General features: G+C 33.4%; 64 protein-coding genes, 1 tRNA gene, 1 other RNA gene, 2 pseudogenes and 2 other annotated features (2 of these 70 cut by a window edge). Of the genes and pseudogenes, 51 read left to right on the top strand and 17 right to left on the bottom strand.

Annotated elements, in window-relative coordinates:
* The 17 genes from CBF37_RS02160 to CBF37_RS02080 form a co-directional block, all read left to right on the top strand.
* On the top strand, positions 1 to 1,071 hold the 3' end of the coding sequence (locus CBF37_RS02160; RefSeq protein ID WP_125983075.1) for a PolC-type DNA polymerase III. The gene continues 3,267 nt to the left of window position 1, outside the view; the window shows 1,071 of its 4,338 coding nt (coding positions 3,268-4,338); its start codon lies off the left edge, out of view; its stop codon occupies positions 1,069 to 1,071.
* Between the two features lie 93 nt (positions 1,072 to 1,164).
* Entirely contained in the window at positions 1,165 to 1,596 is a 432-nt protein-coding gene (locus CBF37_RS02155) for a hypothetical protein (RefSeq protein ID WP_240626641.1), read from the top strand.
* A 116-nt stretch (positions 1,597 to 1,712) separates the two neighbouring features.
* Positions 1,713 to 4,049 carry an HAD-IC family P-type ATPase gene (locus tag CBF37_RS02150; protein ID WP_125983074.1) on the top strand — a complete coding sequence of 779 codons (2,337 nt, stop codon included), beginning with the start codon at positions 1,713 to 1,715 and terminating at the stop codon, positions 4,047 to 4,049.
* Positions 4,050 to 4,095: 46 nt separating this feature from the next.
* Positions 4,096 to 5,406 carry a diaminopimelate decarboxylase gene (gene lysA / locus CBF37_RS02145; RefSeq protein ID WP_125983073.1) on the top strand — a complete coding sequence of 437 codons (1,311 nt, stop codon included), beginning with the start codon at positions 4,096 to 4,098 and terminating at the stop codon, positions 5,404 to 5,406.
* Between the two features lie 98 nt (positions 5,407 to 5,504).
* The gene (locus CBF37_RS02140; RefSeq protein ID WP_125983072.1) at positions 5,505 to 5,840 is read left to right on the top strand and encodes a metal-sulfur cluster assembly factor; all 336 of its coding nucleotides are present in this window, start codon (positions 5,505 to 5,507) and stop codon (positions 5,838 to 5,840) included.
* Between the two features lie 175 nt (positions 5,841 to 6,015).
* Positions 6,016 to 7,005 (top strand): tyrosine-type recombinase/integrase, encoded by a 990-nt coding sequence (locus CBF37_RS02135; protein ID WP_125983071.1) that lies wholly within the window; start codon positions 6,016 to 6,018, stop codon positions 7,003 to 7,005.
* A 90-nt stretch (positions 7,006 to 7,095) separates the two neighbouring features.
* Complete coding sequence (locus CBF37_RS02130) at positions 7,096 to 7,383, top strand: hypothetical protein (protein WP_125983070.1); 288 nt, start codon at positions 7,096 to 7,098, stop codon at positions 7,381 to 7,383.
* A gap of 1,594 nt (positions 7,384 to 8,977) precedes the next feature.
* Positions 8,978 to 9,051 (top strand) — tRNA-Arg (locus CBF37_RS02125).
* Between the two features lie 35 nt (positions 9,052 to 9,086).
* Entirely contained in the window at positions 9,087 to 9,431 is a 345-nt protein-coding gene (locus tag CBF37_RS02120; protein ID WP_125983069.1) for a hypothetical protein, read from the top strand.
* Between the two features lies 1 nt (position 9,432).
* Positions 9,433 to 9,906, top strand: coding sequence for a helix-turn-helix domain-containing protein (locus CBF37_RS02115; RefSeq protein ID WP_125983068.1), 474 nt, complete (start codon positions 9,433 to 9,435; stop codon positions 9,904 to 9,906).
* Between the two features lie 26 nt (positions 9,907 to 9,932).
* On the top strand, positions 9,933 to 10,262 hold the full coding sequence (locus tag CBF37_RS02110; protein ID WP_125983067.1) for a hypothetical protein: 330 nt from the start codon (positions 9,933 to 9,935) through the stop codon (positions 10,260 to 10,262).
* Positions 10,263 to 10,344: 82 nt separating this feature from the next.
* The gene (locus CBF37_RS02105; protein ID WP_125983066.1) at positions 10,345 to 10,587 is read left to right on the top strand and encodes a hypothetical protein; all 243 of its coding nucleotides are present in this window, start codon (positions 10,345 to 10,347) and stop codon (positions 10,585 to 10,587) included.
* Between the two features lie 13 nt (positions 10,588 to 10,600).
* Positions 10,601 to 11,035: a hypothetical protein gene (locus CBF37_RS02100; RefSeq protein ID WP_125983065.1), complete on the top strand. Its 435-nt coding sequence runs from the start codon at positions 10,601 to 10,603 to the stop codon at positions 11,033 to 11,035.
* Positions 11,028 to 11,603, top strand: coding sequence for a hypothetical protein (locus tag CBF37_RS02095; RefSeq protein ID WP_125983064.1), 576 nt, complete (start codon positions 11,028 to 11,030; stop codon positions 11,601 to 11,603). Before CBF37_RS02100 ends, CBF37_RS02095 begins: the two co-directional genes overlap by 8 nt.
* A complete protein-coding gene (locus CBF37_RS02090) occupies positions 11,587 to 13,122 on the top strand; it encodes a phage portal protein (RefSeq protein ID WP_125983063.1) in 1,536 nt (511 codons plus the stop codon). The genes CBF37_RS02095 and CBF37_RS02090 overlap by 17 nt, the downstream gene beginning before the upstream one ends.
* 29 nt (positions 13,123 to 13,151) lie before the next feature.
* Positions 13,152 to 13,994, top strand: a complete 843-nt coding sequence (locus CBF37_RS02085) for a major capsid protein (RefSeq protein WP_125983062.1) — start codon at positions 13,152 to 13,154, stop codon at positions 13,992 to 13,994.
* Positions 13,995 to 14,022: 28 nt separating this feature from the next.
* Positions 14,023 to 14,403, top strand: a complete 381-nt coding sequence (locus CBF37_RS02080) for a phBC6A51 family helix-turn-helix protein (protein ID WP_125983061.1) — start codon at positions 14,023 to 14,025, stop codon at positions 14,401 to 14,403.
* Between the two features lie 66 nt (positions 14,404 to 14,469).
* Here the strand turns inward: CBF37_RS02080 and CBF37_RS02075 are convergent, their stop codons facing one another.
* Positions 14,470 to 14,670, bottom strand: coding sequence for a hypothetical protein (locus tag CBF37_RS02075; RefSeq protein WP_125983060.1), 201 nt, complete (start codon positions 14,668 to 14,670; stop codon positions 14,470 to 14,472).
* 225 nt (positions 14,671 to 14,895) lie between these two features.
* On the bottom strand, positions 14,896 to 15,024 hold the full coding sequence (locus CBF37_RS11840) for a hypothetical protein (protein ID WP_276309125.1): 129 nt from the start codon (positions 15,022 to 15,024) through the stop codon (positions 14,896 to 14,898).
* A 1,580-nt stretch (positions 15,025 to 16,604) separates the two neighbouring features.
* Here CBF37_RS11840 and CBF37_RS02070 point away from each other — a divergent pair.
* From CBF37_RS02070 to CBF37_RS02055, 4 genes and pseudogenes are all read left to right on the top strand, one after another.
* Positions 16,605 to 17,819 (top strand): protein kinase family protein, encoded by a 1,215-nt coding sequence (locus CBF37_RS02070; protein ID WP_125983059.1) that lies wholly within the window; start codon positions 16,605 to 16,607, stop codon positions 17,817 to 17,819.
* Between the two features lie 568 nt (positions 17,820 to 18,387).
* Positions 18,388 to 18,786 (top strand): annotated as a pseudogene (locus CBF37_RS02065) (tyrosine-type recombinase/integrase); the annotation flags it as partial.
* A gap of 735 nt (positions 18,787 to 19,521) precedes the next feature.
* Entirely contained in the window at positions 19,522 to 20,151 is a 630-nt protein-coding gene (locus CBF37_RS02060; protein ID WP_125983057.1) for an ATP-binding cassette domain-containing protein, read from the top strand.
* On the top strand, positions 20,138 to 21,295 hold the full coding sequence (locus CBF37_RS02055) for a hypothetical protein (protein WP_125983056.1): 1,158 nt from the start codon (positions 20,138 to 20,140) through the stop codon (positions 21,293 to 21,295). The genes CBF37_RS02060 and CBF37_RS02055 overlap by 14 nt, the downstream gene beginning before the upstream one ends.
* A gap of 28 nt (positions 21,296 to 21,323) precedes the next feature.
* Here the strand turns inward: CBF37_RS02055 and CBF37_RS02050 are convergent, their stop codons facing one another.
* Genes CBF37_RS02050 through CBF37_RS02035 form a run of 4 tightly spaced genes read right to left on the bottom strand, consistent with a single transcriptional unit; the run spans position 21,324 to position 22,096 of the window.
* The gene (locus CBF37_RS02050) at positions 21,324 to 21,506 is read right to left on the bottom strand and encodes a tyrosine-type recombinase/integrase (protein WP_125983248.1); all 183 of its coding nucleotides are present in this window, start codon (positions 21,504 to 21,506) and stop codon (positions 21,324 to 21,326) included.
* Entirely contained in the window at positions 21,503 to 21,682 is a 180-nt protein-coding gene (locus tag CBF37_RS02045; RefSeq protein WP_125983055.1) for a hypothetical protein, read from the bottom strand. The genes CBF37_RS02050 and CBF37_RS02045 overlap by 4 nt, the downstream gene beginning before the upstream one ends.
* Positions 21,672 to 21,884: a tyrosine-type recombinase/integrase gene (locus tag CBF37_RS02040; protein ID WP_125983054.1), complete on the bottom strand. Its 213-nt coding sequence runs from the start codon at positions 21,882 to 21,884 to the stop codon at positions 21,672 to 21,674. The genes CBF37_RS02045 and CBF37_RS02040 overlap by 11 nt, the downstream gene beginning before the upstream one ends.
* A gap of 8 nt (positions 21,885 to 21,892) precedes the next feature.
* Positions 21,893 to 22,096, bottom strand: a complete 204-nt coding sequence (locus CBF37_RS02035) for a hypothetical protein (RefSeq protein ID WP_125983053.1) — start codon at positions 22,094 to 22,096, stop codon at positions 21,893 to 21,895.
* 218 nt (positions 22,097 to 22,314) lie between these two features.
* Here CBF37_RS02035 and CBF37_RS02030 point away from each other — a divergent pair, with 218 nt between their 5' ends.
* Both CBF37_RS02030 and CBF37_RS11835 read left to right on the top strand, forming a co-directional pair.
* Positions 22,315 to 22,521, top strand: coding sequence for a hypothetical protein (locus tag CBF37_RS02030; protein WP_165866605.1), 207 nt, complete (start codon positions 22,315 to 22,317; stop codon positions 22,519 to 22,521).
* Between the two features lie 45 nt (positions 22,522 to 22,566).
* Positions 22,567 to 22,701, top strand: coding sequence for a hypothetical protein (locus CBF37_RS11835; RefSeq protein WP_276309124.1), 135 nt, complete (start codon positions 22,567 to 22,569; stop codon positions 22,699 to 22,701).
* Between the two features lie 59 nt (positions 22,702 to 22,760).
* On the opposite strand, the gene CBF37_RS02025 is transcribed toward CBF37_RS11835, so the two are convergent.
* The 5 genes from CBF37_RS02025 to CBF37_RS02005 form a co-directional block, all read right to left on the bottom strand.
* Complete coding sequence (locus CBF37_RS02025; RefSeq protein WP_125983051.1) at positions 22,761 to 23,153, bottom strand: RidA family protein; 393 nt, start codon at positions 23,151 to 23,153, stop codon at positions 22,761 to 22,763.
* A gap of 184 nt (positions 23,154 to 23,337) precedes the next feature.
* On the bottom strand, positions 23,338 to 23,697 hold the full coding sequence (locus CBF37_RS02020) for a type 1 periplasmic-binding domain-containing protein (RefSeq protein ID WP_125983050.1): 360 nt from the start codon (positions 23,695 to 23,697) through the stop codon (positions 23,338 to 23,340).
* Entirely contained in the window at positions 23,694 to 23,960 is a 267-nt protein-coding gene (locus tag CBF37_RS02015) for a hypothetical protein (RefSeq protein WP_125983049.1), read from the bottom strand. The genes CBF37_RS02020 and CBF37_RS02015 overlap by 4 nt, the downstream gene beginning before the upstream one ends.
* Positions 23,961 to 24,216: 256 nt before the next feature.
* Positions 24,217 to 24,584: a transfer-messenger RNA gene (gene ssrA, locus CBF37_RS02010) on the bottom strand.
* A gap of 167 nt (positions 24,585 to 24,751) precedes the next feature.
* On the bottom strand, positions 24,752 to 25,696 hold the full coding sequence (locus CBF37_RS02005) for an L-lactate dehydrogenase (protein WP_125983048.1): 945 nt from the start codon (positions 25,694 to 25,696) through the stop codon (positions 24,752 to 24,754).
* A 141-nt stretch (positions 25,697 to 25,837) separates the two neighbouring features.
* On the opposite strand from CBF37_RS02005, the gene CBF37_RS02000 reads away from it, so the two are divergent.
* Both CBF37_RS02000 and CBF37_RS11910 read left to right on the top strand, forming a co-directional pair.
* Positions 25,838 to 26,503 carry a Crp/Fnr family transcriptional regulator gene (locus CBF37_RS02000; protein WP_125983047.1) on the top strand — a complete coding sequence of 222 codons (666 nt, stop codon included), beginning with the start codon at positions 25,838 to 25,840 and terminating at the stop codon, positions 26,501 to 26,503.
* A gap of 286 nt (positions 26,504 to 26,789) precedes the next feature.
* Positions 26,790 to 26,867: pseudogene (locus CBF37_RS11910) on the top strand (AAA family ATPase); the annotation flags it as partial.
* 1,084 nt (positions 26,868 to 27,951) lie between these two features.
* Here CBF37_RS11910 and CBF37_RS01990 read toward each other — a convergent pair.
* Positions 27,952 to 28,647 carry a DUF4352 domain-containing protein gene (locus CBF37_RS01990; RefSeq protein ID WP_165866604.1) on the bottom strand — a complete coding sequence of 232 codons (696 nt, stop codon included), beginning with the start codon at positions 28,645 to 28,647 and terminating at the stop codon, positions 27,952 to 27,954.
* A 438-nt stretch (positions 28,648 to 29,085) separates the two neighbouring features.
* Here CBF37_RS01990 and abc-f point away from each other — a divergent pair, with 438 nt between their 5' ends.
* Complete coding sequence (abc-f, locus tag CBF37_RS01985) at positions 29,086 to 30,570, top strand: ribosomal protection-like ABC-F family protein (RefSeq protein WP_125983045.1); 1,485 nt, start codon at positions 29,086 to 29,088, stop codon at positions 30,568 to 30,570.
* Here the strand turns inward: abc-f and CBF37_RS01980 are convergent.
* On the bottom strand, positions 30,567 to 31,562 hold the full coding sequence (locus CBF37_RS01980) for a DNA/RNA non-specific endonuclease (protein ID WP_338067336.1): 996 nt from the start codon (positions 31,560 to 31,562) through the stop codon (positions 30,567 to 30,569). The two genes, abc-f and CBF37_RS01980, sit on opposite strands and share 4 nt — an antisense overlap.
* Positions 31,563 to 31,691: 129 nt before the next feature.
* On the opposite strand from CBF37_RS01980, the gene CBF37_RS11580 reads away from it, so the two are divergent.
* From CBF37_RS11580 to CBF37_RS01960, 5 genes are all read left to right on the top strand, one after another.
* On the top strand, positions 31,692 to 31,850 hold the full coding sequence (locus tag CBF37_RS11580; RefSeq protein WP_165866603.1) for a hypothetical protein: 159 nt from the start codon (positions 31,692 to 31,694) through the stop codon (positions 31,848 to 31,850).
* Between the two features lie 253 nt (positions 31,851 to 32,103).
* Positions 32,104 to 32,335 (top strand) — a binding site (T-box leader).
* Between the two features lie 39 nt (positions 32,336 to 32,374).
* Positions 32,375 to 32,619, top strand: a binding site (T-box leader).
* A 62-nt stretch (positions 32,620 to 32,681) separates the two neighbouring features.
* A complete protein-coding gene (locus tag CBF37_RS01975) occupies positions 32,682 to 33,764 on the top strand; it encodes a methionine ABC transporter ATP-binding protein (RefSeq protein WP_125983044.1) in 1,083 nt (360 codons plus the stop codon).
* The gene (locus CBF37_RS01970; protein WP_125983043.1) at positions 33,765 to 34,445 is read left to right on the top strand and encodes a methionine ABC transporter permease; all 681 of its coding nucleotides are present in this window, start codon (positions 33,765 to 33,767) and stop codon (positions 34,443 to 34,445) included.
* 16 nt (positions 34,446 to 34,461) lie between these two features.
* Positions 34,462 to 35,316 (top strand): MetQ/NlpA family ABC transporter substrate-binding protein, encoded by an 855-nt coding sequence (locus tag CBF37_RS01965; protein ID WP_125983042.1) that lies wholly within the window; start codon positions 34,462 to 34,464, stop codon positions 35,314 to 35,316.
* Positions 35,317 to 35,328: 12 nt separating this feature from the next.
* Positions 35,329 to 36,555, top strand: a complete 1,227-nt coding sequence (locus tag CBF37_RS01960) for a M20 family metallopeptidase (protein ID WP_125983041.1) — start codon at positions 35,329 to 35,331, stop codon at positions 36,553 to 36,555.
* A gap of 278 nt (positions 36,556 to 36,833) precedes the next feature.
* Here the strand turns inward: CBF37_RS01960 and CBF37_RS01955 are convergent, their stop codons facing one another.
* Positions 36,834 to 37,610, bottom strand: a complete 777-nt coding sequence (locus tag CBF37_RS01955; RefSeq protein WP_125983040.1) for a helix-turn-helix domain-containing protein — start codon at positions 37,608 to 37,610, stop codon at positions 36,834 to 36,836.
* 243 nt (positions 37,611 to 37,853) lie between these two features.
* Here CBF37_RS01955 and CBF37_RS01950 point away from each other — a divergent pair, with 243 nt between their 5' ends.
* The 4 genes from CBF37_RS01950 (at position 37,854) to CBF37_RS01935 (ending at position 41,632) form a co-directional block, all read left to right on the top strand.
* Complete coding sequence (locus tag CBF37_RS01950; RefSeq protein WP_125983039.1) at positions 37,854 to 39,206, top strand: acetaldehyde dehydrogenase (acetylating); 1,353 nt, start codon at positions 37,854 to 37,856, stop codon at positions 39,204 to 39,206.
* A gap of 728 nt (positions 39,207 to 39,934) precedes the next feature.
* The gene (locus CBF37_RS01945; protein ID WP_125983038.1) at positions 39,935 to 40,903 is read left to right on the top strand and encodes an alpha/beta hydrolase; all 969 of its coding nucleotides are present in this window, start codon (positions 39,935 to 39,937) and stop codon (positions 40,901 to 40,903) included.
* A gap of 19 nt (positions 40,904 to 40,922) precedes the next feature.
* Positions 40,923 to 41,288 (top strand): DMT family transporter, encoded by a 366-nt coding sequence (locus CBF37_RS01940; protein ID WP_125983037.1) that lies wholly within the window; start codon positions 40,923 to 40,925, stop codon positions 41,286 to 41,288.
* Positions 41,285 to 41,632 (top strand): EamA family transporter, encoded by a 348-nt coding sequence (locus CBF37_RS01935; protein WP_125983036.1) that lies wholly within the window; start codon positions 41,285 to 41,287, stop codon positions 41,630 to 41,632. The genes CBF37_RS01940 and CBF37_RS01935 overlap by 4 nt, the downstream gene beginning before the upstream one ends.
* Before the next feature lie 78 nt (positions 41,633 to 41,710).
* Here CBF37_RS01935 and CBF37_RS01930 read toward each other — a convergent pair whose 3' ends face one another.
* Positions 41,711 to 42,346, bottom strand: coding sequence for an NAD(P)H-binding protein (locus tag CBF37_RS01930; RefSeq protein WP_125983035.1), 636 nt, complete (start codon positions 42,344 to 42,346; stop codon positions 41,711 to 41,713).
* Between the two features lie 245 nt (positions 42,347 to 42,591).
* On the opposite strand from CBF37_RS01930, the gene CBF37_RS01925 reads away from it, so the two are divergent.
* Positions 42,592 to 43,791, top strand: coding sequence for a hypothetical protein (locus CBF37_RS01925; protein WP_125983034.1), 1,200 nt, complete (start codon positions 42,592 to 42,594; stop codon positions 43,789 to 43,791).
* Between the two features lie 21 nt (positions 43,792 to 43,812).
* The gene (locus CBF37_RS01920) at positions 43,813 to 45,111 is read left to right on the top strand and encodes a hemolysin family protein (RefSeq protein WP_125983246.1); all 1,299 of its coding nucleotides are present in this window, start codon (positions 43,813 to 43,815) and stop codon (positions 45,109 to 45,111) included.
* Positions 45,112 to 45,154: 43 nt separating this feature from the next.
* Here CBF37_RS01920 and CBF37_RS01915 read toward each other — a convergent pair whose 3' ends face one another.
* The gene (locus CBF37_RS01915; protein ID WP_125983033.1) at positions 45,155 to 46,681 is read right to left on the bottom strand and encodes an ABC-F family ATP-binding cassette domain-containing protein; all 1,527 of its coding nucleotides are present in this window, start codon (positions 46,679 to 46,681) and stop codon (positions 45,155 to 45,157) included.
* A gap of 661 nt (positions 46,682 to 47,342) precedes the next feature.
* Between CBF37_RS01915 and CBF37_RS01910 the strand changes: the two genes are divergently transcribed.
* The 12 genes from CBF37_RS01910 (at position 47,343) to cbpB (ending at position 55,839) form a co-directional block, all read left to right on the top strand.
* Positions 47,343 to 47,753 carry a hypothetical protein gene (locus CBF37_RS01910; protein ID WP_125983032.1) on the top strand — a complete coding sequence of 137 codons (411 nt, stop codon included), beginning with the start codon at positions 47,343 to 47,345 and terminating at the stop codon, positions 47,751 to 47,753.
* Between the two features lie 60 nt (positions 47,754 to 47,813).
* Complete coding sequence (locus CBF37_RS11940) at positions 47,814 to 48,092, top strand: DNA alkylation repair protein (protein WP_125983245.1); 279 nt, start codon at positions 47,814 to 47,816, stop codon at positions 48,090 to 48,092.
* A 517-nt stretch (positions 48,093 to 48,609) separates the two neighbouring features.
* Entirely contained in the window at positions 48,610 to 49,044 is a 435-nt protein-coding gene (locus tag CBF37_RS01900) for a GNAT family N-acetyltransferase (protein ID WP_125983031.1), read from the top strand.
* 400 nt (positions 49,045 to 49,444) lie between these two features.
* On the top strand, positions 49,445 to 49,711 hold the full coding sequence (locus CBF37_RS01895) for a SemiSWEET family transporter (protein ID WP_125983030.1): 267 nt from the start codon (positions 49,445 to 49,447) through the stop codon (positions 49,709 to 49,711).
* A gap of 122 nt (positions 49,712 to 49,833) precedes the next feature.
* On the top strand, positions 49,834 to 50,553 hold the full coding sequence (gene tsaB, locus CBF37_RS01890) for a tRNA (adenosine(37)-N6)-threonylcarbamoyltransferase complex dimerization subunit type 1 TsaB (RefSeq protein ID WP_125983029.1): 720 nt from the start codon (positions 49,834 to 49,836) through the stop codon (positions 50,551 to 50,553).
* Entirely contained in the window at positions 50,516 to 51,082 is a 567-nt protein-coding gene (rimI, locus tag CBF37_RS01885; protein WP_125983028.1) for a ribosomal protein S18-alanine N-acetyltransferase, read from the top strand. The genes tsaB and rimI (CBF37_RS01885) overlap by 38 nt, the downstream gene beginning before the upstream one ends.
* Entirely contained in the window at positions 51,066 to 51,524 is a 459-nt protein-coding gene (gene rimI / locus CBF37_RS01880) for a ribosomal protein S18-alanine N-acetyltransferase (RefSeq protein WP_165866602.1), read from the top strand. The genes rimI (CBF37_RS01885) and rimI (CBF37_RS01880) overlap by 17 nt, the downstream gene beginning before the upstream one ends.
* A gap of 47 nt (positions 51,525 to 51,571) precedes the next feature.
* On the top strand, positions 51,572 to 52,576 hold the full coding sequence (gene tsaD / locus CBF37_RS01875) for a tRNA (adenosine(37)-N6)-threonylcarbamoyltransferase complex transferase subunit TsaD (RefSeq protein ID WP_125983244.1): 1,005 nt from the start codon (positions 51,572 to 51,574) through the stop codon (positions 52,574 to 52,576).
* Between the two features lie 47 nt (positions 52,577 to 52,623).
* Positions 52,624 to 53,430, top strand: coding sequence for a glutamate racemase (gene racE / locus CBF37_RS01870; RefSeq protein ID WP_125983026.1), 807 nt, complete (start codon positions 52,624 to 52,626; stop codon positions 53,428 to 53,430).
* 15 nt (positions 53,431 to 53,445) lie between these two features.
* The gene (rph, locus tag CBF37_RS01865; RefSeq protein ID WP_125983025.1) at positions 53,446 to 54,795 is read left to right on the top strand and encodes a ribonuclease PH; all 1,350 of its coding nucleotides are present in this window, start codon (positions 53,446 to 53,448) and stop codon (positions 54,793 to 54,795) included.
* Between the two features lie 13 nt (positions 54,796 to 54,808).
* Positions 54,809 to 55,318 carry a metallophosphoesterase gene (locus CBF37_RS01860; protein ID WP_125983024.1) on the top strand — a complete coding sequence of 170 codons (510 nt, stop codon included), beginning with the start codon at positions 54,809 to 54,811 and terminating at the stop codon, positions 55,316 to 55,318.
* 35 nt (positions 55,319 to 55,353) lie between these two features.
* Positions 55,354 to 55,839, top strand: coding sequence for a cyclic-di-AMP-binding protein CbpB (gene cbpB, locus CBF37_RS01855; RefSeq protein WP_125983023.1), 486 nt, complete (start codon positions 55,354 to 55,356; stop codon positions 55,837 to 55,839).
* Between the two features lie 46 nt (positions 55,840 to 55,885).
* Here cbpB and CBF37_RS01850 read toward each other — a convergent pair whose 3' ends face one another.
* Positions 55,886 to 56,785 (bottom strand): mechanosensitive ion channel family protein, encoded by a 900-nt coding sequence (locus CBF37_RS01850; protein WP_125983022.1) that lies wholly within the window; start codon positions 56,783 to 56,785, stop codon positions 55,886 to 55,888.
* 144 nt (positions 56,786 to 56,929) lie between these two features.
* On the opposite strand from CBF37_RS01850, the gene CBF37_RS01845 reads away from it, so the two are divergent.
* Positions 56,930 to 57,355 (top strand): DUF948 domain-containing protein, encoded by a 426-nt coding sequence (locus CBF37_RS01845; protein ID WP_125983021.1) that lies wholly within the window; start codon positions 56,930 to 56,932, stop codon positions 57,353 to 57,355.
* A gap of 29 nt (positions 57,356 to 57,384) precedes the next feature.
* Positions 57,385 to 57,488 carry the 5' portion of a YtxH domain-containing protein gene (locus CBF37_RS01840; RefSeq protein WP_125983020.1) on the top strand. The gene runs 325 nt beyond the window's last position, so 104 of the gene's 429 nt are visible here — the first part of the coding sequence; the start codon lies at positions 57,385 to 57,387; its stop codon lies off the right edge, out of view.

Below are 57,488 nucleotides of genomic sequence, written 5' to 3'. Positions count from 1 at the left end.
GATAATGTACTTAAACTTGATATTCTTGGTCATGACGATCCGACTGTCATCAGAATGCTCCAGGATTTATCTGGTATTGATCCCAAAACTATTCCAACAGATGACCCTGAAGTAATGCGGATTTTTGCTGGGCCAGAAGTATTGGGTGTAACAGAAAAAGAAATATACTCACGAACTGGTACATTAGGTATCCCTGAATTTGGAACAAAGTTTGTTCGAGGAATGTTGGAACAGACCAAGCCGACGACCTTCGCAGAATTATTACAAATTTCAGGATTGTCTCATGGGACAGACGTTTGGCTAGGAAATGCGGAGGAACTTATTCGTCAAGGTGAGACAACCTTAGCTGAGGTAATAGGTTGTCGTGATGATATCATGGTTTATTTAATGCATGCTGGTTTAGAGGATGGGATGGCTTTTAAAATTATGGAAAGTGTTCGTAAAGGTAAAGGTATTCCAGACGACTGGCAAACTGAAATGCGCTCCAATAATGTGCCTGAGTGGTATATTGATTCATGTCTTAAAATAAAATATATGTTTCCTAAAGCACATGCTGCTGCTTACGTGCTTATGGCATTACGTGTGGCCTACTTTAAGGTCCACTTCCCGATTCTGTATTATGCAGCATACTTTTCTGTACGTGCAGATGATTTTGATATTGTTGCGATGAGTCAGGGGAAAGAAGCTGTTAAATTGCGTATGAAGGAAATCATGGATAAAGGTATGGACGCCTCTACGAAAGAAAAAAATTTATTAACTGTATTAGAATTAGCGAATGAAATGATTGAACGTGGGTATGAATTCCAAATGATTGATTTATATAAATCAGATGCTGAAAATTTTGTAATTGAAGGCAATACGTTAATTGCTCCTTTTCGTTCAGTACCGAGTTTAGGGATGAATGTTGCTAAGCAAATTATGGTTGCTAGAGAAGAACAGGAATTCTTATCAAAAGAGGATTTGTCTAATCGAGGTAAGGTGAGCAAAACAATTATTGAATATATGACTGAGAATGGTGTTCTTGAAGATTTACCTGATGAAAATCAATTGTCTTTATTTGATATGATGTAGGAAAATAGACATGAAAAAAGTTTAAGTAAATATAGCTATTTTTATATAAAAAGTGTAAAATAGATACGGTAATTAAAACTAGGAGGAGATTAAGTGAAAAAACCAAATTCTGGTTATTATATTCGTATGATAAATAGTATCGTAACTGAATCAGAAAATATAGGTGAAGAAATGAACGATTCATACGAAGTGATTCGTCAAGCAATTGATTCGAATAAAGTAGATAGTCTAGACACAGCAACTTTAACTAGCGTGCATGATGTATTTATGCAAGGAACTGCTAAGTATGATGTATTGGTAGAAGAAATTGCTAAACTAAAGGCACCAGTTAAAGTCTTAGGAATTCATAAGAAATTTCAAAAATCTTTTGATACTTATGTAGTAGCTTGTAAAGATATGGTTGAAGCAGTTACTGAAAGTGGTGTGGATGTGAATGGATTTAATACATCAGAAGCTAATCAAGATGCAGCAACTGATGAAATAGCGTTTAGTATTCAAAGAATTACACAATTAATTATGAAATAGAGGACCGATTGACCGTAGCTTACTTGGTAAGCTACGGTCGTCGTCTTTTTTTTTTGGTATTTTGATGAAATCTGTTATCCTTAATTTATAGTAATGTGACTAAAAGAGGGATAAATATGACAGAAAAGAAAAAATACCCCGGGTTAAATGATGAAGAAGTTTTACGCAGATTGGTACTAGGTGAGGTTAATAGAGCGATACCTTCAACAACACGCAAGTTAAGTCAAATTATTTTAGACAATAGTGTAACCTTATTCAATCTAATCAATTTGATTATGGCAGGCTTTATTATTTATACTGGAAGTTTTAAAAACTTACTTTTTCTAGGTGTTATTGTAACAAATACAATTATTGGAATATATCAAGAGTTGAAAGCAAAACGAAATATTGATTCTTTAAAAATTTTGCATCAAGCAAAAGTTGAAGTTATTAGAAACTATCAGACACAGACTATCAATCAAGACGAAGTGGTCAAAGATGATCTAATTTTAATTAAACGTGGTCAGCAAATTATTGTTGATGGAATAATCGTGGAAACAGAAGGTATTGAATGTGATGAGTCTCAAATTACTGGAGAATCCAATCCGATTGAAAAACAGAATGAAGATGAGGTATATTCAGGCAGTTTTGTTATTAGCGGCCAGGGGATTATGCAGGCTGTTGGAGTAGGAGAAAAGAGCTATTCTTATCAATTAACAATGGCAGCAAAACAAGACGCTGATATTTATAGCGAACTTGTACAAATGATGAAAAAAATAATTCGTTTATTAAGTTTTGTAATTATTCCCGTAGGGGCCGTTCTAATGATAACTAGTCTGCTTAATGGTACGCAGATTGATGAGGCAATTTTAGGTAGCACAGCTGCGACTTTAGGTATGATTCCTGAAGGATTAGTATTATTAACATCTGTTGCTTTAGCGGTGGGTGTGATTAAGTTAAGCAAGCAAAATGTTTTGGTTCAAACCATGGGATCTATTGAAACATTAGCTAGAGTTGACATACTATGTTTGGATAAAACAGGTACGTTAACTAGTGGTAAATTGAAAGTAATTGAGTATGAAGAATTTACAACGATTGTTAATAATATGACATTTGAAGTATTAGTCAGTCGCCTTGTTAGCGATTTGAATGAAGATAATGCAACAGGTCAAGCCTTAATGACGCATTTTATTAAAGATGATACGTCTCTTATTACTACTGGCCAGATACCTTTCTCTTCAGCACGAAAATGGAGTGCAGTATCATACCAAGATGTTGGTAGCTTTTATATGGGAGCCCCGGAATTTTTATTTAACTCTTATACGACTCCGCAACAGAAAAAGATGTCAGATGCGATGTCTCATGGTTTACGGATCATCTCTGTTGCACATTCTGCCTCTTCTGGATTAACGACAACTTTACCATCGGATTTGACTCTTGTCGGATTTATATTTTTAGAAGATGAAATTAGAGTAGAAGCTCCACAAACATTAGATTATTTTCGGAAGCAATCAGTAGACGTTTGTATTATTTCGGGAGATCATCCGGAAACTGTCAGTCAAATTGCACGTCGTGTGGGTGTTGCTGATGCGGAACAAAAAATTGATATGAGCCAAGTTCATGATAGCAAGATACCTGAGCTGGTTAAAGATAATCGTATTTTCGGCAGAGTGTCACCAGAGCAAAAAAAATTATTAGTCGAGGCATTACAAGCTGATGGTCATGTGGTTGGTATGACAGGCGATGGCGTAAATGATATCTTGGCATTAAAAAAATCAGACTGCAGCATTGTCATGTCAAACGGAAGTGATGCAGCAAAAGGAATTGCTGATTTTGTGTTGCTTGATTCAAATTTCGACTCTATGGTGAATGTGGTCTTAGAAGGACGTAAAGTTATTAATAATATTCAAAGGGTAGCCTCTCTATATTTGACAAAAACAATATATTCGATGATTTTAGCCGCTATCTTTATCTTTCTATCTACATCGTATCCGTTTCAACCGATTCAATTAAGTCCTATCAATTCGTTAACTGTCGGAATTCCATCGTTTTTCCTAGCTTTGCGTCCTAATACGGCACCAATAAAAGGAAAATTTTTAAAGAATGTCTTTGAACCGACATTAGCTAGTGGATGCAGTGTGGCGATTATGGCTCTTCTTATTGAAGTGTTTGGACGAATGAATGGTTGGAATTACGCTGAGCGCTCAACAATAACTGTTTGGTTGACTGGTGTTGTTTGTTTTACAGCTTTAATGTATATTGCTCAACCAATGACGTGGAAGATTAGGACAATGATTGCTGTACTGATTATGCTATTTTTAATGGTTTTCATTTTTGGTCAAACACTATTCTCTTTAGTGTCTCTGATAAATGTTAAATTGATGATTCTTTATATTCCGCTGACAATATGCGCTTATCCATTGTTTTACCTATTAAAAGGATTATTTCATAAGTTGTTGGGTAAATTAAATTAATATGGTAAAATGATTAAAACTTATTAATCTAAGGAGATGAACGTATATGTCACATGTATTATTTGGAACTAGTCAAATTACAGAAGACGGTCAATTGGAAATCGCCGGTTGTCTTGCCAGTGATTTAGCAAAAGAGTATGGGACACCGCTTTTTATTTATGATGTTGCTAAGATGAAAGAAATGGCTCGTGGTTTTAAACAGACATTTGACACATTTGGTACTCCACATAAAGTGATGTATGCGAGCAAAGCATTTTCCTGTAAAGCAATCTATCAACTTCTTAAAAATGAGGGCCTAGGTTTTGATGTTGTTTCTTCCGGTGAAATATTTACAGCACTAGCTGCAGGCATTGAGCCAAGTATGTTAGAGTTTCATGGCAATAATAAGACACCTGCTGAGCTTGAATATGCTATTGATTCGGCAGTAGGTACAATAGTGATTGATAACTTTAATGAATTAGACATTGTTAGTCGTTTGGTAAAGGTAAAAAATAAGATTCAGACGATCCTTTTAAGAGTGACTCCTGGAGTCGATGCACATACACATGATTATATTTTGACAGGTCAAGAAGACTCAAAATTTGGTTTTGATGTAAAAAGCGGTCAGGCAGCAGAAGCTTTAGTAAAAGCATTAGCAGATAATCAATTAATAGTGGCGGGCATCCATTGCCATATTGGTTCACAAATTTTTGATACATCTGGTTTTACTGCAGCAACAGAACAGATGATGTCTCTTTTAGTTGATTGGCGTCACCAGTATGATTATGTCGCGGATGTTCTTAATTTAGGTGGCGGCTTTGGAGTCCGTTATACCAAAGAGGATACGCCATTAGAACCACGGATGTATGTCGAAAAAATGATAAAAGAAGTAAAGAGATTATCTAAAGCTACTGATTATCCAATTCCTGAAATTTGGATTGAACCTGGGCGTTCCATTGTTGCTGAGGCAGGGACAACATTGTATACTGTCGGGTCACGAAAAGAGGTGGCAAATGTTCGAACATTTGTCGCAGTAGATGGTGGAATGGGTGATAATATTCGACCTGCTTTATATCAGGCGAAATATACAGGTCTATTAGCTGATCGAGCATATGATAATCCAACGGAAACTGTGACTATTGTTGGTAAATATTGCGAAAGTGGAGATCGGCTGATTGAAGATATAGAATTACCACATGCCAATACTGGAGATATTTTTGCCATGTTGACAACTGGAGCTTATGGTTACTCTATGGCAAATCATTACAACCGGAATCCTAAACCAGCAGTTGTATTTGTGGAAGATGGTCAAAGTCAGTTAGTACTTCGACGTGAAACCTGGGCTGATCTAATACTACTTGATAACGACTTAAAATAGAGATACAAAAGACAAAAAATTTAGACTTTGTTAATTTACAAACAACTACTTCTCGGGTATTATTATAGTGATTGAATGTCATGAGGAGGCAACATAACATGAGTGAAGAAAAATGGACAACTGAAGAAATAGGAGAAATCCAAGAAGATATAATGGCAGCATTAGAAACAGTTATTGATCCTGAATTAGGGATTGATATCGTTAATTTAGGACTAATATATGAAGTAAACTTAGCCGAAAATGGCTATTGTGAAATTAAGATGACCCTGACTACGATGGGTTGCCCGCTTGCAGATGTCTTAACCGAACAAATTCATCAAGCCGTTAAAGAAATTGATGCCGTCAAAGATGTGGATGTTAAATTAGTTTGGTACCCAGCATGGACGACTGATAGAATGAGCAGATATGCGAGGATATCATTAGGAATTAAGTAGCCAGTCATAGCAAGGGTTTGACAGTGTTTTTAACAGTGTTTCAACAGTAAATTTATATAAATACAGACAATAAGTAAGAAGTCCCACAGATCTTTACATTTGGGATGGACACCTCACTTGTTGAGCAACTAGACTTGCTTGCCTTTTAAATTTAAAAGGTGAGGAGGTCTTTTTTGTGTTTATAGAAATATCTTTAGCTGAGTTATTAGCTGAAATGGAACTTAATGACAGGTCTAGAGGGCTTACTTGTAGAACTATTGCAAAGAATAATAAAGTTTTAAGGATGTTTTTTACTTACTTAGATGAGCATTTTGGAATCACAAAAGTATCAGAAGTTAAACCAGTACACATAAAGCAATTCATGGTGTTTAAGAATGACAGTGGTGCAGCAGAGTCTTATGTCAATGTATTTCTAAGATGTATTAGGGCATTATTTAGTTTTGCAGTTGATGAGGAGTACATCCTTGAAAAGAATAATCCTGTCACTAAAGTTAAGTGGATGAAAGAACAGAAAAAACAGGTTAGGGCATGGTCTGATAATGATGTCATTAAAATGGTTAATCATACTCAGAGTAAAACTAAGGAGACTAAGAAAAAAGTCACAAAAAGCAGGGGTCATATGTCATGGTTTGTGGCTGAAAGGAATAGACTCATGATTTTGTTACTTGCAGATACAGGAATTAGAGTGGGGGAGCTGACTAATCTGAGAGAGACTGACATCACAGACAGGGCTGTCTATATTAACAGAGGAAAGGGAAAAAAGGATAGGAGTGTCTACTGTTCACCTCTTGTTGCAAAGCAAAAAATTAAGTATGACAGAGCAAAAAAAATCTATTTTTCCAATAAAAATACTGCTTTAAAGAATGATTATATATTTGTAAGCAAGACAGGTGACAAGCTATCTGTTGATATGGCAGAAAGGTTTGTAACTCAAATTGGTTCTGATGCAGGTTGTGATCCATCAATTAGGATGAGCCCTCATACATTTAGGCATTATTTTACACAGAAACAACTTGATTTAGGGGCAAATATCTATGACTTACAGATTTTACTTGGGCATACATCTATAAAGACAACAGAGACTTATTTAAAATCAATAAGCTCAGATACAGTCCTAGAGAGGGGGATGGAAAAAAGCCCTCTCATGAATTTAAATAAAAAGTAAAGAAGATTACAAAATTTCAAATTAATTACAAAAAATACAATATTACAAATAAATTACATAAAAAAATACCAATAAAGAGGAGAAATAAAAATGAAAATTGAATTAACAGGAAAAGAAAGAATACAAGATGCAATGTTATTGGAGACTGTAAAAGTAAGTCTGGATAGTTATTTAGAGAGTATTAAAAGTAAAGATGCTGAACTATACCACACATTAACTACTGAATGTGAAGAAATATTCATTGTTGGAGGCTCTATTGAATTGGCTTTTAAACTAAAAGGATATGAAGAACCAATGATGATTACTGATGATAATGATTTATATGATACTGACTCTCTTTTGACAGTTGAGCATGAGATTTTAAGCAACAACAGATAAATAAAAAAGCCTCCTGTTGGTAGCAGGAGACAAAATGACTAGATCCAACCACTATAATTGAATAAACCAGTCATATCTGAATAAACCAGATATACCTATTATAAAGGGCATCCCTCTTTTTTTCAAGGAGGGGGCATCTTTGACTGGTCAGCCACCTAAGGACTTTCTTTGGCTGTGGAAGTGTTAAAAGTAGTCAGTGAGCTACAACACAATGAGAGTGAGTCTGCTGCAGGACTGATCCAAAAAAACTGACAGGCAACAGATGGAATGAGATACATTCCTATGATAGTGAGTTATCTGTTGAGTTTCTCTGGGGAGTTACTACCAGACTATCAAAAAGGTGCAGGTGGGAGTCCTTTTGTGGGCTGTCTTTCCTGTTTACAGCTATACATGAGGGGTGTTTTTAAAGTCTTGACCTCTTAGGACATTATGATCCTGAAATAATCTCAAGGTGCTGTAATCAGGTTTCTCAAGGGCAAGGTGAGAGTGTAAAAGATGGCTAGTCTATACTAAAATTATTATTTAATGGCAGTTTTAGCACTTTTTTAGCTGTCTAAGGGTGGAGTCTGCCTAAAACCCTTTCAAGCAAGAGTTAAAACCTACATAAAGTCATTTATAGCCCTTGTATGGGCTTATATATATTATTATGACAATGGTATCAAGTTTCACATAAAGTATCAGAGACAACCAAAAAGAGGTTATTAAAAATTCTAGTCTATAAATGTATTTTTTTATCTTTTTGTTTTAATTAAGGTAAATATATATATATAAAAGATCATTTGTAAAAACTCCATATATTAGTGAGGAAAACAAGTAAAAAAAGTCATTCTAATTTCTTTTATATGATTAAGTAATCAATTAAATTGATTTCATTAGCTAGAGCATAATTAGAAACTTTAATTTTGCATTTTAACAATATAGTTATAAATATTGATTTAACAGCATTTCAATGTTTGTTTATGTCATTATGTTAAACTTCTTTACACTAAATACATACTTTTCTTTAAATCTTTTATTATTTTAGTAAATACTTAGTGTTAATATTTTTAACACTTTGTTATTACTTTTCACAAAATGGGTAGTCTTTGGACAGTATGCCCTGAAAGGGAAAGATTTTGTCTCTTTGTTCTTGTTTTATAAACATTGATATAACAGCCTTTCAATAGAATTTATTGTCAAAGTGTAACTTCTTTACACATGAAATACATGCATTTATATATCTTTATTTTTTTATCTTTAAAGAGTATTAGTGGGTAAAAAAGTAACAAAATGCAAAATGACATAGCTGCTTGTTAATAATAGTGTAACTTTTTTACTCATTTTACTTTTAATTGGTATGTTGTATGAACCATAAGTACAGACATATAACAGTATTACTTTAATACTATAAAAACAGTATATATATAAGTTGATTACAGTTCATTATTAAATATTGGACTGTTTTTTTGTGTTTTTATGTCACAAGGTATGTAGTTTGTTCCTATGTAGTAATATAAGGGGCTTGAGAGTTACTTTCTTATAACAAATAATCTTTCTTTTTTTTATTTTTCATTCTTCCAAACAAGTTCAAAGCTCAAGCCTCTTATCTCTCTTACTCTGCATAGCATAACTGGATAATGCACTGCACTTCTAATGCAGGTAATGTAGGTTCAAGTCCTACTGTGGAGGTTTACTAAAATACAATCTCATGGAGGTTTTTATATATGGCAACAGATAACAAAAAGAAACTAGGAATTGAAAAGTTAAAAGGTGGAAAAGGATGGGCAGTTGTAGATCTTAATAAGCCTTTCACTTCTTTTTCAAAAGTGTTGACTAAGGCAGAGGAAAAAGTTTTCAAAGAAACAAAAGCCTTGCCTGCAGGAGTAACAACAGAAACACAGTTCACACAGGTTGCAGTGGTTGCAAGTCATAAGGTAGCAGTTGCAATCAAGGATGGAGTGAAACCAGTTTATCCAGACAGAGACTTTGGTGTCTTTAAGTCTTTTGGGCAAGCTAAGAAAGCAAGACAAGTTGCAACAGCAACTGCTAAAAAAGAGAAAGGGAATTGAAATGACCAATAAAGAACAGGAATTTTCTATGTTAAACAGGGAAGAAATGTCTCCTGTTGTAATAAAAACTGAGCTTAGAGCTGAATATTTTGAGGATACTGATGAAATAGAGAATAACATATATTTATGTCTTTCTACTGATCAGCTTAGATCTGGTCTGATTAGAAACTTAGGTAATGATGAAGTTAAAAATAAAGGAGCATCAGCTGCAATCAATTTTGCAGTGTTACTGGTTATTGCAGCACATATGAATTACAAAGGAAAAGCATTTCCTAGCCAAAGAAGAATATGTGCAATGACAGGGTTATCCAGAACAACAGTGATTAAGTCTATTAATGATTTACAAGATATTAAGATTGGTGGAAAGCCAATTTTAAGGGTTACAAAAGAGAAAAATACAAGAAATTTTGATAAAAATAATTATTTTTTTGATGAAGTAGACATGCCAATTGATATTGAAACAGTTTTTGAATAAGAAATGATAGAAAAGAGGAAAAATAAATGACAGATATTAAATATAGATACAAGGCTACACCTAAATCAGAACAAGAAACAGTGATTATTTTTGATAGAGAGCTAAATCAATGGACTATAACTACAGATGTTCCTACTCATATAACTAAATATGGAAAAGTTGTTGACCCAGAAAAATCTCATTTTTATAAGGACTCTAATGACAGAGTTGTTTACTTATCAGGTGTATTTCCTGAGGATGTAAATGTAAGTGTGAGAGGAAAAAGGAAAATGACTGATGAACAAAGAGCTCAAGCTGCTGAAAGAATGAGAACTATAAATAACCAAAAAAAGAAAAAAATACAAGAAAATGTATAAAATTTTGACTGATGACTTGAAAAGTATCAATTTTTTTGCCCTTATAGATGAGAACTAAAAATGATCATAGGGGTGAGGTTGAATGTTAAGTAAAGAAAAAGAAGAACTGATTTTAAAAGAGTTTTGTCCAAGAAAATTAACAACTTATGAAATGGCTGAAATAGCAATATATTTAAAAAATACTTTTGCTATCTCACAAGGGAAAGTTGCTGAAAGTCTTGGTATAACAAGATCAGCTCTAAATTATTCAGTGAACAAACATAAAAAAGAAATTGAAGAGAAACAGGCTTACAAAGCTGAAAAATTAATTAAAATAAAAAAATAGGAGGAAACAAAAAATGAGTAGTGCAATTGAGCATGTAAAAAATGGCTTTAGTGAATACTTAAAAAATCAAGAAGATAAGAGAAAAAAAGAAGAACAATTTAAGGAGAACTTTCTTAAAGAGCCAGAGAAGTTTATTTTAGAAAATCAGAATGATATTTATATGGGAACAAATGGGCTAAGAATGGTGATTTTAGATATTTTAGGAGAACAATCAAAATTACAGTCTGAACTAGTTAAAGAGTTTGGAGAAAACAGATTTATTTCAGACTTTGCAGCTAAAGGATATGAAAAATCATTACAAGAATATCATAAATATCAAGATCTAATCCAATTAGTTAGAACTTTACAGCCATTTAAAGAAGATACTTTGGTAACTGTTATTGAAAGTGATACAGGAGATCAAAAGTCATTTACAAAAGAATTATTTAGAGGTAATAAAGATGACTAAGTTGACTTATAATGTTTCTGAAATTCAATTACCTGATGATAAAAAATTGGAAAGTAAAGTGACAGAGTTAAAAGAGCTAGTAACAGAGGTCAATGAGACAAAAGAGGGGCTAAAAAAGAAAACTGAGTCTCAGTTGCCAGTTGATAATGTGCCTAAAGATATTAAAACCCTAAAAACTTTAGTGAACAAGGTTACAGGCACTAGGAATACACTGACTCAAGCTGAGTTACATGAAAGAATACAAGTTGCAGATACATTTCTATATGAAAATGCTACAAAATTAGTAAGTGAGATTAAAAAGGAGTATGTTACTTACAAAAAAGAGGTTTTAGAACTATGGAAACTATATAAAGAGTATGCTTGCCTAGCAAATTTAGATCAAACATATGAAGTTAGTCAATATCTTAGATATTCAGTAGAAAAATATGTTTCAGAAATGACAGATATAGGTCATATGTTAAACAGTAATTTCTCACCATCAGATAGAATTAGTTGTTTTTTACCTGATAGTAAAATTTATATGGATCTAAAGGGTTTTGCTGATAATGTAGATGAGTATATTGTCTGAGTTAAACTCAGGGATCAGTTTTGCCAAAGGCACTGCATTCCCTTTCCTTTCACATAAAGAAAGGATAAACAGATATAAAGAGAATATGAAAATGTTTAAGGGTGAATATAAAGACATCTTTGATAAGTATAATTTTAACCCTAACAGCAATCTGTATGTGTCACTTAATCTCTCAGGCATCATCTGCAAGAAATCAGCAGATCTGTTGCTTGGTGAGGCTGTGCAAGTAAGTGCAGGGAAAGATGACCACTCAGATGAGCAGGTTGCTTTGGACAAGTTCACAGGTAACAACTATATGAATATCACAAATTATGAGTCTGCTTTGAATAATGCTATCAAAGGGGACTCTTTTTATAAAGTAAGATATGGACAGGAGTGGGCAGGAGAACTGCCTCAAGAGACTGATCCATCAAAAGTATTAATTGAGAACTTACAAGCAGAGCAGGTCTTTCCTGAGACCTTTCCTCATGACAAGAGAAAGATCAGAGTGTTTCATGTTTGTGTGCCAGTATATGATGGCAATGAGGAATCATGGATCTTAAAAGTTGAGAGTCATTTTGCAGGCAAGATTTTATATCACAGCCATAAGATGTCAGTTACTGAGACAGACAGATATGGATATGCTACAGGGTGGAAAATTGATGGACAGATTGGTCAAGTATATGAGGAATACACAGGCATCAACATGCCACTTGTCATCCATGTTCCAAACATTGCCACTGACTCATGGGAGGGTCAAGATGATCTGTCAGAACATAAGTCACTATTTGATGAGATTAACAACAGACTTTCTCAAATTGCAGCTATCTTGGATATGCACTCAAACCCTGCAATGGCTATTCCTGCAGGAGTCATGGAGGTTGATGATCTAGGCAATCCAATTTTTAATGTATCAAAAGAGAAAGTCTTTGAGATACAAGGGACAAATGAGATCCTGCCACAGTACATCACTTGGAATGGACAACTCCAAGAGGCATACTCAGAACTTGACAGATTGATTGATAATCTGTTGATGGCTGCAGAGATCCCACCTGTTGCAATAGGCAGAAAGGACTCAGGGACATCAGGAAACACAGGTCTTGCAATTAAGACAAGAATGATCCCACTATTGTCAAAAGTAAACAGAAAAAGACAATACTATGATAAAGCTTTAAAACAAGTTTATATGGTAGCACAGCAATTGGATAATGTGACAGGTGATGGAAAGTATATGCCTGTTGTTCCTATTCTACAGTTTAAGGATGGTTTACCAGTTGATGACATGGCAGAGGCAAACATTGCAGCAATTAGAACAGGCAGCAAGCCAACAATGTCACAGAAAACAGCTATCATGCAACTTAATAACATGACAGAGGAGCAGGCTGATGCTGAGATTGAAAGAATTACTCAGGAAACTGAGAGAGACAATCCACCTCAAGTGACTCCAAACATGTTCAATGAATATCCACAGTTTAACAACAGAGAGGAGACATCTGATCCTGTAGAGCCTGAGAGCCCTGCAGGGGAGGGTGTTTTTTAGTTACTAGATAATAAGAGGGGGAAATATAGATGAGTTTATCTTTAACATTAAAGGAGTCTTTAAAATTAACAACTGAAACATTACAGTCAGGAGTTATTGAGATTTTAGGTGAGGAGTCTAAGATCTTAGCATTATTGCCTTTTAAAGATATTTCTGGATCAGGGTACAGCTATAATATGCAGAAGAATATACCAGAAGTGAAGTTTAGAGCTATTGGTGAGAGTTATGATCCACAAAAAATTGAAATTGAGAATAGAGTTGAGACCTTAGCTATTCTAGGTGATGAGGCTATTGTTGACACTTACCAAGCACAAGTATTTTCAGATATTAATGATCTAATGGCAGTTGAGATTAGTTTAAGAACTAAAGCTCTTGCCAATACTTATGAGAAAACATTTTTATTTGGAGATTTAGAGAAAGATATTCATTCATTCAATGGTTTATCTAAAAGAGTTATTAGTAAACAAGTAATACAAAGCATGGGAGTAATAACTGATGATATTGATTTTGCAGTAGACATGATTCATGGAGAACCAAATGCAGTAATAATGAGTAAATCTATGAGAAGAACATTAACAAATAACAATAGAGGCTTAATCACTAAAGCTAGGAATGATTTTGGTGTTCAAGTGAAACAATATGGAGATATGACAATTGTTGATCTGGATGATGAAATGATGGGTGATGAGGTTAATAATATCTATGTTGTAAAATTGTCTGAGGACTCAGGTGTTTGTGGGATTCAAAATGGTGGTATCTTAGTTACTCCTTTAGGGAATGTAGGCACTTCACCTAAAGTTAAAACAAGGATTGAATGGTTTACTGGTTTAGCAGTTCTTGATGATAGAGCAATTGTTAAAATTATTTCTTAGAAAAAATAAATAGAGAGGGGGCTTTTAAATGGCTAAAGATTTAACAACACAACAACTTGATGCAATCACTTTTCTTGTTGCTAAGGACTTTTATGGCATGACTGACAAGCAGATTGCTGAAAAAGTAGGGATCTGCCCTGCAACTCTTTACAAGTGGAAGAAATTGCCAGAGTTTAATGATGAACTGGTTAACCAAGCAAGAGAGCTCAACAGAGCAACACTTGCAGATGTTTACAGCTTTATCAGAAAGACTTTGAACAATCCAAGAGCCAAAGAGGGCACAAAAGTCAAACTGTCAGAGCTTGTCATGAAGTCACAGGGAGAGTTTAGGGATGTAATAGACCAAAACATCACTGTCAATGATGAGAGATCTCTTGATGAGATTTTTGATGACTTAGGTGTGAAATAGAATAAAAAAAGGAGGGTCACTGTTTTTTTCAGTGGCTCTCCTGCTTTTTTTGTTGTTATCTGGATATTATTGGATCAATCCATGATCCTCTCTCAGCTGCAGCCACTCTTTGACCAGTTGCAAGTCCTCATCAGTTGCTGTCTTGAGTATGAAGTTCTTTGCTGCAGATTTCTTTGAGTTATATCTCTTTTGCTCAATGTTCTTTGCCTCATAGTTCCTGATAGCTCTTATCTGGGCATCTGAGGTCTTTCTCTTGTTACTGGTCACAAGTGTGCCCTCCTTTACATGAATAGTGTTACAAGTGAGATAATGAAAGCAGTCACTGAGATTGTCAGTGCTGCAATCAAGATCCATCTGTCAGATCCTTTTTTTCTGTTGTTTCTGTGTGCCATCTTGAGATCCATCCTTTCCTGTGTGATCCTTTTTTATTTAGTCATTCATGAGTATTATGTTATAATTTATTTAAAGGGGAGGGCTTAGAGCCCTGTTCCCTTATCCTATGTAAGCTTTAATGAGGTTAGTCAGTGCAGTTAATAGGTTGATTATGCCAGTAATCAGCAGTATCACTTTGACTGTTTTGTCCTCATTAGAGCTTTTTTTGTGTTTCTTTTTCTTACTCATGAACTGTTTCCCTCCTCTCTACTCTTTAATTATATAACACATGGCATATAAATGCAAGACTTTTGTGTAAGAAATGTTACACTTTTTTATCTTTTTATTGCTTTTCACTCCTTACAATCTCAGTCATATCAGCAACCAGTTTTTCAGTTTTAATGTGGGAACTCTACTTTTTAAGATGGATATTTCTGTGTAAATATTCAACAGTTTATGACCTGATATTTAACAGGGGGCATCATTTAAAACAGAGGGGATGCTCTTATATTTCAAGTATGTCACTGATGGATATAACAAGCAGTAAGTCCTCAGCAGTTGGTCAGTCATCTGTCTGTGAGACATCTCAACAGTGAAAGTGAACTGTATCAGTATAGGCATGCAGTAGCCATCAAGCCTTGATATACAAGTGTTTGTCTGTTGTGATACAGGTATGTGTCTGAGGTATCAGATAGAGAGTATCAGTCTGTGTGTATGTCTGTAAGTGTCTGAGGATGCTCTTAGTAAGCAGGAGACCTCTGATGACTCTATGACTCTATTTCAAGTATAGGGATAGGGGGCTGTATAAATAGGTAGGGGGTACTTTTTAAAAGAGGGGGACTGTATAGAAAGATAGAGAGAGGGGGGCTCAGTTAAAAGCAGGGGGCTCAGTTTTAAAAGAGGGGCTCTATATTTAAAGAGGGAGGGTTTCTTTCTGAGGGGCTCTGTAAGTTAAAAGGGAGAGAGAGAGTTACTGTCTGGCAGCCTTGCCTCCTGCTCAATGGGGTAAAACTTTTTATACTGTCAAGACTGAGGGAGGCAGAGGGGCTCAGACTCATCTGTTGTTTAATGTTATTTAATTATATGCAAGCTCAAGTCAACTAAGAAAACAATGAGGACTCAGAAACCTTGCTGTTATAAGCTTTGTATATTAGATGCATAATTAATGAATAAAATAAATTATTAGAAAGTTACTCATAGAGAGGTGAGTGCCTACAGCCTCAAGGGTTACAGAGGTTAGGTGGTAACTCTATCAACTAGGTAAAATAGGTATTATGTTAACCAAATATAGTTTTAATTGCATAAAAACACAAACAGTTTTTATTATTTTTGTTATTTAATCAGTTATATTTCAGTTGTTTTCAGACAGGAAAAAGCTCAATCAGAAGTGCAGGGGGCTCATGGTGGAGGGGGCATCAATATCTGGACATACTGTGACCCTAACAGATACACAATGGAAAAAACCTTTCCTTACAGGGGGAGTCAGTAGGGAGGCATAGGCAACAGGCTTATCAGTTAGAAAGAGCAACCTCAGAACTGTTGATATAGCAAGCTTTAAGTAACTTTGTTAAAATAATTAACACTAAATACAGACATATAACAGTATTACTTTATAATCAGCATGTAATGATGAGGACAAGTGGAGAGTTTAGATCTAAGTTGCTTACTCATGTTTTTTATTTGAGTAAAATTGATTAATCAAATAAAGAAGAATTAAGATAATTTCATGTAGAGTATTTGTGTTAAAACAAGGTAGATAATAAAAGATAAACATTCTATAATAAAATAGAGGCAGTTTGATTTCAGTAAATACAATTTGGAGTGATTAAATGAATGTTGATTATTTTCTTAGCAAAACATTAGATGATATATGGGAAATGGAACATGTTAGTTTGGGTGAGATTTCTGAGGAACAGCTATATTTGGACATTGAGAATGAAAAAATTAGATTTTTATTTGGATATTTTCACTTAAATTTTAATATTATGTTTGTATATCTAAATCAACAATCTGAAAAAGGAAAACAAAAAGACCCATTTGGTAGCTTTTATGTCCACTCTGCAGAAAGTCAAACATTTTATAGACTTTTAACATCTTATTTAAATTTTAGAAGAGCTCTCAAAGGGACTGAGAACTCTTTTTATATAGATGAGAAATATGATGAAATGCTTAGATATGTATATAATTTTCTAAATGAAAATGGAGCAACAAGTGTAGAAAATAAATATAAAACAATAAAAATTGAAGAATATTCTCAAATATTTTTTTTAGAAACTACAAAAAATATTTCATCTGGTTTGAACAGTGGTAGTAATCTTGATAAGACTTCAATAAAGTTACATGCTAGTGGTTCATATGCTAATGTTTATAAATATAAAGATCCATTCTATAATTGTCATATAATAATAAAATCAGCAAAAAAAGATCTGTCAGATGATGAATTAAAAAGATTTAAAAAAGAGTATGAATTGATGAAAAATCTATCATCACCATATATTGCAGAAGTTTATCAATTTGATGACCAGAAAAATGAATATTATATGGAGTTTTTACCCTACACATTAAAAAAATATATAAAAGGAAGAAATACTACATTAGATATTAAAGTTAGAAAAAGCATTATAAATCAACTGTTCTCAGCATTAAGGTACATACACTCAAAAGAGAAGTTTCACAGAGATTTATCAGTAACTAATATTATGATTAAACCTTATGATGATGGAACAGTTATCGCTAAAATTCTTGATTTTGGTTACTTTAAAGATAAAGATAGTGAATTGACTAGAGCAGAGACTATTTTTCAAGGTAGCTTGAATGATCCTAACTTAAAACTTAAAGGTGTAGATAAGTATAATATCCAAGATGAAATTTATGCATTTACACAAATTATCTTTTTTGTAATGACAGGCAGAGAAAATTTAAGTAATTTTAGAAATCAAAGTCAAAAAAATTTCTTAGAATATGGAATGAATGGAAATTTGAATAAAAGAGCTGAAAGTTTAGATGAATTACAAAAAAAGTATATAAGCACAGTATGGAATTAATTTAATAATCAAGGACTGTGACTCTTAATGGCTTGCAGTCTTTTTTATGTATTTCTTGGGATGGAGTGATGTTTCTATGGTAATCTGTGTAAACTTAACCACTTAATAATATTTAAAAGCAGCAGAGAGGCTCTCTATGAACTTAAATGTGACTTGTTGTATAAAAAAAGAGGCTGTTGTGTAGGTAGTCCCTTTAAAATCACTGTTGTTTTTCTGTTTGTTTCATGTTATATTAACTGAGAATAAAAGGTATCACATAAGTATTTATATAAAAGTTATGAACTGATCTCAACTGTTGAATGAAAAGTACCCTGCATGGACGACTGATAGAATGAGCAGATATGCTAGAATTTCGTTAGGGATTAAGTAGAGATAAATCAACGTTTGTAGATATTTTGGTTATAATTTGATGAGTAAATTACTCGCCTAGTGTGGTATCCAAAATGTATTTTTAGTGTCATGGATTACTTACTAAAAGAGTCAAATTTTGATTGGATTCTAAATTAAAATGACAAAAAATAATAAGCTCTTTCGTTAACTAATAAGTTAATGGAGGAGTTTTTTTGTTATGGAAAAATTAGAAGATTTATTGGAAGAAATGATGTTTAATGATAAAGCAAGAGGACTTTTAGCAAAGACAATAAAGAAACATCAGAAATTATTAAATTTGTTTTTTAAAGAATTAAATAGTGATGGAGTATATAAGGTAAAGGATATTACTCCAAAAGATATACGTAAATTTTTAATAAAGAAGTTAGAAGAAGGTAGTTCAGAAACCTATGTAAATAACCATTTACGAAGTATTAGGGCTTTTTTTAGATATTGTGTAGATGAGGAATATTTGGAATATGATAAAAATCTTTGCCTAAGAGTAAAGTGGGTTAAAGAAAGACAAGTGGTTGTTCAAACGTTTAACGATGAAGAAATTAAAGAAATGTTAGCTGTTGCAAAGAAACTAACTTTTTTTAATGGTTTTTACTATGGAAAAATGAAAAACACGGCCAAGATTGCTCCTAAATCTATCAACCCAGTTAAAGAAATACCTGGAAACAAAAGAATATCAAATACAGCAGATAGTTAAAAATCGAGAAAAAATTAATTTTGAAAGGTATCAAAGAATAAGATATTTATTTTTCTACGAAGAAACTTAAAAAATGGTTTCTCTAAAAGGAATATATCGGTTGGTTTTTTTCTTGTTTTGAAAGCAATAAGTAGGCTGATATTACTAGTAATATTAACTTTAAAAAAGAATCTTATTAAATAGATTCTCAAACAAATGATACAAATCTAAATCTACCATGTTCAAATATTTACAGCTTTATTCCTAGTGTATTTCCAACCTCTGTCATATTGATAAATTTGATTACCTTGATAATGAGCATAGTCAGAAATGTTTATATACTGATAATTCTGATAGTTAGTATTATATCCAAGTGCAGTATTGTAATCATAATGATAAGACTTAACAACTCTAGCGACGGAAGCAGGGATGGTTACAGAAATAAGAGCAACGGCAGCAAATAAAATAGTGTAACTTTTTTTATGTTAATCATTCTATTTTTATTTTTATATAATCTCACAATAAAGTACATCTATATATGTTTATAAAGCGTTTTATGTGTTTAATTTAATAACATAAAATATTTTTACGTATGGTAATATCATTATAAATATGGAATAATATTTACATAGGAGGGATTATATGTTAGAAATAGCTAATTTATCAATTACTTCACGAAAAGAAATTTTGAAAAATTTTACCTACACGTTTACATCAGGAAATTTGTATGGATTAGTTGCTGTTAATGGCGCTGGAAAAACAACATTTTTTAGAAGTATTACAGATTTAATTCCCCGTGATAGTGGCCAAATAAATCTAAATAAAAAACCAATATCACAAAATAAGTCTGATATATTTTATTTTGAAATATCTGAATGGTTAGATAAAAATGTATCAGGAAAAGACTATTTAAAATTTGTAAAAAAAGCATGGAGATCATCTAAGGATATTGAAGAAGTTATCAGTTATTGGGATATGAAAGAATATGTTAATATTCCAATAAAAAAATATTCATTGGGAATGAAACAACGATTACTCATAGCTATGTATACAGTGAGCGACGCTTCTTGCTTAATTATGGATGAGATAACTAACGGTCTAGATGAGCAAAGTAGAAAAAAATTGTTTTTACAACTAAATACACTAGTAAAAAGAGAAAATAAAATAATTATTATATCTTCGCACTATGCAGAAGATATTTCTGCTCAATGTGATTACATCTTAAGTTTTAATAATTGTAAATTGGAGGTGAAAAAAAATGAACTATTTTAGATTTCATTTAAAAGCTGCTCTAAAAAGTAAGTACACTTACTTACCTTTTGCGCTAGGATTAATTCTTATTTCAGTTTGTTTGTATTTTAATTCATCGAATTATAATACTACTGGACTAATAGCAAATCTAAATATGAGTAATACCTCTACAGAAAAAACTACTGAAGTATTAAAGAAGGAATTAGCATCTTTAGAAGATAAAAAATCAGTAGATTATGTAAATATAGAAAAATCAATTAAATATAATGAATATAGAATAAAAAAAAATAACGAAATTCTATCTTATGCTAAAAAAAATAACTGGTCGTCTGCATATAAAATTTTAATAGAAATAACTGAAGAAGATAAAAAAAATACAATTGATGATAAGAATGTATCACCAGAACTAAAAAAATCGATACAGCGTGATTTATTATTTTATCAAGAATTACAAAGAAAAAATATAGATTATCAAGATCCTGAATTTCCAACTAAAGGTATTACTTTTACTTTATGGATTTTAGCTCGTATTATCCCTGTAATGGTTTCAATCTTTATCATATTTATATTAACTCAAATATTTTCTAATATGTTCTATGAAAATATTAATAAATATTCTCTGCTTCCATATAGTAAAGTAAAAAATATGTCGAATAGTTTAACGTTGGGTGGAATTGTTAGTTTATTTATATTAGCAATTAACCTCGTTTTACCTTTTGGAATAGCCTCACTTATATTTGGAATGGGAGATTCCAATTTTCCAATACAATCTAGCAAAATTGGAGATAATAGCATTTATTTTCAAGATGCTAAAAATGTTATAGGCTTATCTATAGTATTATCTCTTCTAGCAGTGATATTCTGCATGTTAATGACATACCTAATTAATTATTTAATCAGGAATCAACTAACTTCACTATTTGTATCGTTACTGGTAATAATAGCGCCATTATTATTATTGAATACAGTTCAACCGCTTCAAAAAATAAGTCATTTATTACCGACAACTTATATAAGTAGTGTATCAGTAGTAACTGGTATTACTGCAGAACAAATAAATAATGTGAATGTCACTTTTTCGATGGGAATAAAAGTAACGATTGCGGGAATTATTGTTTTATTAGCAACAATATCATGTACGCAATTAAAATTAAAAAAATATTGATATAATCATATAATATAAGTTAATTACTCTATTTCGCTATGTAATTAAACGTTATATTCAATTGTGGATCATACGTTGCGATTGTTAAAATGGACTGTACGCTTGTTGTTTGAATATCTGAATGTCCTAACCGAGACTGAACATCTTTGATCGTTGCTCCAGGTTCAAAAAGAAGAGAAGCATGTGTATGTCTAAATCCATGTACTGTTATACTTTTAAAATCATCTTTACTATTTTTTCAATTTCATCTTGAATAACTAGTAACCACTTTCTCGGCTTAGTAATTGATAAAATATTATTAGATTCTGACCTGAAAATCAAATCGCTTTTCTGCGATGCATCTTTTTTCTTAAATGATTTTAAAAGATCCAGTGTTTTACCATCCATCTAAAGAGATTCTTCTGATTGATACTGATATTTTTGGTGTTTGGATATAGAGACCTGTTTCACGTCTGCTAACAGTTTTATTGATATTTAGTGTCTTATTTTTGAAATCAACATCTTCCCATTTCAAAGCTAACGATTCTCCTTTGCGTATGCCTGTAAAAACTAATAGCCTAAAATAAATGAAAGCACGGCGGTTAGTCATTGATTCTGCTACAGATAAAAAATTTTAAGTTCATCTTTATCATAGAAGTTTAAATCTTTATTTTCTTTAATTTTCTTTTGACGAATAGGTTTTCTGATTAGTTTAGTTGGATTTATTGTAATAACTTGAAATCGCATAGCGTAATCAAAAACAGTCCCAGCATAATTCTTTACTCCTCGTGCTTTAACTAATTTCTTATGCCAAATATTCATTTGGTCTTGTGCACTTAACACAGATTCTTTAAAATGGCTAAATTTAGGTGAGACCGGTTTTCAAACTGATGGTTATAACTTTAAAGAAATTGTTATGGCTAAATTTTAATAAACATAATACAATCATCTAAAAGGATAAGTAAGGAGATTGTAATGGTAAAACTTACTGTGTTAGATACCTTTTGCCAAATGTTTTTTTAACGAGTAAAATTAGGGTAATGTTAATGAGAATGTATGCTATTAAAATAGGTGATAATAGTTCAATACGTGGTGACTACACAGACCCATTCGGATATTTAGCTAAGATGGGCGTTAGCCGTCAACAGTTTGTTAAAGATGTAGCCAACGAAATATCTAGAGGAGGAAGTACAGTGAAAGTTAGAGACGATTACTATTCAGAAGGTAGTTACTTTGAAGCGCTATAAGATTTAAAAACATACTATCCAGACTGGAAAAATGTTGATAAAACTGTGCTATTGAGAAAGGGTACTAGATTCCCTGTTTGGAACATTCAAGTTACTCCAACAGGAACAACACACGCTTATGTTGCTGGTTTGACTGGAATGGTAGTCACATTAGCTAAGTCACACGTTAAACGAGTGTAGAGTAAAAGTAAAGTAGAGTAATCAAAAAGCCCTATCTCATTATGAGATAGGGTTATTTTTTATTCGACTTTAGCAGCAAGTATTTCAATTTCAATTTTTATTTCTGGTAAACCTAATGCAGAAATATAAGCGACTGTCATTGATGGATTGACATCAAAAAAGTTGTTCCAAACTTTGTCAAAATGCATCCAATCGATTTCATCTACTGACCAAATATTTACTTTCACTACGTGACTCTCATTTAGATTTTCGGATGCTAAAACTCGCTTAATATTTTTAAAAGTATTTTCAATTTGTTGCTTATGATTTTTCGGTATATTTCCTTCAAAATCTATCCCAATTTGGCCAGAAAAAGTATAAAGTGTACTATTTTTTGGAACAACAGTTACGTGACTGTACTCTCCTACTGGTGCAGGTACTGTGCTTGGGTTTTTTCTAATAATTTTTGTCATTTTTATTTTCCTCTATTCTTTTTTGTCTAACTTATGTTTTTTAGAGTGAAGTAGTTCACGTAAGTTAGACAATTTTAGAAGAAAACAGCGGTAGAATAACCAATTCCAAATGACAGAAAATTTAATGCTCGTTTTTTCATTGATTACATACCTCCTTATCTATTGAATCATAGCATAAAATTAATTAAAAATCATACCACACTTTATTTTCTTCCATTTCAACATGCCTTATCTGGCTAATCATTATTGGCGCATCATCAAGATATAAAGTTCCATCTTCATATCCTAGCACCATTCCGCTAATATCTTCCATAAAGTTACCAGTCATATCTTTCAAGTTCAACTGAACTGAAATTCTTTGCTGTTTCATGATGGCACGTTCGATTAATTCCATAATCTGTTCCTCTGACATTTGTTCCTTGCCAAATATTTCAAGATTACGATCTGATTCTTCATTCATAATGCTAGTTGTGTGTTCTGACAGGAAAAAACCCTGATATTTAACAATGCCTCTGTCTTTATAATAATCATTCAATCTAATCATACCGCAAACTCTCTCTCAAAACTCGATGGATTTCTAAGCGCCATTTTTTCAACGACTAACTGATTTCTACTATTATAATGTCCAAACACAGCTACCTCACTCTTACCATCTTCCAGGAACATCAATCGATTTCCTAAACTTCTGTCATGAACAATACAATTTACTACAATATCATTATCAATAATTGAGAATCGAACAAGCATATCAGGAAACGACGACAACAATTTTATCTTATCTACAGTACCAGTCAGATTTCTACGCATATTCCTCACCTCGTATAATTTTAAGTTAATTATACGAATGTATGTTCGTTTCGTAAAGAGAACAAAATGAAATATTTCCTTAAAAATTAAGAATAGTGTTATTTTAAAATGCAGAAGAAAAAGCACGTCATTTTAAAAATTGAATACGATTTGAATACGATAGTATTTAATTTACCGAAAACTAGCGAAAATAAAAAAGCACTAAAACGTTGATTTATCAACATTCTAGTACTTTAAGAAATGTAGTAAAAACTACGGATGGAGGCGGCGGGAGTCGAACCCGCGTCCAAATATATTGCCACTTAGATATCTACGCTCATAGTTGTATCATTTGAAGTTTCACGCCGCTATATGCCATACAACCGGCCCTTAGCATTGCTAGTCTGATAATCTCTTTTAAACTTTACAGACGGAAAAGTTTAACGTATCCCACTTAATTTGAGACCCTTACTTGAGCACATGGGCGATGCCAAGAGGATCTTCACTCGCTGTTTTTAGGCAGCTAAAGCGAAAGTATTGTTTTCGTTTTTAGCAGTTATATTTAACTGTAACGTTTTAACGTAGTCGTAACCTACGAAGCGCAATCTAAGCTCAAACTATACCTGTCGAATCCATAACGCCCCCAAATTTTACAATCAAGCTATATTATTATAGCATATATTGAGATAAATACTCAAGTAATACAGAAAAGAAGCATCTATATTAATTAAGATGCTTCGATAAATAATATTAATGTATAAATGCTAGTAATATTTTTAATCTACTTTTAGATGTATAAAGATCAATTAAACTTAAACTAGCTCTTCTAATAATGGATTATTTTCTTTTAAGACATTTGAAGAATGTTTGAATTTTTCTAATTCATCTTGTGTTAATTGTGGTTCTAAAACATTGATAATACCAGCTTTACCTACAACACATGGAATCCCCGCATAAACATTATTTTGTCCATATTCGCCTTTTAATAATGTTGATGTTGTTAGTATCGCGCGTTCATCCTTCAAGATGGCACGGCAAATTCGAGATAACGCCATAGCTATTCCGTAATAGGTAGCACCTTTTGCTTGGATAATTTTATAAGCAGCATCTCTAGTGTTTTCAAAAATTTGATTTAAATCATCTTCAGTAATATTTAATTTATTTTGATAAACTGATAATGGTGTACTACCTATTTTAGCAAGTGACCATGGGACAAATTCTGAATCTCCGTGTTCACCAAATACATCAGCCGTTATATCTTGGGGTGCCACGTTAAATTTACAGCTGAGCTGATAGCGTAATCTAGCAGTATCTAAGGTTGTACCTGAACCGATAACCTTTTCTTTTGGAAACCCAGAATAATGCCAAACAGCATAGGAGATGATATCAACAGGGTTGGAGGCAATTAAAAAGATGCCGTTAAATCCAGAATCAACCACTGATTCAGTAATATTTTTGGCTATACCAATATTTGTTTTGATTAAATCAAGTCTTGTTTGCCCCACCTTTTGAGGTATACCAGCACAGATACATACGATATCAGCATTATGGCAATCTGAATAATCTCCGTGCGAAATAGTAATATTTGTAGTAAAGTTAGGTAAACCATCTTGCATATCATGAACGTCAGCAGCAGCTTTTTCTTTATTAACATCAATTAATACTAATTCATCACATAAATTTTGATTAACCATTGCGAAGGCAAAACTGCTTCCGACAGAACCTGTACCGATAAGAACGACTTTTTTTGTTGACATTTGAAATACCCCTTTCGATTAGGAAGCGCTTTCCTTACTGTTATAGTACACTTAGATTAAATCAAAAACATTAGCAAATGCTAATGTTTACAAAAATTTGTGAAATTTTACTAAATTGCACCTTTTTTGGAGGAAATTAAAATGAATGAAAAGATTTTGGATGAATATTTTAATAACTATGCTTTAGTTAATTGTCGAGAAGTTATCGAAACTGTTAAGAACGATTACATTGCTTTTGAGAAGTATCAAACATCGTTTGTATATGTAGCCAAGAGCGGTATTCTGAAGATGAGTACTATTTTAAGTGATGGTAATGAATTTAATATAAAGTTAGTCGGTGCAGGAAACATAGTGACACTTTTAGAGGATGAAGTATCACCAGTGGTTGATATGCCATTTACGATTAAGACTTTAAGTCGTGAAGCAGAAATTATCTTATTAGATCGAGTATCATTTTGGGAAGATATTAAAAAAGATTCCATTTTAAATGAATATATTAGGTCATACTATCGGAAAAACCTACATTATCAAATTAGAAAAACCTGTGCGCTAGCGAGTAATGGCAAATATGGCGCTGTTTGTTCGCAATTGTTTGAATTACAGCTTTTATTTGGAAAAGATACAGATAAAGGGCGTATGATTGATTTGTCAATATCAAATGAGGAGTTGGCTAAATTTTGCGGAATGAGTACTGCAAGCAGTTTTAATCGGATTTTACGTAAATTGAAAGATCAAGGAATTATCCAGACGATAGATAATCGAATTGTGATAAATGATGCAGATCTTCTAAAACCATTTTTCACATAGTTATTGAAAACATGTATTAGTACAGAATGAAAAAGTTATATTTAAAACGATTCAAACAGTTAATGATATTTACGAAGATATTTTAATCGTATAATATATAAACGGAAGAACACAATAACTATTGAAGGTTAATAGATAAATTATTTTATAAATCAGACTGTTTAAGTCAAGAGTTAGAGGTGGTTGAGTGCTAAGAAAAATAATAAAGAAAGTTGAAAACGATGGGCTTCATGCCTATCAATTTAATCTAAATTGGGTAAAAAATCTAAATTAGTTAGAGTTTAATCAACCATTAACTTTTTTTGTAGGAGAGAATGGGACGGGCAAGTCAACATTGCTGCAGGCCATCGCTATTCAAAATTAGATTCCTCAATTAACCAATGAGAAGTATGAGAGTACTCCAGAGTATGAACAAATAACGCCATTTGCTGATTGCTTGACGTCACATTGGGATATCAAGTCAAAGCGAGGCTTTTATTTCAGGGCAGATGATTTTATAAGTTTTGTTAGAGAGAGTTAAAAATTACGCTTAGAACTAGAGCATGAACTGCAATTACTTGATGAACAAGGAGTCGATAAATTGTCCTTTGAAAGGCAGCCTTATAAAAATTCGCTGGAGGCTTTGAAACATAGTTATCCCGAAGAGTTGGCGACACTATCACATGGGTAATTTTTTTTAGCGTTATTTAAAAGCCGATTAGTTAAAAATAGTCTCTACTTATTGGATGAGCCGAAGATACCATTAAGTCCGCAAAACCAGCTGACACTGTTGTACATGATAGATGAACAGATTAAATAAGGGTCGCAGTTTATTATTGCTTCGCATTCGCCGATTTTGACAACTTATCCGGATGCCGACATATACAATTTTACTCAGAATAAGATCAGTAAGATTGACTATAATGAAATTGAAAATGTGGAATTTATGACGAATTTTACGGCTGATCCAAAACGATTTATGTATTACACGTTTACTAAAGATATTTAAGAATTTCAACTATCCATTTTGTGTGGCATACTTGATTAATTAAATAGATATGCTATTAGAGATGAAAGAATGGTGATACGAATGATCTATCTGCTTATAGAAAGATGGTCGCTGGTATTGTTATTACTAGGAATATTGTTATTTGGAATTCTTTTAGTTATTAGCGGTTTTAAAGTGAAAAGCAATAAAAAGTATTTGAGAATCGCTCTTTCAATATTGGGTATTATAACTATAATAATCACTCTATACGGTATTGTATTTCTTTTATTGATTGGTTTTAATTCCTAAATATCTGTATTGATCATCTATTCATCCATAAAATAGCCAGCATCAATTAGTTTAATTTTGAAATGTCGATACTGGAAGAATATTTTTTACCCAAATTCATAAGTAAAACATATAAAAAAAGATCTTATTAACTTAACTGCGGGTTAATAAGGTCTTTTTACAATTTATTATTTTATTTTTTTAAGCTAAAAGCCAGACTATTATTTTTAAAGCTAACATGAAGTGTCGACGAGGTGATTTCTGTATCCTTAGGAATTTCAAAAACAAGAAAACCCGATACGCTTAAGTCTGGATTCATTGATTCGAAAGTAATATATTTATTTGTCAGTCCGGCTAATATTGACGGTGTGTATTCTTTTTTGTCCTTAGATACAAGCGTAAAATTATTAGCATTAATTGATTCAGTATTATTGCCTGTATTTTTAATGGTTATATTAACCATTGCATATTGACCACTTTCGGACTTGTATGTTTTAAATTCACTTTCTTTAATTTCTGTTTCACTTTTTACATCATTGATATTTATTTCTAAAGGTTTAATAGCACCTTTTTTTGAAAAGGCAATGGTATCCTTGGGAGCTTTGGACGTTTCTTTAGGTGTTGTTGCCAGTTGTTGTTCTTTTTTTAGCTGATTGATTTCTTTAGTCAATAGTTTATTAGTATTGCTTAAATTAAAAAAAGAAAAATTAAAAATAAGAACTGCAGCAACAAACAACCAAAACCAGATGTTTTTAAATAGATTTAAGTTTAATGCTGTTTTTTTTATTGCATGTTTATTTTTTTCTTTGTATGAATGTTGTTTATTACTGTGTCCGTGTCTTTTTGTAGATTTATTTTTATTTTTTGTTCTGTGTTTTTTTTTCTTCAAAATGTCACCTTCAATTTATTATGTTGTCTAATTAAAATAGTACCATGTAATAACGTGATTTGTCATAAAAATTATAGTATATTTAGAATTTGATGATTGACGTAGAATATTTAAGGTGGTATTATCCTTATAAATTATAGTAATTGAAAGCGAGGTAATCTATATTGAACAACTAAGTCTATTTTTTCAGAGAATAATGAACGGTGTGATTAATTTGTACCGTTATTTCGTTTTCGAGGTAGGCATAGTTGCTAAATAAAGATTATTGTGAGCTTTTATCCGTTCGTTTATACCTTTATTGACCGTGTCTCGATATCGAGATGCGGTCTTTTTTGTATTTTTTGAAAACCATCTGCTATGCGGGTGGTTCTGAAGTGCTTTCAAACGAAGAACAAACCTCTAATTTACACTGGAGGTTTTGCTTAGGAGGTAAAATGAATGTCGAATTTAAAAATAGAACAACTAACATTTGGTTATGATTTACAAAATCAAGTCCTTTTTGATCATGTATCACTTAATTTGGATACATCATGGAAGTTGGGATTGGTCGGGCGAAATGGCCGCGGCAAGAGTACATTGTTAAACATCTTTCAAAATAAACTGTCTTATCAAGGAACTATCAGCTGTCAAAAAGAAATGCTGTATTTTCCAATGTCGATTGCGAATGAAGATTTATTGACGTTTGATATTATTCAAGACTTAACAGAAAGTGAGCTATGGCAAGTTGAGCGTGAGCTTAAGCAGTTATCGGTAGATGATTTGTGTTTATGGCGTCCATTTTCACAGCTTTCCGGCGGCGAACAGACAAAAATTCTTTTGGCTGTTTTATTTGCCGCTGAGGACAAGTTTTTGCTGATTGATGAACCGACTAATCATCTGGATGCCGAAAGCCGCAAGCTAGTTGCTGAATACTTTTCAAGTAAGAAACAGGGCTTTATTGTTGTCAGCCATGATAAGCAGTTCTTAAATAATGTCGTTGATCATATTTTGGCAATCGAGCGGTGTCAGCTCAAACTTTATCAAGGTAATTATCAAGTATATGAGCAGGAAAAGTTTGCTCAAGACCAGGTTGAACAACTGACAAATCAGAAATTGACAAAAGAAATTAAGCGATTAGGTGAAACCGCTAAGGAAAAAGAATCGTGGGCGAAGAAGCGTGAGCAAAATAATTTTGGTCGGAACATTGCGGAAAGAATGATGCGTCGTTCTAAAGCGATTGAACATCGAATGGATAAACAGATTGATGAGAAAAAGCAGCTGTTACGAAATGTAGATGAATTTGATAGTCTTACAGCCAAGAATTTAACCAGTCATCATCAAGTATTGCTTAGGTTTGAGAACTTTAGTCTTAAATATAAAGATAGCGATACGTACTTATTTCAACCGATTAACGCAGAAATAAAAGGGAATGAGCAATGGATTTTAAGCGGGTTAAATGGTGTCGGAAAAAGTACATTAATTGATTTTATTAATCAGCCAGAGTCTTATGATTATCAGGGTGATTTCTTTTTAGCTGACAAGGTACAATTCAGTCATATTTCACAAAATTACAATAAGCATCGCGGCACCTTAAAAGAGTTTGCGGAAGTCAATCAGTTGGATTATACTGATTTATTAAATTTATTGAGAAAACTAGGGGTCGAACGCGATGTCTTCCGTGTGCCGATTGAAGAGATGAGCATGGGTCAGAGGAAAAAGGTCGAAGTCGTCAAGTCCTTATTAACACCCGCCCATTTGTTTATTTGGGATGAGCCGCTAAATTACTTAGATACTTATAACCAACAGCAGCTATTAGAATTAATTGCTGTGTGTCAGCTAACAGTCCTCTGTATTGAACACGATTTAAGTTTTCAAGAGCAGTTTAAGGAGAATCGGATTGTACTAAAAAGCCCTCTTCAAAAAAATGAAGAGGGAACTAGTTAATTATTTTTGGCTGCGCGGTAGCCTGCATCTTGGGCTTCTTTGATTGTTTTAAACATTTTTTCGGGGTTGGTAGTTCGGTCATAAAACTTGCTGCCGGGTAAGTGGTATATTTTATTTTTTGAGCCTTTAATCAAGCCATTGCCGTTCCCATCAACATATTCTTTAGCCGAACTATCAGCTGCTGAAGAACTATTGGTATCTTGAATATTTGCATTCTCCGTACTGACAATTTTACTTGAACCATCAGCATAGTTTATCTCAACGCCGTCTTGAACATTAAAAATATAAATATTAAAGGAGATATCTTTAGAATTAATTGATTGTGCTTGCATGTTGACACCCCGTGCGACAAGTTCGTTATCACGGAAAATCGGAATGACTGAATAGCGTACGTAATTTTTGGGCGACTGTTCTAAGTAATATTTGACGTCCATCTCATGCCGCAGCATTTCGGGGTTATTCAGCTGCTGTGTTCCTGTCATAAGATTTTTCCAATTGTCATTTTCTCCGGCCAATGCAAAACCAATCAGATGAGACCGATTATATAGATAACCTTTATCAAGTTTCTTGTTTTTCCAGCCGGTTGGCGTCACTTTTGAGATATCGCCTCTTTTTTCTTTAGGCATTAAATCTTGATTGAGCATGGCTTCAGCTGCTGTCACACGATTTAAGCTGTCAAGGTCGCCGTATTTTTCCCAACTGCCGTTCTTCAAGGATAATTCCTCATCAGTAAATTGAGGTTTATTTTGATTAACTTCAATTGTCTGGGTTCCTTGGTAATCAAGTTGAGCCAACTCACTCTGATTAATTTGCGGCGGCTCTGTTTCGTTAGCTGCTTGATTCTGATGAGATACGCTCGTTGTTGTGAGACTGCCGCTTTTTTGCTGTGTGGATGCTGTAGTGTCAGTTTTTGATTCGGCACAGCCTGTCAGCAGAAAAATAGTTGAGAAGAAAAGAATTAACTTAGTGAAAGATTTATGTGGTTGTTTCAATGATTTGTCTCCTTTATTAGTGATAGCTGTATCATATCATAAAAAAGTTACGAGAATAAGAACGTATTTTTTGAACAATAAATATATTTGTTGTATCATAAATGTATAAATGAATGAGGAGATGATCGTATGACAACTAAAAGACATACATTAGAAGACAATCGAGAAGCATTCAAAGAAGAAAAAAGTAAAGAGGTCTTTGAAGCGGATGTTGATAAAGACCGTGAAAAAGTAGCAGAAAAGAAAGCAGAAAAAGCAGAAAAACGCTTTGAAAGAGATCATAAATAGAAGATAGCTTGGCACTTGATGTCAGGCTTTTTTATTTGAAAAGCATTCTTCTGTATATTTTAGGTATTCAAAAAAAAGATTGCTGATATTATTTGTTATTTCTTTCTCAGCATCCTGTGGCTAATGGCATGTTTCGATAAAATTGATTGTATTTTAATGAGTTATTTATCTAGAAAATTAATTATTTTCTAATTTTGTTGTTGACTTTGATTAGAATATCATGTAAATTTATATCCAACAGCAAAACAAATATAAACATTCGTTGATTAGGAAAGTAAATTTGGATGCTTTTAAGAGAGGCTTTGGTTGGTGAAAAAAGCTGAGCAAAATAATTGAAAATGGCCTATGAGAATAGTGTGGTGATAATTAGCCATACTCAGAGCATCCCACTGTTAAAAGGGATACTGATAACTTTAAAAAAAGTGTCAGAGTTGAGGGGATTTTTTCCCGAACAAAAGGTGGTAACACGATGATTCGTCCTTTTATTAGTTAATACTAATAGAAGGGCTTTTTTTTTAAAAATATGATAGACGTTGATTTGGTAAGTACATTATGGAAGTTTTTAACAGAAAGCCTCGGTAGCTGAAAAGAGGTAAGACAAAAATAATGGAAAATGGCCAATGAGTCATTTGCTTCGAGCATTCTGAGTGAGTGTAAGATGGCAACGGCAGCAACCGTTAAAAAGCTAGAGTATGATAGTACTTGATAAGGGATAGCGGGTGACTGCTATCTAAAAAGAGGTGGTAACACGCAAAAAGGCGTCCTCAAGAAAATAACCCGAGCGGGCGGTTATTTTCTTGAGGATGCTTTTTTATATAAGGAGGAGAAGAGATGATTCATTTAGAAAACATATCCGTAACATTTAAACAAAAACAACAAGAAATTCATGCAGTCAAAGATGTCACACTGCATATAGATAAAGGAGATATTTTCGGGATTGTTGGTTATTCAGGTGCCGGCAAGAGTACGTTGGTCAGAGTCATAAATTTACTGCAACGTCCAACGGGAGGACAAGTTATTGTTGATGATGTCGACTTAATCGCCTTAAAAGATAAAGATTTACGAGCTGAGAGAAAAAAAATCGGGATGATTTTTCAGCACTTTAATTTAATGGACCGACGGACAATTTTTGATAATGTTGACTTTTCCTTGAAGTATTCAGGCAAATCAAAAAAAGAACGTCAGAAAAAGGTAACGGAATTACTAGAGCTGGTTGGCCTGAGTGATAAACATCAAGCATATCCAGAGCAATTATCAGGCGGTCAAAAACAGCGGGTGGCGATTGCTCGAGCTTTAGCCAATGATCCGGACATCTTGCTATGCGATGAAGCAACGAGTGCTCTAGATCCAAAGACGACAAATCAAATTTTAGATTTACTAAAAGAGTTGAATCAGAAATTAAACTTGACGATTGTCTTGATCACACATGAAATGCAAATTGTTAAAGATATATGCAATCGGGTAGCAGTCATGGAAAAAGGTCAAGTCATTGAGCAAGGTAACAGCGTCGATATCTTTAGTAAACCGCAAGCTGTCTTGACACAAGAATTTATAAGAACCGCAACGCACTTAGATCAGGCCTTAGAAAAAATATTAATACATCAAGAGTTCTCAAATATCGCTGAAAATGAGTGGCTGGTCGAATTATCTTATGTTGGCGATCAAACAAATGAACCGCTGATTGCACAGCTATATAGTAAATTCCAAGTATCGACAAATATTTTATACGGCAATATTGAAATTATCCAAGGTATACCGATTGGCAGTCTGGTGGTGTCCTTAGTCGGCATCAAACAACAGCGTGAAAAAGCTTTACAGTACTTGAAACAGGAAAATGTTAATGCTGTTATTTTGAAAAAGAGTAATGAAGACTCTGACGAAAAAGTTATTTCAATCGCTCGAGGAGGAAATTAAATGAATCAACTATTAGTGAAGTATTTACCGAATGTCATACAAATTCCAGATGAATTTATTGAAGCAACGAAACAAACTTTATTTATGACTTTTTGGACAGCTTTAATCGGCGGTATTCTAGGCATTGTTCTAGGTGTTGTCCTAGTGGTCACTCGTCCTGGCGGATTAATTCAGAATGTACCGCTATATCAATTTCTAGATAAGATTATTAACATCTGTCGGGCGATTCCTTTCATCATTATGCTGGCATTGCTTGCAGTCGTTACCCGTTTTATCGTTGGAACAACAATCGGCGAAGTCGCCGCCTTGGTACCGTTAATTGCCGGAGTCATTCCTTTCTTTGCGAGACAAATTGAGAATGCACTGCTTGAAGTCGACCCTGGAGTAATTGAGGCAGCAGAAGCGATGGGAACTAGTCCGCTGGGTATCGTCTTCCGAGTGTATTTAGTCGAAGGATTACCCGCTATCGTACGCGTTTCAGCTTTGACAATTATTAATGTGATTGGCCTAACAGCAATGGCTGGTGCAGTTGGGGCTGGCGGCTTGGGTAATCTAGCAATCTCTCGTGGATATAATCGGTTTCAAACTGACGTGACACTGGTCGCAACTTTATTAATTTTAGTTTTAGTTTTTATTAGTCAATTTATCAGCAATCTTATCATAAAAAAAATTAGTCATTAATTTGGAGGAAAATAATATGAAAAAATTAGTATTAGCAACTTTAGCAGGATTAACTTTATTGGCAGTCGCAACGGGCTGCGGAAAAACGGAAGCATCGAAAAAAACTGACATATCAAGTAAACAAGAAGAAAAAACAGTCAAATTGGGTGTTGTCGGATCTGATACTGATGTGTGGGATGACGTACAAAAGCGTTTAGAGAAAAAAGGGATCAAATTAGAGTTCGTTAAATTCTCTGATTACAATCAACCGAACCAAGCCTTAGCTGACGGATCAATCGATATGAACTCTTTCCAACATCAATTATTTTTAGATACATTTAATAAGGAACATAAAACAGATTTGGTTTCAATCGGTAATACGGTAAATGCACCTTTAGGCTTGTATTCTGATAAAGTGAAAAATGTGAAAGAACTGAAAAAAGGCGCAAAAGTTTCGATACCAAATGATGTCACAAACGGCGGACGAGCTTTGCTATTACTTCAAGAAGCAGGACTGATTAAAGTGAACCCTGCCAAAAAACAAGCACCAACTGTTTCTGATATTACTGAAAATAAATTAGATTTAAAAATTTCTGAATTAGATGCATCACAGACTGCAAGGTCTTTAGCTGATGTAGATTTAGCAGCTATTAACAGCGGTGTAGCAGTAGATGCTGGCTTAACACCGAAAAAAGATGCTATTTTTCTAGAACCTGTTAACGAAAATGCAAAACCGTATGTAAATATTATTGTTGTCAGAAAAGAAGATCAAGATAATAAAGTATACCAAGAAGTCGTAAAAGAGTACCAAACAGACCAAACTAAAAAAGTTATCGAAGAAACATCTAAAGGTTCAAGCATTCCAGCATGGGAAACATTTGGCAAAAAATAAGGGGGAGTTAATATGACAAAAACAGCAGAGAGAACATTATCAAAGGAAACAGCGTATCAGGCAATAAATCAATTTATCAATGAACACTTGGCACATTACCAGAAATTAGCTTTAGATATTCACGATCATCCAGAAGTCAGTAATTACGAATTCTATTCTTCTGATGTTTTAGTCAACCAATTAAAGGCTGAAGGATTCCTCGTTGTTAAAGATGTTGCAGGACATCGAACAGGCTTTGATGCTCGTTACAAAGCGGCTAAACCTGGACCAACTATCAGTTTTTTAGCTGAATTTGATGCCTTACCTGGTATAGGACATGCTTGTGGTCACAATTTGTTTGGTATCTATTCAGTTTTAGCCGCAAGTTCGTTAAAATCATTGATTGATGAAATTGGCGGTGAAATTCGTGTTTATGGAACACCGGGTGAAGAAGGCGGCGAGAACGGATCAGCTAAGGGCAGTTTTGTTCGTGAAGGTTTCTTTGAAGATGTGGATGCTGCGCTATGTGTGCATCCGGCACATAAATATGGTCGGACAACAAGTTCCTTAGCGAATGACCCTGTTGATATAAAATTTTATGGGCGTGCATCACATGCGGCGGCAGCACCAGAAAAAGGTATCAGTGCTTTGGAAGCTTTAATTCAGACGTTTAATGGTATTAACGGTTTACGCCTGTACTTTCCTAAAGACGTTAACATTCATGGTATTATAACTGACGGTGGTGTTGCAGCAAATGTGGTTCCAGAATTTGCCTCGGGACGATTTTATCTAAGAGCAGCTAATCGAGAAACACTGAATGATGTGTATGAGAAAGTTGAGAACGTTGTAAAGGGTGCAGCTTTGGCAACAGGAGCATCTTATGAATTTGGATTATTTCAAAATTCGGTAGATGATGTCGTGGTTACCCCAAGTTTTGATGATATATTTTTACAGCATTTGTCTGACTTGGATATCCCAACTGCGGAGATAGAGATTGATGAACGGACTAGTTTAGGTTCATCAGATGTTGGTAATGTGAGTCAAGTCATTCCGACAATCCAACCAACTGTTTCGATTTCGGATGATTATATTGCCGGACACTCAGATGAGTTTAAAGTGGCTGCTAAAAGTGAAAAAGGTTTAGCATCAATTGCGATTGCTGCAGAACTTTTAGCACGAACGGCCTATGATTTGTTAACGGACGCTGAATTGTTAGAAAAGATTAAAGAAGATCATCAATATCGTTTTAATAACCGTTAAATAATATCAGTTGTCATGCTGTTGTTTTGAAGAAAAGATAAAAAGAAAATCTCATGAAATCAAAGTTGTTGAATTGAGGCTCTACGTCAAATGATGTGGATGGGTAAAAATAAGCTAAATTTAAGCAACGAAAGCCGATTGGCTTTTGTTGCTTATTTGTTTGTGGTTTTCAAAACATATAAAAAAAGACAAAGTATCAAAAAAATGATACTTTGCTTACAGTCTGAAACACTCTATTTAAGAGTATTTTTTAGTCGTAAAACGCTATACTGAAAAAATTATTGCAAGGCGAATGCCATATCTGGAGGACTAACGTAACCTTGATAAGTTTGACGATATTTTTTAGGTGTACATCCGATATCTTTTTTAAACAAGCGACTGAAATAGGCGGGGTCAATGTAGCCGACTTCTAGAGAAATTTCAGCAATTGATAAATCAGTTGTGGATAATAACTTCTTAGCTTGCTCCAAACGGAATGAGGTAAGATATTCTGTAACCGTCATATTTGTAGCTTCTTTGAATAATCGACTAACATAACTTCGATTCAAATGTGAAAACTCAGCTAGAGTATCTAAAGAGATAGCATCTTGATAGTTTTTATGTATATATAGCATCATTTGATTTGACTGTTCTTTTTTGGTATCAGTAATTCGATTTTTGGAGGAATGAAGCAAGGATACCTGATTTAAGGATAAAACAGCTCGATGAATACTCTGTTGGACTTCTTCTTTATCTAAAGGACTAACTAGATAGTCAATTGCACCACATCGTAATGACTTATGCAAGTGGACAAAATTTTCTTCATCATCAATTAGAATAACACGAATATTTTGTTGTTCTTCTAATATTTTTGCTTTTGCATAAAATGGATCTTCCATAGCACTAGAAATATTTAAAATAAGTAAGCTTATTTCATAGTTTCTGGAAACGGCTAAAGCTTCTTTTGATGTAGAGGCATCCGGTAATAATTGTATGTTAAAAAAATTTTGTTTGATAATTTTTTTAATAAATTGACGTTCTTTAACATCTGGTGTTGCAATCAGTACATAACACATATCAAATCCTCCTTATAAGTGATCTTTTTATGTACTAATTATACCACATATACACAAGATTGTCTTTGTGAAAAAAACTTAGTAGAATACTATATTAACGGTGAATACACATGTGATTTTTTTAATAAACTGTGTCATATTTGTCCATTTTTTGTCGTCAATAGTCCTAAATAAAACGCTTACTTAGGTGTATGATAAGTGTGTAGATAAGATTAATACAAAAACTTAAGGGGGACTTAAAAAATGTTAATGGAAAAAGAACAAACAAATAATTTAAACGAAGTCGATGGATTAGTAGAACGTGCGGTTGCGGCACAACATATTTATGCGAATTTTACTCAAGAACAAGTAGATAAAATTGTTGGTGCAGTTGCTGAACATCTAACTGAAAAAGCTACAGAATTAGCAGAAATGGCAAATAAAGAAACAGGTTTTGGTAATGTAACGGATAAAACAACAAAAAATTTATTTGCTAGTGAAACACTTTATGACAGTATTAAAGACATGAAAACTGTTGGTATCGTTGAAGAAGATAAAGTAAAAAAACTTATCAAAGTAGCTGTTCCAATGGGTGTTGTTGCTGCATTGATTCCTTCAACTAATCCAACATCAACAACAATATTTAAATCATTATTAGCTTTGAAAACACGTAATGCGATTATTCTTTCACCACATCCAAAAGCATTAAATGCTATTATGAAAACTGTGGATTATATCAATGAAGCTGCTGAATCAGCAGGTGCACCAGCTAATTTAGTCCAAGTGATTACTGAACCAAGCCTTGAAGGTACACAATCATTGATGGCAAATCGTAAAACAGCGCTTATTTTAGCAACTGGCGGTGAAGGTATGGTTCGTGCAGCTTATTCATCAGGCAATCCTGCAATCGGTGTAGGTCCTGGTAATACACCTGTCATGATTGAAAAATCTGCTAATATCGAAATGGCTGTTGATCGCATAATTGAAAGTAAAACTTTTGATTATGGAACTATCTGTGCATCAGAACAAGCAATAGTTGTTGAAGAAGCAATTAAAGATGATGTAGTGAAAGCATTAAAAGAACGCCATGTTCATTTTATGACAAAAGAAGAGTCTGAAAAAGTCGGACAATTTATTATGCGTGAAAATGGTACAATGAATCCACAAATTGTTGGTAAAAAAGCAACTGAAATCGCTGCTTTAAGTGGTATTGATGTACCTGAAGAAACACTAGTTTTAATCAGTGAACAAACAGAAATCAGTAAACAAAATCCTTATTCTCGTGAAAAACTATCTCCAATATTAGCATTATTTACAGTTGCAAATTGGTCTGAAGGTGTTGAAACATGCCAAACTCTATTAAGAAATGAAGGTGCTGGTCATACAGCAGTACTTCACACAGAAAATGATGATTTAGTAAAAGAATTTGGTTTAGTAATTCCAGCGTCAAGAATCCTTATTAATACATTGGCAGCACTAGGTGCAATCGGTGGAACAACGAACTTAAACCCTTCATTAACATTAGGTTGTGGTGCTGTTGGAGGAAGCAGTTTATCAGAAAATGTTCATGTGGCACAGTTGTTAAATACAAATTATGTTGCATACGGAACAAATTAATTTTTAAAAAAATTCGTGTTTAGTGTTTAAATAAAAATAATCATCCCCAAAATCCTTTTAAAAGTATCTAGTCATTATGGACTAGATACTTTTATTTTTAGTCTGCTTTATTTTTCAATAATCAAACTAATTAAATAAGAATGTTTAAATTATAGTATTTAAGTTTCTATCTGATGATTAAGGGATTTTTATCATGTTTGTTGAAAATAAATTTATGATTTTATACTTTTTTTAGTTTCATCTATTATGTCGGTCTTTGTTTTTTAACTGCATGTTATAGGTCATGATGATTTAGTGTTTCGTATCAACCATGTCTTTAGTTTAGCAACGATTTAGCAATTGCCAATTAATTTTGATGTTTATCTAGCCTCAAGTTTAGGGATGCAGATTAATAATTTTTATAGATGACTGACAACTTATCCAATGTATGCATGAATTAAATTATTTTCAAATGTTTATCTAGAATATACATTATTTCTCCTTGTGCTGATATTTTGTTGTTTCTGCTTTTTTTTGGTTTATTAGGATATCTTGTTTATTAAAAAGATAGTTGAAAGAGAGGAAAGACTTCACATATCATTGTGGAGCTTTTTTATTTTATTGTATAATATTTTTTTAAAAATGGTAGATGTTATTCAAAAAAGAAAAGTATGTATTTAAATTTGAGATAGCGAACTTTCGTAAAAATAATGTATAATAAAATAAAACAGTAAAAGGAAGTGGCATGCTTGAAAGTATTTACAATAATTATTATTGGTATCTTCATTATGGTTATTATCCTAACAGCTACGGCTGCTGATTTTTTTATCAATGTAGCGCTATTTAGAGATAGCAAATGGTTTGAAAAGACGGGTCATAAAATGATGAATCCGGATAATTTCGCTACAGTACAGACTGAATATAACGTTGTCGAACAAAAGCAGTTATCTATCGGATCGCTATTTTGGGATAATGATATTGCTCAAGATTATTGGTTGGAAGCTGATGACGAAAAATTATATGCTCGGCTTTTTAAAACATCAAAACCTACACATGAATGGGTTATTTGTGTTCACGGCTATCGTTCTAATGGAAAAAGAGATATGTCATACACAGCATATCGTTTTTATGAACAAGGCTATCAGTGCTTGGTTCCAGATTTGCGGGCTCACGGGAAAAGTTCCGGCAATATTATCGGTATGGGTTGGCTGGATCGACTCGATATTGAGAAATGGATTTCAGAAATTATTAAATTGGATGCAGAGGCAAAAATTATTTTGTTTGGAGGATCGATGGGTGCATCAACAGTTATGATGGTTAGTGGTGACAATCTTCCAGAAAATGTTGTCGGAATTATTGCGGATTGCGGTTATTCATCAGTTTATGCTGAATTTGGTGCGATGCTGAGTTCAGCTCTAAAATTGCCTAAATTTCCAATTTTGACGTTCGCAAATATATTTGCCCGTAGAAAAGTGGGATATAGCCTTAAGACTGCATCTGCGGTAAAACAATTAGAAAAAAATAAACGTCCTATTCTTTTTATACATGGAACAGGTGATAAATTTGTTCCGCATCAAATGATGTATGACAATATGGAAGCAGCTTCAGGGGTTAAAGAGAGCCTTGTCATTGAGGGAGCTCCCCATCTATCTTCAGCTATATATGAGCCAGAACATTATTATGAAACGGTTTTTGAATTTATTCAACGATATTGTTAAGAAAGAAGGATGAAGAGAGATGAAAACTAAATCCGGAAAGACAATTAGTTTAGGAATTATTTTAATATTAGTTGCTGCAACTTTAAGTAGTTTAGGACAATTAGCATGGAAACTTGGTGCAGACGGATCTGGGATATATGCTATTATTTTATATGTTATTGGTTTTGTATCTGCTGGATTAGGTATGTTTGTGATGATGGCTGCGTTTCGATTTGGGGAAGTTTCCATATTACAACCAATGATGAGTATTGGTTTTGCTCTTTCGATTTTGTTTGGTGCATTATTTTTAAATGAGTCTATTACTTGGTATAAATTATTAGGTACCGCATTTATTATTCTGGGATCAGTTTTACTTGGAATTGAAGGAAATGGTGAAAAGGTATGATAAATATAGTGGCAGTTATCTCATTGTTGTTAATAACTACTTTAACAGGCAGTGTTGGTGCGCTAGCCTTAAAAAAGGGTATGAATGATTTAGACACTCTTACTATGGGTAATGTATTACGCAATTTGTGGGTTTATATTGGAACTTTTCTTTATATTGTAAGTTCAGTTACTAATATTATGTTATTTAATTTTCTGGATTATTCAATTGCTTTCCCAATGACGTCACTAACATATGTGTGGACAGTTATTATATCTTATTTTATATTTAAAGAAAAATTAACGACAAGGAAGTTTTTAGCAATTATTTTTATCATTATTGGCGTTTTTATTATCAGTCAATAACAAAAACAGACCACTTAACAAAGCGGTCTGTTTTGATGAAAAAATTAAAGAAACACAAATGAAGCTACTTATCACTCACTAATACCATGCGGGTTTATCACCGGAAGTTCCAGGTTTATTGACACCTAATGATTGTTTAATATATTTTTCGGGTGCGATAATAATTGATGAGATGAGTGAGGCAACACTTTTCCTTGAGACCTCAGTTCCTTTAAATGCATCTCCTTTTATTGTGAGTTCGTAGTTTATTTCATTTTTGTTATCTAACCATGCAGGACGGATAATGGTGTAATCCAATCCAGAATTTTCAATGATACTTGCAGCCTTTGTGTAGTTTTCTAGATAACCGCCATCAAGCTGTTGATGATTCCATTTACCAAAATTACCAGGAACTTCATCATAAATCCCTAATGTCGAAACCCAGATTAAACGTTTGACATGTTTTGTTTCCATAGCTTCGACGACACTTTTGGCTTCAGCAACTATATCCCCTGCTAAGTTAGCATAGACTACATCTATATCCTTTAGAGCGCTTTCTAATTGTTTTTGGCTGGTTGCATCGCCTTTTATAATTTTTTGTTTGTCTTGGTTTTGGATAGATACTTTGGAGGGGTGTCTTAGAAATAGTGTTTGAAAGATGTCCTTAGATAAGAGATCAGCTGTCACCAACTTAGCAATTTGACCACCGGCGCCTAAAATTAATACATTTTTCATGTTACTCTCTTCTTTCTATTCATTTTGACTACATTTTTAGTCTAAACCTGTTAAAAAATTTAAGCAATTATTCTTTCTCATCGGCTGTTAGGATTTATATTGTTGATTTAATGATAAAAAAATATTTTTATTTTGTTATAATACAAAATGAAAGAATGTTCAGAGTGACATAAAATAATTTTATGCTTTGTAAATATTTATTTATACATGATATTATTATAATGTACAAGGGGTTGTCGATAATAGTGAAGCAGTTTAATAGTAAAAGACAGGTAAAAGCTTATGGGGTTGAAAACTTTAGACCGATGACTGTTAAAGAGCGTTGGGAGGTATACTCCAAGTTAAATAAGCAGCAAAGGACAGTTTTAGATGAACATAGAAAATTTTTAGTTCGGTCAGCTTTCATTAAAAATAGCTATTTAGCTGCATCAGACTGGGAATTTGTAGATATACGCATAGATGATAAATATCCTAATAAACATAATAAGGAACTTTATTGTCAGTGCGGTAGACGATTAAAATATCAATACGTCATTAAATCTAAAAAGAACGGGCAGGCAATTTATCTAGGGAGTCAGCATTTTCGTGATCATTTAAATATACCGCACCATGTTGCAGCGGAAATCGTAAAAAAAATTAATAATGTTGATGTGGCATTAGATGAAATTTTATGGTTGAAGCGCCAAAATAATTTTTTCCCTAAAAAGTTATGGCAGGATTATCAGTATCTATTATTTTTAAACCAGTTTGCTAAAGTTTCTTTGCCGATTAATCAACTGTTTACTAAAAGAATAGCTGATTTCGAACAAGCTGAATTGCCTGTGTATGAAAATGATTATCGATTATTGGAACAAGAAATTAATCGCTTGAATCAACAACCAAATCAACACAGACAAGAATTTTTGACAGAGACACACTTTGAGGTTTTTAAATCGCGACTGACACAAAATATAGAGCAAGATATTTTATTTTCTTATACGTCAGTTTGGGCTAAGCAAATTCAGCAGCGAATGAAAAAGTATCGTGAGAAACCAAAAATGCCTGACAGTTATTTTCAACAATTGCATGAAATATTTCTATTAGCTGACGATAAAACAATACATGCTTTTAAGAAAGAACTGTTAACTTTTGCAAATCGTGGTGTAGGGAAATGGATTCAACCGAGTATTTATGAGCAAATGCTGGAAGTCATATCTGCAACTGGTTATAATTATTTGTTTTTAAGTCAGATTCATCCATTTATCAGGGAAGGATTAATACCGTATCATCAAAGTAAAGATGCTGTTGATTCTATCATTATTAAAGATGAACGTGAAATGAAGCAACAGATTAAGAAGAAAAAATCATTGCAAGCAATTAATGACTTATTAGCGGATTATTCGAAACAAGAGCAAAAGCAGTTACTAACCGAGTTGCTTCATCGCGTGGATGGACATACAGACTAGAAAAAGAAGGAATATATTATGATTTTTTTGAAACTTATTTTAATTGCCTTAATGATTTGGGTGACGGCGATTTTTGTTGCAGCTGAATTTGCTTTGGTAAAGGTTCGAGGAACGAAGCTTGAATCTTTAGAAGAAGAAGGTGTAAAAAATGCAAAACTAGCAAGACATATGGTGCATCATTTAGATGATTATTTAAGTGCTTGTCAGCTAGGGATCACATTGACAACATTGATTATTGGGGGGATAGGTGAAACAACTGTCAGTTCAATTCTAGAACCTTTAATCGGTGCTTTACCAATCAGTAGGGCACTGTCACTAACAATTTCAATTATTTTGGCATATATTATCATTACTTTTATTGAGGTTGTTGTTGGTGAGCTCCTACCAAAATCATACAGTATTGTTGCACCTGAAAAAGTCACATTGGCTACTGCGAGACCCTTGCATATATTTTACAAATGTACTGCACCATTTATAGCATTGTTAAATAAATCAGCAAATAGTATCGGAAAGTTATTTGGTATTCATATGGTAGGTGAGGCCAATGAAACACTCTCAGAAGAGGAATTGCTTCAAGTTGCTAAGGATAGCTTTCGTAAAGGCGAAATTAATAAAGAAGAGTACCAATATCTATCTCGAATTTTTGATTTTGATGAACGTCAAGTAAAAGAAATAATGACGAATCGATTGGAAATGCATGTCGTTGAAGAAGGCACATCTGTTTCAGAGACAATAGGTCAAATGGTCGAAACGGGTTATAGTCGTTTTCCAGTTATTCGTCAGTCAAAAGATACAGTAATCGGATATGTCACATTATCAAGTATGGTAAAGGAAGCATATATTAATGCTGATGCACATGTCGAGACTTTTGTTGAAAAACCAATTTTTGTTATGGAAAATTCACCAATTAAAATTGTGTTAAAGATGATGCAAGTACAACACAAACATTTAGCCATAGTCGTGGACGAATATGGAGGAACTGCAGGTATTGTAACCATCGAAGATATAGTAGAAGAGTTAGTCGGTGATATTCAAGACGAGGTCGATATGGAGATACCTTTAATCCGTGCTTTAGGCAGTAATCACTACATTGTTGAAGGCGGCATTGAATTAGATGACTTTACTCATCTGTTAAAATTGCCTAATTTAGAGGATCCTCATGGAAACGTGACGTTAAGCGGGTATTTTACAAGTCGCTATGGTCATGAGGTTGTTGAAGGATTCACCGTGTCTATCGATGATGTTTTATACACGGTGTTAGAAATGAGTAATGAATCAGTTGTTGATTCGTTTAAAGTAGTTGATATAAGAAATAAATAAAAAAGAGACGGAGAAAATTGACCCCGTCTCTTTTTGTTAACTGCTAACCATCGATATCGATAATACGATCGACAAAACCTTCGTAGAAATCTTGTTCATGTGAGACGACAATAACAGTTCCTGGGTAGTCAGCTAAACTTTTTTGGAGACTTTCTTTGGTCTGCTGGTCAATATGATTAGTCGGTTCATCTAAAATCAATAGATTTCCTTCTCTCATAGTCATTTCAGCCAGTTTAACTTTAGTTTGTTCTCCACCGCTTAGCATCTGAAGCTGTTCTTGAGCCAGTTGGTTAACCAAACCTGACCGAGATAAGTGTTTTCTCAATTCTTTATTTGTCGCTGTTGGAAATAGATTACTTAAGTATTGAATGGGTGTTTCAAGAGGAAATTCCCATTCTAAGTCTTGTGAGAAATAATTAATTTTTGTATTGGCTGGAAAGTGAAATTCACCGGATAATGCTGGGATTTCACTAATCAAGGTTTTGATAAGTGTTGATTTTCCAACACCGTTAAATCCACGAATAGCAATTTTTTCGCCGTACCGGATAGTTAAGTTAATTGGCTGTTGTAACAGCGGTTGTGCATAGCCGATAACTAAATTATCTGTTGATAAAGCAAGTGTAGTGATAATCGGGTTATATCGAAAAGTAAAATTAGGTTTGGCTGCTTCGTTAGGTGGAGTCAAGCGATCGATTTTATCCAATTGTTTTTCACGGCTTTTTGCCATTGTTGATCGAGACCCCGCTTTGTACTTTCGAATATAAGCCTCTGTTTTTTCAATATGTTTCTTTTGAGATTCATACTGTCTTAAATAAGCATCACGGTTTGTTTCTTTTTGTTTAAGCGCCTTAGTGAGATTTCCTTTGTACTTAGTTAATTTTCCAAATTCGATATCAGCAATATGTGTTGTAATATCGTTTAAAAATGCACGATCATGCGAAATAACTAAAAAAGTTCCCGGAAACTCATTAAGAAAATCAGTTAGCCACTTAATATGCGTATCATCAAGATGGTTAGTCGGTTCATCTAAAATTAGTGTATCAGGATTTTCAAGTAATAATTTTGCCAAGATAACTTTTGAACGTTGGCCGCCGCTTAAATTTTTTAAATGGGTATCTAATCCTAAAATATCAATACCAAGCCCTGAAGCCATTTCTTGAATTAATGTATCCATTTGGTAGAAATTTCCCTGATCGAGTTGTGTCTGTAGATTTCCAGCCTTTTCTAACAAGCTATCATCATAGGTCTGTTCATAATCTTCGTAATAAGAGGCGATTTTTTGTTCTTTAAGCAAGTCTTTATTGAATGCAGTTTTTAAAAATTCGTAGATAGTCAGTGTTTCATCAACTTCGATGTATTGATCAAGATAACCTAAATGATGATTTTTTGGAAATTCAACACGCCCTTCATCAGGCAAAAGATCACCAATAATAATTTTAATTAAAGTCGATTTTCCTGCACCGTTTTGTCCAATTAAACCAACGTGTTCACCTTTATTAATTTGCAGATTTAAATCTTCATATAGTACTTTATCACCAAATTGTTGTGTAATATTTGTTAAATTTAACATAAGTATCCTTTCTTTCGCACAAAAAAACTGTAGCACGATGTCGTCTACAGTTTTACGAAATCACCAAAAATAGGTATACTAAATAACCTATTTTGATGAAACTTTTTATCGTAATCCTCTTTAACATTGCTTCATCATTTAATTATGTCAAGAGGTGTATTTCTAATAAATTTTAAATAGTTTTTAAGAAACATGGAAACAACCTTCCTTCGCTGTGTAAAGTGTATCATGTTCTTTTTTCATTGTCTAATATAGTTAAAGAGATTATTTAATTATGTAAAATATTATCATAGTTCTTATTACAAAATCCTCATGAATGAATTAAAAAAATCTAACCTAATAATATGATTAGTCCCCCCAAGTTAATAAAAAGTTTCTCATACCTAAACTAGTTTTTTTGTCATATTTTTTTCAGTAATAATATCAAATTCACTAACTAAACTTGTTCCCTTTTCTTTTAACAAATGGAATGTTATTACGTCTATAAAAATTAGAGCAGCTATCTCTAGGTCAATTATTATTATTAAGTTTATAAAAATCGCTTCTTTTATCTAGTCACAGTACTTAAGAAAAAATTGGTATAATAACGGTATATGTAAGCTGATTTTGTTAAAATATTAACTAATTGATATAATTTAATTATTGCGAGAGGAGAATAAGTATGAAACGAGTATCTAAAATTGAATGGGAAATGGGTAGTAATATAAAAAAGGTTTGGGAAACAGTTACTAATCTTGATGATTGTGATTGGAGGAGTGACCTATCTAAGATAGAGAAAATAAATGAACAAAAATTTATCGAACATTTTAAAAGCGGAGGACAAACAACCTTTGTAATTACAGATAAAGAGTTCTGTAAAAAGTATTGTTTTGATATGGAAAACAAATTTTTTATAGGAACATGGACAGGTATTTTTATAAAACTAGATACACAGAAAACTAAATTAATCTTTTCAGAAGAGCTTAATATTAAAAATCCTTTCATTTGGGCTCTTTCTTTTCTCGTAATGAACTTAAAAAGAATTCAAAAAGAATATATGCAGGATTTAGAAAGAAAACTCAGTCATGATTAGTATCTTAGAAATCATTAATCATTTAAACTCTATAGCTTCAAGTGATTATAAAAAAACACTATAAGATTAGGAGTACCTGAAAAAGACATAATAGGTGTACCAACTAAAAAATTAAGAAAAATTGCTAAAAAGTGTGGTGATGACGAACAATTGATTCAGGACTTAGGGAACTCAGAATACAATGAATGTAAGATTATAGCTGTTTTACTTATGAACTCTAATGACTATTCAAAAGAGCAAATTGAAAAATACATGGATCTTGTGCATTCGTGGGATCTATGTGATATGTATTGTAAACATGTCATTATTAAAAAAAAGATTATGAGGATTTTATATTAAATTGGATAACTAGCGATAATACTTAAGTAGCCTCTACATCAGTTCACAAAGATTTATCAAATATTGAAATAGAAAAACACTTAAGCCTAATACATGAGTCGAAAATAACTGATGATCTTATCATAAAGAAATCTGCTTCTTGGGCATTAAGAGAATCAGGAAAAATAAACGAATTTTCCAATAAAAAAAGCATTGAAGTTGCTGAACAGTTTAAAAGTCACTCTAATAAAGCATATATTTGAGTTGGCAAAAATGCTTTAAAAGAACTAATTACTTTGATTAAAGTACCTAGTAGAAGTAGATTAATTTCTTCAAAATTTAAGATGGATAAATAATTTCTAAATAATTAAAAGCTCAACATATCTGACCTATGGTAACTATGAATGATTTTAACGAATTAAGCCAAATTACCTTAATAATTATTAAAAGGCCTCAGATAAGGTTTGAAGCCCTTTTTACTTGGTATAATGTTTAATTATATAAAATACAAATTAAAATAACAGGAAAGAGAAATGATATGATAAAAAAATTAACAGATTTAACAGCTGAACAATTGGATGAAATAGTAAAAATATGGTTAGTCACAAATATATCTAGTCATAATTTTATTCCGAAAGAGTATTGGAAAGAAAATGTGGACTACGTTAAGGAGGAATTGCCTAAAGCTGATGTTTATGTTTATTTAGATGATGAATCAATCAGAGGATTTATAGGATTACAAGAAAACTATATAGCAGGTATTTTTATTTTAGAAAAATATCAAAATTTTGGTATCGGAAGTCAATTATTGGAAGTAGCTAAACAAAATTTAACTACAATGGTTTTATCAGTTTATGAAAAAAATGAAAAAGCAACTCAGTTTTATTTAAATCATGGTTTTAGAATAGTAAATCAATCTCTTGATGGTGATACAAATGAAGTTGAATTAATCATGAAGTGGAATGTAGTGTGAAAAAGCAACTCGAATGAGTGCTTTTTATTTTATTATCCAAAAGCTAATTTTTTATTACGTATTCTTTGTCTGAAAAGTTGATCACATCAATATTGTATTCATGCCTTTCGCTCTTTTAATTTATTGTTTTTTATCATATGGTATAACACCTGATTCTGCTGGATTTTCTTTAGTATTTTTATATTCGTTATTTTGATATTTTAAGCACTTAGTATTTTTTGAATATCTAGTAGGTAAAACTCCATTGTTATAATTGGCAGCTATAACTTTCAGATGTTTTTACCTGAGTCTTAATTTAGAAAGCCTAGAAAATTGGTGAAAAGTGAATATAATTTTAAAAAAGTAATAAATTACTATTTTGTGATATGATAAATCATAAAATAAAGGAGATGTGTTTTTTATGAAAGATGAAAGTCATGGGATTCAAGTGCTAGGAAGAGCTGCATCCATCATGTCCATTTTGATGTATGTTTCGTATATTCCTCAAATTTTAAATAATTTAAATGGAAATTATGGCAATCCGGTTCAACCCTTAGTTGCGATGATTAATTGTATTTTTTGGACAGTGTACGGTTTCTTTAAACATGAAAGAGATTGGCCGATTATTTTTGCTAATGTTCCTGGAATTATCTTAGGAGCCATTACATTTTTTACAGCACTGCATTAATTAAATATTATTTACATAATAACATATCAGATGAGGGGGGCGTGCTTTTACGTTTTCTCTTATCTTTTTTTTGCTTGTTTATGCTACAATAGGAACATAAAATTGATAAAGGACGATGTTAAGTGGCAGTTTTAGGAATAGATACGTCGAACAAATCGATGGGAATTGTCTTATCGAGTAAAGGTCGGTTAGTGGGAGAACATGTTTCAGCTGAACAGAAAAATCATAGCGTAACTTTGATGCCTGCGATAGATTTTGTGATGCAAGAAGCAAAATTGCTTCCCAAGGATTTAAAAAAAGTAGTTGTTGCTAAGGGTCCAGGATCATATACAGGTTTGAGGATTGCCGTAACGACAGGCAAGACATTAGCCTGGACTTTAGGTATTCCATTATATGCAGTGTCTAGTCTAAAAATTCTAGCCAAAGGTGTAAATCAGCAATTAGCTAAAGAAGCATTGATTATCCCCTTGATGGATGCCAGACGCAATAATGTTTATGCAGGCGGATATCGGTATGAATTAGGTCATTTAAACAGTGTTATTCCTGACAAACATTGTTCGATTGATGGATTAATCAATGAATTAAATAATTATAATTTGCCTTTAATTTTTGTCGGGGAAGATACTGAGACATTTCGCAAAAGTATCCTTGAAGCATATCCTGAAGCAACTATCATTAATGAACCTTTAATACCCCGTGCATTAATGAATGTAGTTACTGAAAGCGACTTAGTGTCTGATATTGAATCATTTGTACCAGATTACTTAAAACGTGTGGAAGCAGAGGAAAAATGGTTGGAAACGCATGAAATTGGAAGCACGGATTATGTTAAACGGGTTTAATTTTTTTAAGCACCCTTTTATTACGGACGCACTGTCATCAATTAACTTCAGTCATCCAGAGCATACGATAGACAAAACAGCTTTGTCAGATATTGGAGCTCTTCAAAATATACTCAAAGATATCTACGGCAAATCACCATGGAGCTATTCAATTTTTATCATGGAATTAACACCTGGAAGTAAGTCAATTTATTTTAATTATTTGATTGGTAAAAAAATTGTCGGTTTTATCGGTATTCGAATTCAAGGGATTAATGCACACATAACAAATTTATCTATCTTAACCGAATATCAAGGCAAAGGGTATGGGGGCCAGTTAATGACATATGCGGTAGATTATTCTATCAGAAGAGGGTGTCGAGAGATGACACTGGAAGTCAGCAAAGAAAATCTGCCAGCGATTGCTCTTTACGAACGTTTCGGCTTCACTGTCAGGGGGCTAAAAAAGGCTTATTATAAGCGATCTGGAGAAGATGCCTTGGACATGATTTATTATTTGCGAGGTGATGACGATGTATCAATTGATTGAGCCAACTAGTGTGACTAATGAATTGACTGTTACACTGTACAAATTGAGTCAAGCAGCATTTGATTTTGGCTCGCCTTGGACTGAGCAGCAGTTTGCCGATGCACTGGCAAATTCTAATAATCGAACATTGATTATCTGTGATGACCAAAGTCAAAATACTTTAGCGTATTGTACGATTCAGGTTGTGCTAGATGAGGCTGAACTATTAGCCATTGCTGTTAGCCCGGAACAACAAGGAAAAAATACAGGAAAAAGAATTTGGTATGAAATGAAAAAATTATTGAGAACAGAAGGTTGTCATAAATGTTTTTTAGAGGTTAGAGAGTCTAATCAAATTGCACGGTCTTTTTATGAGACACTCGGGTTTGAAAGAATCGGTACACGTAAAAAGTACTATCATTTTCCGACAGAGTCAGCAATCTTAATGGCAATATCTTTATAGGAAGAGTGAAAAATACAGTGAAAGAATTATTAACAAACGGACAGCACATGCACTTGATTTTAGCAATTGAAAGCAGTTGCGACGAGACAAGTGTCGCGGTTATTAAAGATGGCGTGACGATTTTATCAAATATTGTTGCTTCACAAATAGAAAGTCATAAGCGGTTTGGCGGAGTTGTTCCCGAGGTTGCCAGCCGTCACCATGTTGAACAAATTATCGGCTGTATGGAAGAAGCACTCGAGTCAGCAGATGTCGATGTTTCCGACTTAGATGGTGTGGCAGTAACCTATGGACCAGGACTTGTTGGGGCTTTATTAATCGGTATTACTGCAGCAAAAACATTTGCTTGGGCTAATAATCTGCCATTGATCCCTGTTAATCACATGGCGGGTCATATTTATGCAGCTCGATTCGTTGAGGAAATGACCTTTCCTTTAATGGCTTTATTAGTTAGCGGTGGTCATACAGAATTAGTGTATATGAAAGAACATGGACATTACGAAATTATTGGCGAAACGAGAGATGACGCGGCGGGCGAAGCTTATGACAAAGTGGGCAGAGTTATGGGATTAAGTTATCCTAGTGGTAAAGAAATAGATGAGATGGCTCATCTTGGTGCAGATACTTACCATTTTCCTCGTGCGATGATGAAAGAAGATAACTTTGATTTTAGTTTTAGCGGATTGAAGAGTGCTTTTATTAATTTAGTTCATAATGCAGAGCAACGAGGTGAAGAATTAATTCCAGTTGATTTAGCTGCAAGTTTTCAACATAGTGTTGTGGATGTGCTAACGACAAAAACCGTACGGGCATGTAAAGACTACCGAGTAAATCAGTTAATAATTGCTGGTGGAGTTGCTGCGAATCAGGGTTTACGAGAAAAAATTAAAAGTGTGATGGCAGATGATCTGCCACAAGTTAAAGTAACTGTACCACCACTGAATTTATGCGGTGACAACGCGGCAATGATTGGAGCAGCGGGCTTTATTGAAGCGAAAAAAGGTCATTTTTCCGGTTTAGATTTAAATGCTAAGCCAGGTCTCTCTTTATAGAGACGCAGGTCAGTAGAAAAGATGGATAAAGAAATGGAGGCTATTTAATGATTAATAATCGCCCCATCGGTTTTTTGGACTCAGGTGTAGGAGGGTTGACTGTGGTTAAAGAAGCTCTGCGTCAATTGCCTAATGAAACAGTATGTTATATTGGCGATACTGCAAGGTGTCCTTATGGTCCACGACCGATTGAACAAATTAAAGAGTACACTTGGGATATGGTTCAATTCTTACTAGAAAAAGATGTTAAAATGATTGTTTTTGCTTGTAATACTGCCACTGCTATCGTTTTAAATGAAATCAAAGAAAAGTTGAAAATCCCAGTTGTCGGTGTGATTAAACCAGGAGCTAGAGCTAGTGTTAAAGTTACAAGAACAAAACATATTGGAGTAATTGGCACTGTCGGTACAGTGACTTCTCAATCTTATACACAGGCAATTCATGATAAAATTTCGCAAGCACGAGTCACAGAGTTGGCTTGTCCAAAATTTGTGCCGATTGTTGAAAGTAAACAATATCAATCAGAAATTGCTGAACGTGTAGTTAACGAAACACTTGTACCTTTAAAGAATCAGACGATTGATACATTGATATTAGCTTGTACGCACTATCCTTTATTAAAGTCATTTATCCAAAAAAGCATGGGTGATAATGTGACTCTGGTTGATTCGGGAGTTGAAACAGTTAGTGAAGTGAGCATGCTTTTAGACTATTATGATATTTCGGCAGCACCGCTGGGAAAAAGTAAAAAGCATAAATTTTTTATGACGGGGTCCAAAGCGATGTTTGATGATATATCAAAAGATTGGCTAGGATTGACAAAAATTAATTCTGAACGAGTAATTTTTAAATAAAGGAGCAAATTAATAATGAGACAATACAACCGAATGGCAGAAGAATTAAGACCGGTAACATTTGAAATAAATTATTTGATTCACCCTGAAGGATCTGTTTTAGTTAGTTTTGGGCAAACAAAAGTTATTGTGACAGCATCAATTGAAGAAAGAGTTCCGCCGTTTTTAAGAGAAACTGGTTCGGGTTGGGTGACTGCAGAGTATAGTATGTTGCCGCGTGCGACAAATACTAGAAATCGTCGCGAAAGTAGTAAGGGAAAGTTGACTGGAAGAACAATGGAAATCCAACGCCTGATTGGCAGGAGTTTGCGAGCTGTAGTTGATTTAAAAAAATTGGGTGAACGGTCTATTGTAGTTGACTGTGACGTGATTCAGGCTGATGGTGGTACACGGACAGCTAGTATCACAGGTGCTTATGTGGCACTTAGGCTAGCGATTGATACCCTGCTTAAATCTGGTGAGTTAAAGGATAATCCTATCAGAGAATCTGTGGCAGCTATTAGTGTCGGAATTCTAGCGGACGGCACAAAAGTTTTGGATTTGAACTACGAAGAAGACAGTGCAGCGCAAGTTGATATGAACGTTGTGATGACCTCGTCTCAACGATTAGTAGAAATCCAAGGAACTGGGGAAGAAGCGACATTCAGCCGTCAAGATATGAACGAGCTGCTTGACTTAGCTGAGAAGGGTATCGCACAATTAATAAAAGAACAAGAAAAAGTACTGAATAAAAGTAACATATCAATAAATTCTGTATCACAGCCTGTTAAAGAAATTCTTATTGCAACTAGAAATGCAGGAAAAGCAAAAGAGTTTAATGCTATTTTTAATGATAAAGGATATACCGTGAAAACCTTATTGGATTACCCAGAAATACCAGATGTTGAGGAAACTGGAAAAACATTTGAAGAAAATGCACGATTAAAGGCAGAAACAATCGCCGAGCGATTAAATTGTCTTGTGCTGGCCGACGATTCAGGACTAAAAGTTGATGCGTTGCATGGTCAACCTGGTGTTTATTCAGCAAGATATGCTGGAGAAGATAAGCGCGACGCAGCAAATAATGCAAAATTACTACATGAATTAACTGACATACCTATGGATAAACGAACAGCACAATTTCATTGTACTCTAGTATTGGCTGCTCCTGACAGAGAAAGTTTAGTCGTTTCTGGTGAGATACCAGGATATATCAGTACGATACCTAGAGGCGAGAATGGATTCGGGTACGATCCATTATTTTATGTACCTGAGTATGAGAAACAAATGGCGGAACTGCCAGAAGCTGTTAAAAATAAAATAAGCCACCGTGCTCAAGCAATTGAAGAGTTGTCTAAGCATTTAGATAATTGGCTTAATCAATAAATAGGAGGTTTGTATGAAAATTTTAGCGGTAAGCGATAATCATGGAGATCGTGATGTTTTAGTTGATATTTTGGCACATTGGCAAAATAAAGTTGACGGCTTTTTTCATTGTGGCGATTCTGAATTAGAGGCTTCTGATAGCCTTTGGCGTGATTACGTTGTAGTTAAGGGAAACTGTGATTATGATCCAAAATACAGAAAGACACAGACAGTTGATTTAGACGGTGTTAGGATTTTTATGACACACGGACATCTATATGGTGTTAATACTGGTATGATGGCATTAAGTTATGCCGCTCAGGAAGAACACGCTGATATTGTATTATATGGTCATACACACAAATTAGCTGCAGAATTAGCAGATGATATGGTGTTTGTTAATCCAGGAAGTATTTCTCAGCCTAGAGGACGATACAGTCATTTGAAAACATATGCTATTATAGAAGATGAAGCAGATAAAAAAAAGGTGTCATTCTATAATCGTCAGCATGAATTGATTCCTGAACTGCAAGTAAAACTTTAAGAAAATGTTTACTGAATAAAGGTGGAGAATTATAAATGATAAGTCATGCAGCAAATGAATTATTATTGGAAAACGAGGAGCACTTCCTGATTGATGCAGATAATGTAGCAACCCTTTTAGAAAACAATAGTTTGGAGCATGCGCTTTTGGTCTTAACCAAAATTGGATATAGCCGTATACCTGTGCTAAATAAAAATGATCAATTGGTTGGCTCTATTGCATTGTCAAAAGTGGTGGATGCTATGTTTGATACACAAAAAATTGATCCTGATAGATTGAGTCATATTAAGATTAGCGATGTCATGGATACTAAAATTAAACATGTGAAAGAACCTTATGATATTGAAAAGATATTGAATTATCTAGTGGATGGAAATTATGTACATGTTGTTGATGATAATATGGTGTTCAAAGGGATTGTCACACGAAAAGAGATTTTAAAATCAGTTAATCATTTAGTGCACGTACTCGATACAAGGTATACTGTAATAAAAAAGCAATTGATTGAAGAAATAGATTGAAAGTTAATTCTTATTTAAAAAAACAGCCCTTTAAAGGGCTGTTTTTTTATGGTTTGACTGTTAATTTAATTGGTGCATCAGGAATCTTTATTCCATTTTCGGTTAATTTTTCAATGTAGGCTGTCATCAATTCAGTTTTAACTTTAAACTGTGTGCCAGCCGTTGCATATGTTATAACTTGGATGGCAAAATCACCATTCTCTAGTGTTATCAAGCCGTTGATGATAATGTCGCTTTTCAAAGAAGAAATATCTCCTTCAATTTTGTCATTAACTTCTTTAATAAGGCTTTTGATTTTTTCAATATCATCGTTTGGCTTGATTCTTAAATTAATTAAAACCTGCTGATCACCACGTGAAAGGTTTGAAATAACTAAAATCTGACGGTTGGGTATATAATTTAATGTACCATTAAAACTTTTAACTTGTGTTGTTCTCAAACCCACTTGATAAACGGTACCTTCAAGCGAATTGATAATGACATGGTCACCAACTTCTATCTGGCGTTCGTAAATAATAAAAAAACCGGTAATTACATCATTTATAAATCCTTGTGCACCAAGACCAATGGCTACCCCAGCAATCCCAGCACCAGCAACAAGAGACCCAACAGGGACACCAAGAATAGTAAGAACCGAGTAAATACCTAAAAAGAATAGCAAGTACTGAATCAGATTTTTTGAAACAGCTTGTAATGTATCTAAGCGAGCAGCTTCATATTTTTGCTTTTTTCTATATTTTTTAATAGAGTTATTCATAATTTTCAACAATAGTTTTCGGCAAAGTGCTAATAATATTAATACAAGAATAATTAAAATACCCTTATTAATTATAAAAGCTAGAATTTTATCCCAGTCTAAATTTTGCCAGAATTTTTGAAAGAAGTTGAGACTCTTTTCTGTCTGTTTGATAATTTCAGATTGTGTTTCAGTTGTTGAAGTCTTCATTGAGAATACCACCTTTCAATGCTTTTGATAGATATTTAAAATCACTTTGTGTATTTTATTGTATCATTTATTTATGTGTTGAGAAATGTTTTAGATAATGTTATTCTGAAATTGGTACTATTTTAATAAGTGGAGGTTAGTGTTATGTCAGGAACGGAAATCGCCGCGATTATTGCAGCGCTAGCATTTGTCGTGTTAGTTGTAGTTGTTGTGTTCTTTTTAATGCAGTTGAATAAAACAATTAATCAGACTACAAGTAAAGTGAATACAATTTTGGATGAATCAAATAAAACAATACAGGTCCTCTCATCAGATACAAATATTTTATTAAAACAAACAGAAAATCTGCTTGCGACGAGTAATGAGCTTTTATCAGATGTGACTAATAAAGTGGAAGTTATTGACCCGTTATTTGTAGCCATCGGTGACCTAGGTGAAAGCGTCAGTGAGTTGAATGAATCAAGTAAGGAATTGTTAGGTAAAGTTGGTCAAGCAAGTAAGACAGCAGCAACAGCGACATTAGTAGGTAAAGCAGCTCAAACAGCTTCTAGCCTCTTTAAGAAAAAATAAATTTAGAATCAAATGAGAGGAAGTACGACATGGGAAAAAATTCTAGTAGTTTTTTAGTAGGTGCTTTAATTGGAGGGGCTGCAGCAGCTAGTGCGGCACTATTATTTGCACCAAAATCTGGGAAAAAATTACG

The organism is Vagococcus vulneris (assembly GCF_003950515.1).
GTDB lineage: Bacteria > Bacillota > Bacilli > Lactobacillales > Vagococcaceae > Vagococcus > Vagococcus vulneris.
Note: the sequence above shows the minus strand (reverse complement) of the source record. Positions and strands in the feature narration are given on the sequence as shown.

Bases quoted from the DNA above. Each gene is read 5' to 3' on its own strand.
- CBF37_RS02150 (WP_125983074.1), top strand. From the start codon at position 1,713: ATGACAGAAAAGAAAAAATACCCCGGGTTAAATGATGAAGAAGTTTTA.
- lysA (WP_125983073.1), top strand. From the start codon at position 4,096: ATGTCACATGTATTATTTGGAACTAGTCAAATTACAGAAGACGGTCAA.
- CBF37_RS02140 (WP_125983072.1), top strand. From the start codon at position 5,505: ATGAGTGAAGAAAAATGGACAACTGAAGAAATAGGAGAAATCCAAGAA.
- CBF37_RS02130 (WP_125983070.1), top strand. From the start codon at position 7,096: ATGAAAATTGAATTAACAGGAAAAGAAAGAATACAAGATGCAATGTTA.
- CBF37_RS02120 (WP_125983069.1), top strand. From the start codon at position 9,087: ATGGCAACAGATAACAAAAAGAAACTAGGAATTGAAAAGTTAAAAGGT.
- CBF37_RS02115 (WP_125983068.1), top strand. From the start codon at position 9,433: ATGACCAATAAAGAACAGGAATTTTCTATGTTAAACAGGGAAGAAATG.
- CBF37_RS02110 (WP_125983067.1), top strand. From the start codon at position 9,933: ATGACAGATATTAAATATAGATACAAGGCTACACCTAAATCAGAACAA.
- CBF37_RS02105 (WP_125983066.1), top strand. From the start codon at position 10,345: ATGTTAAGTAAAGAAAAAGAAGAACTGATTTTAAAAGAGTTTTGTCCA.
- CBF37_RS02100 (WP_125983065.1), top strand. From the start codon at position 10,601: ATGAGTAGTGCAATTGAGCATGTAAAAAATGGCTTTAGTGAATACTTA.
- CBF37_RS02095 (WP_125983064.1), top strand. From the start codon at position 11,028: ATGACTAAGTTGACTTATAATGTTTCTGAAATTCAATTACCTGATGAT.
- CBF37_RS02090 (WP_125983063.1), top strand. From the start codon at position 11,587: ATGAGTATATTGTCTGAGTTAAACTCAGGGATCAGTTTTGCCAAAGGC.
- CBF37_RS02085 (WP_125983062.1), top strand. From the start codon at position 13,152: ATGAGTTTATCTTTAACATTAAAGGAGTCTTTAAAATTAACAACTGAA.
- CBF37_RS02080 (WP_125983061.1), top strand. From the start codon at position 14,023: ATGGCTAAAGATTTAACAACACAACAACTTGATGCAATCACTTTTCTT.
- CBF37_RS11840 (WP_276309125.1), bottom strand. From the start codon at position 15,024: ATGAGTAAGAAAAAGAAACACAAAAAAAGCTCTAATGAGGACAAAACA.
- CBF37_RS02070 (WP_125983059.1), top strand. From the start codon at position 16,605: ATGAATGTTGATTATTTTCTTAGCAAAACATTAGATGATATATGGGAA.
- CBF37_RS02060 (WP_125983057.1), top strand. From the start codon at position 19,522: ATGTTAGAAATAGCTAATTTATCAATTACTTCACGAAAAGAAATTTTG.
- CBF37_RS02055 (WP_125983056.1), top strand. From the start codon at position 20,138: ATGAACTATTTTAGATTTCATTTAAAAGCTGCTCTAAAAAGTAAGTAC.
- CBF37_RS02045 (WP_125983055.1), bottom strand. From the start codon at position 21,682: ATGGATGGTAAAACACTGGATCTTTTAAAATCATTTAAGAAAAAAGAT.
- CBF37_RS02040 (WP_125983054.1), bottom strand. From the start codon at position 21,884: ATGACTAACCGCCGTGCTTTCATTTATTTTAGGCTATTAGTTTTTACA.
- CBF37_RS02035 (WP_125983053.1), bottom strand. From the start codon at position 22,096: ATGAATATTTGGCATAAGAAATTAGTTAAAGCACGAGGAGTAAAGAAT.
- CBF37_RS02030 (WP_165866605.1), top strand. From the start codon at position 22,315: ATGTTAATGAGAATGTATGCTATTAAAATAGGTGATAATAGTTCAATA.
- CBF37_RS02025 (WP_125983051.1), bottom strand. From the start codon at position 23,153: ATGACAAAAATTATTAGAAAAAACCCAAGCACAGTACCTGCACCAGTA.
- CBF37_RS02020 (WP_125983050.1), bottom strand. From the start codon at position 23,697: ATGATTAGATTGAATGATTATTATAAAGACAGAGGCATTGTTAAATAT.
- CBF37_RS02015 (WP_125983049.1), bottom strand. From the start codon at position 23,960: ATGCGTAGAAATCTGACTGGTACTGTAGATAAGATAAAATTGTTGTCG.
- CBF37_RS02005 (WP_125983048.1), bottom strand. From the start codon at position 25,696: ATGTCAACAAAAAAAGTCGTTCTTATCGGTACAGGTTCTGTCGGAAGC.
- CBF37_RS02000 (WP_125983047.1), top strand. From the start codon at position 25,838: ATGAATGAAAAGATTTTGGATGAATATTTTAATAACTATGCTTTAGTT.
- abc-f (WP_125983045.1), top strand. From the start codon at position 29,086: ATGTCGAATTTAAAAATAGAACAACTAACATTTGGTTATGATTTACAA.
- CBF37_RS11580 (WP_165866603.1), top strand. From the start codon at position 31,692: ATGACAACTAAAAGACATACATTAGAAGACAATCGAGAAGCATTCAAA.
- CBF37_RS01975 (WP_125983044.1), top strand. From the start codon at position 32,682: ATGATTCATTTAGAAAACATATCCGTAACATTTAAACAAAAACAACAA.
- CBF37_RS01970 (WP_125983043.1), top strand. From the start codon at position 33,765: ATGAATCAACTATTAGTGAAGTATTTACCGAATGTCATACAAATTCCA.
- CBF37_RS01965 (WP_125983042.1), top strand. From the start codon at position 34,462: ATGAAAAAATTAGTATTAGCAACTTTAGCAGGATTAACTTTATTGGCA.
- CBF37_RS01960 (WP_125983041.1), top strand. From the start codon at position 35,329: ATGACAAAAACAGCAGAGAGAACATTATCAAAGGAAACAGCGTATCAG.
- CBF37_RS01955 (WP_125983040.1), bottom strand. From the start codon at position 37,610: ATGTGTTATGTACTGATTGCAACACCAGATGTTAAAGAACGTCAATTT.
- CBF37_RS01950 (WP_125983039.1), top strand. From the start codon at position 37,854: ATGTTAATGGAAAAAGAACAAACAAATAATTTAAACGAAGTCGATGGA.
- CBF37_RS01940 (WP_125983037.1), top strand. From the start codon at position 40,923: ATGAAAACTAAATCCGGAAAGACAATTAGTTTAGGAATTATTTTAATA.
- CBF37_RS01935 (WP_125983036.1), top strand. From the start codon at position 41,285: ATGATAAATATAGTGGCAGTTATCTCATTGTTGTTAATAACTACTTTA.
- CBF37_RS01930 (WP_125983035.1), bottom strand. From the start codon at position 42,346: ATGAAAAATGTATTAATTTTAGGCGCCGGTGGTCAAATTGCTAAGTTG.
- CBF37_RS01915 (WP_125983033.1), bottom strand. From the start codon at position 46,681: ATGTTAAATTTAACAAATATTACACAACAATTTGGTGATAAAGTACTA.
- CBF37_RS01910 (WP_125983032.1), top strand. From the start codon at position 47,343: ATGAAACGAGTATCTAAAATTGAATGGGAAATGGGTAGTAATATAAAA.
- CBF37_RS01900 (WP_125983031.1), top strand. From the start codon at position 48,610: ATGATAAAAAAATTAACAGATTTAACAGCTGAACAATTGGATGAAATA.
- CBF37_RS01895 (WP_125983030.1), top strand. From the start codon at position 49,445: ATGAAAGATGAAAGTCATGGGATTCAAGTGCTAGGAAGAGCTGCATCC.
- rimI (WP_125983028.1), top strand. From the start codon at position 50,516: ATGAAATTGGAAGCACGGATTATGTTAAACGGGTTTAATTTTTTTAAG.
- rimI (WP_165866602.1), top strand. From the start codon at position 51,066: ATGTATCAATTGATTGAGCCAACTAGTGTGACTAATGAATTGACTGTT.
- tsaD (WP_125983244.1), top strand. From the start codon at position 51,572: ATGCACTTGATTTTAGCAATTGAAAGCAGTTGCGACGAGACAAGTGTC.
- racE (WP_125983026.1), top strand. From the start codon at position 52,624: ATGATTAATAATCGCCCCATCGGTTTTTTGGACTCAGGTGTAGGAGGG.
- rph (WP_125983025.1), top strand. From the start codon at position 53,446: ATGAGACAATACAACCGAATGGCAGAAGAATTAAGACCGGTAACATTT.
- CBF37_RS01860 (WP_125983024.1), top strand. From the start codon at position 54,809: ATGAAAATTTTAGCGGTAAGCGATAATCATGGAGATCGTGATGTTTTA.
- cbpB (WP_125983023.1), top strand. From the start codon at position 55,354: ATGATAAGTCATGCAGCAAATGAATTATTATTGGAAAACGAGGAGCAC.
- CBF37_RS01850 (WP_125983022.1), bottom strand. From the start codon at position 56,785: ATGAAGACTTCAACAACTGAAACACAATCTGAAATTATCAAACAGACA.
- CBF37_RS01845 (WP_125983021.1), top strand. From the start codon at position 56,930: ATGTCAGGAACGGAAATCGCCGCGATTATTGCAGCGCTAGCATTTGTC.